This is a genomic window from Mycobacterium sp. E1214 (genome assembly GCF_001666755.1).
Taxonomy (GTDB): Bacteria; Actinomycetota; Actinomycetes; order Mycobacteriales; family Mycobacteriaceae; genus Mycobacterium.
This window is the reverse complement of the sequence record NZ_LZJC01000005.1, coordinates 1-54,222: the sequence shown is the minus strand read 5'-3', so window position 1 is coordinate 54,222 and position 54,222 is coordinate 1. Positions and strand designations below refer to the sequence as shown.

At 69.3% G+C, this 54,222-nt stretch carries 50 protein-coding genes, 6 pseudogenes and 1 riboswitch; of the genes and pseudogenes, 25 read left to right on the top strand and 31 right to left on the bottom strand.

Annotated features, from left to right (window positions below; translation table 11 throughout):
- Positions 1 to 468, top strand: a pseudogene (locus A5700_RS00575) (hypothetical protein); the annotation flags it as partial.
- A gap of 55 nt (positions 469 to 523) precedes the next feature.
- On the opposite strand, the gene A5700_RS00570 reads toward A5700_RS00575, so the two are convergent.
- Complete coding sequence (locus A5700_RS00570; protein WP_068074351.1) at positions 524 to 670, bottom strand: DUF1059 domain-containing protein; 147 nt, start codon at positions 668 to 670, stop codon at positions 524 to 526.
- Positions 671 to 734: 64 nt separating this feature from the next.
- The gene (locus tag A5700_RS00565) at positions 735 to 1,307 is read right to left on the bottom strand and encodes an HhH-GPD-type base excision DNA repair protein (RefSeq protein ID WP_068074325.1); all 573 of its coding nucleotides are present in this window, start codon (positions 1,305 to 1,307) and stop codon (positions 735 to 737) included.
- A 125-nt stretch (positions 1,308 to 1,432) separates the two neighbouring features.
- Here A5700_RS00565 and A5700_RS00560 point away from each other — a divergent pair, with 125 nt between their 5' ends.
- Positions 1,433 to 1,936, top strand: coding sequence for a nuclear transport factor 2 family protein (locus tag A5700_RS00560; RefSeq protein ID WP_369828194.1), 504 nt, complete (start codon positions 1,433 to 1,435; stop codon positions 1,934 to 1,936).
- Between the two features lie 25 nt (positions 1,937 to 1,961).
- Here A5700_RS00560 and A5700_RS00555 read toward each other — a convergent pair whose 3' ends face one another.
- The gene (locus A5700_RS00555; protein WP_068074327.1) at positions 1,962 to 2,156 is read right to left on the bottom strand and encodes a DUF5302 domain-containing protein; all 195 of its coding nucleotides are present in this window, start codon (positions 2,154 to 2,156) and stop codon (positions 1,962 to 1,964) included.
- 38 nt (positions 2,157 to 2,194) lie between these two features.
- Positions 2,195 to 2,638 carry a PPOX class F420-dependent oxidoreductase gene (locus A5700_RS00550; protein ID WP_068074329.1) on the bottom strand — a complete coding sequence of 148 codons (444 nt, stop codon included), beginning with the start codon at positions 2,636 to 2,638 and terminating at the stop codon, positions 2,195 to 2,197.
- 47 nt (positions 2,639 to 2,685) lie between these two features.
- Between A5700_RS00550 and A5700_RS00545 the strand changes: the two genes are divergently transcribed.
- Positions 2,686 to 3,201: a DUF1697 domain-containing protein gene (locus A5700_RS00545; protein WP_068074331.1), complete on the top strand. Its 516-nt coding sequence runs from the start codon at positions 2,686 to 2,688 to the stop codon at positions 3,199 to 3,201.
- 16 nt (positions 3,202 to 3,217) lie between these two features.
- On the opposite strand, the gene A5700_RS00540 is transcribed toward A5700_RS00545, so the two are convergent.
- On the bottom strand, positions 3,218 to 3,583 hold the full coding sequence (locus tag A5700_RS00540; protein ID WP_068074332.1) for a GntR family transcriptional regulator: 366 nt from the start codon (positions 3,581 to 3,583) through the stop codon (positions 3,218 to 3,220).
- Positions 3,584 to 3,622: 39 nt separating this feature from the next.
- On the opposite strand from A5700_RS00540, the gene A5700_RS00535 reads away from it, so the two are divergent.
- Positions 3,623 to 4,348 carry an NAD-dependent deacylase gene (locus A5700_RS00535; RefSeq protein WP_068074334.1) on the top strand — a complete coding sequence of 242 codons (726 nt, stop codon included), beginning with the start codon at positions 3,623 to 3,625 and terminating at the stop codon, positions 4,346 to 4,348.
- Here the strand turns inward: A5700_RS00535 and A5700_RS00530 are convergent.
- Together A5700_RS00530 and A5700_RS00525 are read right to left on the bottom strand one after the other, a co-directional pair.
- The gene (locus A5700_RS00530) at positions 4,345 to 4,977 is read right to left on the bottom strand and encodes a class I SAM-dependent methyltransferase (RefSeq protein WP_068074337.1); all 633 of its coding nucleotides are present in this window, start codon (positions 4,975 to 4,977) and stop codon (positions 4,345 to 4,347) included. The genes A5700_RS00535 and A5700_RS00530 overlap by 4 nt on opposite strands.
- Positions 4,978 to 5,053: 76 nt before the next feature.
- Positions 5,054 to 7,375 (bottom strand): MMPL family transporter, encoded by a 2,322-nt coding sequence (locus A5700_RS00525; RefSeq protein WP_068074355.1) that lies wholly within the window; start codon positions 7,373 to 7,375, stop codon positions 5,054 to 5,056.
- A 306-nt stretch (positions 7,376 to 7,681) separates the two neighbouring features.
- Between A5700_RS00525 and A5700_RS27165 the strand changes: the two genes are divergently transcribed.
- A complete protein-coding gene (locus tag A5700_RS27165; RefSeq protein ID WP_156670991.1) occupies positions 7,682 to 7,810 on the top strand; it encodes a hypothetical protein in 129 nt (42 codons plus the stop codon).
- A gap of 141 nt (positions 7,811 to 7,951) precedes the next feature.
- Here A5700_RS27165 and A5700_RS00520 read toward each other — a convergent pair whose 3' ends face one another.
- Both A5700_RS00520 and A5700_RS00515 read right to left on the bottom strand, forming a co-directional pair.
- A complete protein-coding gene (locus tag A5700_RS00520; protein ID WP_068074339.1) occupies positions 7,952 to 8,704 on the bottom strand; it encodes a 3-hydroxyacyl-CoA dehydrogenase in 753 nt (250 codons plus the stop codon).
- Positions 8,705 to 8,773: 69 nt separating this feature from the next.
- Entirely contained in the window at positions 8,774 to 9,856 is a 1,083-nt protein-coding gene (locus tag A5700_RS00515; RefSeq protein ID WP_068074341.1) for a CaiB/BaiF CoA-transferase family protein, read from the bottom strand.
- Between the two features lie 122 nt (positions 9,857 to 9,978).
- On the opposite strand from A5700_RS00515, the gene A5700_RS00510 reads away from it, so the two are divergent.
- Both A5700_RS00510 and A5700_RS00505 read left to right on the top strand, forming a co-directional pair.
- A complete protein-coding gene (locus A5700_RS00510; RefSeq protein WP_068074342.1) occupies positions 9,979 to 10,791 on the top strand; it encodes an enoyl-CoA hydratase in 813 nt (270 codons plus the stop codon).
- Positions 10,792 to 10,891: 100 nt separating this feature from the next.
- Positions 10,892 to 12,265: an NAD(P)H-binding protein gene (locus A5700_RS00505; RefSeq protein WP_068074344.1), complete on the top strand. Its 1,374-nt coding sequence runs from the start codon at positions 10,892 to 10,894 to the stop codon at positions 12,263 to 12,265.
- A 4-nt stretch (positions 12,266 to 12,269) separates the two neighbouring features.
- Here A5700_RS00505 and A5700_RS00500 read toward each other — a convergent pair whose 3' ends face one another.
- Both A5700_RS00500 and A5700_RS00495 read right to left on the bottom strand, forming a co-directional pair.
- The gene (locus A5700_RS00500; protein WP_068074345.1) at positions 12,270 to 13,010 is read right to left on the bottom strand and encodes a CPBP family intramembrane glutamic endopeptidase; all 741 of its coding nucleotides are present in this window, start codon (positions 13,008 to 13,010) and stop codon (positions 12,270 to 12,272) included.
- Positions 13,011 to 13,075: 65 nt separating this feature from the next.
- Positions 13,076 to 13,276: pseudogene (locus tag A5700_RS00495) on the bottom strand (NAD-dependent epimerase/dehydratase family protein); the annotation flags it as partial.
- Positions 13,277 to 13,341: 65 nt separating this feature from the next.
- Here A5700_RS00495 and A5700_RS00490 point away from each other — a divergent pair.
- From A5700_RS00490 to A5700_RS00480, 3 genes and pseudogenes are all read left to right on the top strand, one after another.
- Complete coding sequence (locus A5700_RS00490) at positions 13,342 to 14,442, top strand: type III polyketide synthase (RefSeq protein ID WP_082960659.1); 1,101 nt, start codon at positions 13,342 to 13,344, stop codon at positions 14,440 to 14,442.
- Between the two features lie 33 nt (positions 14,443 to 14,475).
- Positions 14,476 to 14,976 carry an isoprenylcysteine carboxyl methyltransferase family protein gene (locus A5700_RS00485; RefSeq protein ID WP_068074349.1) on the top strand — a complete coding sequence of 167 codons (501 nt, stop codon included), beginning with the start codon at positions 14,476 to 14,478 and terminating at the stop codon, positions 14,974 to 14,976.
- A pseudogene (locus tag A5700_RS00480) lies at positions 14,973 to 15,967 on the top strand (NAD(P)/FAD-dependent oxidoreductase); the annotation flags it as partial. The gene A5700_RS00485 and the pseudogene A5700_RS00480, both read left to right, overlap by 4 nt.
- A gap of 24 nt (positions 15,968 to 15,991) precedes the next feature.
- Here the strand turns inward: A5700_RS00480 and A5700_RS00475 are convergent.
- Together A5700_RS00475 and A5700_RS00470 are read right to left on the bottom strand one after the other, a co-directional pair.
- Entirely contained in the window at positions 15,992 to 16,795 is an 804-nt protein-coding gene (locus A5700_RS00475; protein WP_068067567.1) for a crotonase/enoyl-CoA hydratase family protein, read from the bottom strand.
- Complete coding sequence (locus tag A5700_RS00470) at positions 16,792 to 17,940, bottom strand: thiolase family protein (protein ID WP_068067564.1); 1,149 nt, start codon at positions 17,938 to 17,940, stop codon at positions 16,792 to 16,794. The genes A5700_RS00475 and A5700_RS00470 overlap by 4 nt, the downstream gene beginning before the upstream one ends.
- 266 nt (positions 17,941 to 18,206) lie before the next feature.
- On the opposite strand from A5700_RS00470, the gene A5700_RS00465 reads away from it, so the two are divergent.
- Complete coding sequence (locus A5700_RS00465; RefSeq protein ID WP_068067559.1) at positions 18,207 to 19,631, top strand: wax ester/triacylglycerol synthase family O-acyltransferase; 1,425 nt, start codon at positions 18,207 to 18,209, stop codon at positions 19,629 to 19,631.
- A gap of 11 nt (positions 19,632 to 19,642) precedes the next feature.
- Here A5700_RS00465 and A5700_RS00460 read toward each other — a convergent pair whose 3' ends face one another.
- Together A5700_RS00460 and A5700_RS00455 are read right to left on the bottom strand one after the other, a co-directional pair.
- Entirely contained in the window at positions 19,643 to 20,431 is a 789-nt protein-coding gene (locus A5700_RS00460; protein WP_068067556.1) for a lysophospholipid acyltransferase family protein, read from the bottom strand.
- Positions 20,428 to 21,696 (bottom strand): cytochrome P450, encoded by a 1,269-nt coding sequence (locus tag A5700_RS00455; protein WP_068067553.1) that lies wholly within the window; start codon positions 21,694 to 21,696, stop codon positions 20,428 to 20,430. The genes A5700_RS00460 and A5700_RS00455 overlap by 4 nt, the downstream gene beginning before the upstream one ends.
- Positions 21,697 to 21,947: 251 nt before the next feature.
- On the opposite strand from A5700_RS00455, the gene A5700_RS00450 reads away from it, so the two are divergent.
- On the top strand, positions 21,948 to 22,238 hold the full coding sequence (locus A5700_RS00450) for a hypothetical protein (RefSeq protein ID WP_068067550.1): 291 nt from the start codon (positions 21,948 to 21,950) through the stop codon (positions 22,236 to 22,238).
- A 7-nt stretch (positions 22,239 to 22,245) separates the two neighbouring features.
- Here A5700_RS00450 and A5700_RS00445 read toward each other — a convergent pair whose 3' ends face one another.
- The 7 genes and pseudogenes from A5700_RS00445 to A5700_RS00420 all read right to left on the bottom strand — a co-directional run bounded on the left by A5700_RS00445 (position 22,246) and on the right by A5700_RS00420 (position 31,017).
- Entirely contained in the window at positions 22,246 to 23,730 is a 1,485-nt protein-coding gene (locus A5700_RS00445; RefSeq protein WP_068067546.1) for an aldehyde dehydrogenase family protein, read from the bottom strand.
- 114 nt (positions 23,731 to 23,844) lie between these two features.
- Positions 23,845 to 25,062: a cytochrome P450 gene (locus A5700_RS00440; protein WP_068067543.1), complete on the bottom strand. Its 1,218-nt coding sequence runs from the start codon at positions 25,060 to 25,062 to the stop codon at positions 23,845 to 23,847.
- A gap of 25 nt (positions 25,063 to 25,087) precedes the next feature.
- Positions 25,088 to 26,053 (bottom strand): annotated as a pseudogene (locus A5700_RS24805) (SDR family NAD(P)-dependent oxidoreductase); the annotation flags it as partial.
- Positions 26,046 to 27,188, bottom strand: a complete 1,143-nt coding sequence (locus A5700_RS00435; RefSeq protein WP_068067540.1) for a spirocyclase AveC family protein — start codon at positions 27,186 to 27,188, stop codon at positions 26,046 to 26,048. The pseudogene A5700_RS24805 and the gene A5700_RS00435, both read right to left, overlap by 8 nt.
- A 9-nt stretch (positions 27,189 to 27,197) precedes the next feature.
- Positions 27,198 to 28,310 carry an ABC transporter substrate-binding protein gene (locus A5700_RS00430; RefSeq protein WP_068067537.1) on the bottom strand — a complete coding sequence of 371 codons (1,113 nt, stop codon included), beginning with the start codon at positions 28,308 to 28,310 and terminating at the stop codon, positions 27,198 to 27,200.
- Between the two features lie 79 nt (positions 28,311 to 28,389).
- A complete protein-coding gene (locus A5700_RS00425; RefSeq protein WP_068067534.1) occupies positions 28,390 to 29,238 on the bottom strand; it encodes a CbbQ/NirQ/NorQ/GpvN family protein in 849 nt (282 codons plus the stop codon).
- An 87-nt stretch (positions 29,239 to 29,325) separates the two neighbouring features.
- A complete protein-coding gene (locus tag A5700_RS00420; RefSeq protein WP_068067531.1) occupies positions 29,326 to 31,017 on the bottom strand; it encodes a nitric oxide reductase activation protein NorD in 1,692 nt (563 codons plus the stop codon).
- 112 nt (positions 31,018 to 31,129) lie between these two features.
- On the opposite strand from A5700_RS00420, the pseudogene A5700_RS25790 reads away from it, so the two are divergent.
- From A5700_RS25790 to metE, 7 genes and pseudogenes are all read left to right on the top strand, one after another.
- A pseudogene (locus A5700_RS25790) lies at positions 31,130 to 31,258 on the top strand (SDR family NAD(P)-dependent oxidoreductase); the annotation flags it as partial.
- A gap of 103 nt (positions 31,259 to 31,361) precedes the next feature.
- Positions 31,362 to 32,519, top strand: a pseudogene (locus A5700_RS00415) (acyl-CoA dehydrogenase family protein).
- On the top strand, positions 32,516 to 33,607 hold the full coding sequence (locus A5700_RS00410) for an acyl-CoA dehydrogenase family protein (RefSeq protein ID WP_068067528.1): 1,092 nt from the start codon (positions 32,516 to 32,518) through the stop codon (positions 33,605 to 33,607). Before A5700_RS00415 ends, A5700_RS00410 begins: the two are co-directional and overlap by 4 nt.
- A 121-nt stretch (positions 33,608 to 33,728) precedes the next feature.
- Positions 33,729 to 34,988, top strand: coding sequence for a TetR/AcrR family transcriptional regulator (locus tag A5700_RS00405; RefSeq protein ID WP_068067525.1), 1,260 nt, complete (start codon positions 33,729 to 33,731; stop codon positions 34,986 to 34,988).
- Between the two features lie 90 nt (positions 34,989 to 35,078).
- Complete coding sequence (locus A5700_RS00400) at positions 35,079 to 35,921, top strand: SDR family oxidoreductase (protein WP_068067522.1); 843 nt, start codon at positions 35,079 to 35,081, stop codon at positions 35,919 to 35,921.
- A gap of 28 nt (positions 35,922 to 35,949) precedes the next feature.
- The gene (locus A5700_RS00395) at positions 35,950 to 36,594 is read left to right on the top strand and encodes an SDR family oxidoreductase (RefSeq protein WP_068067519.1); all 645 of its coding nucleotides are present in this window, start codon (positions 35,950 to 35,952) and stop codon (positions 36,592 to 36,594) included.
- Between the two features lie 63 nt (positions 36,595 to 36,657).
- Positions 36,658 to 36,855, top strand: a riboswitch (cobalamin riboswitch).
- A gap of 151 nt (positions 36,856 to 37,006) precedes the next feature.
- Positions 37,007 to 39,277, top strand: a complete 2,271-nt coding sequence (metE, locus tag A5700_RS00390; protein WP_068067516.1) for a 5-methyltetrahydropteroyltriglutamate--homocysteine S-methyltransferase — start codon at positions 37,007 to 37,009, stop codon at positions 39,275 to 39,277.
- Positions 39,278 to 39,344: 67 nt separating this feature from the next.
- Here the strand turns inward: metE and A5700_RS00385 are convergent, their stop codons facing one another.
- Positions 39,345 to 41,066 (bottom strand): DUF3556 domain-containing protein, encoded by a 1,722-nt coding sequence (locus A5700_RS00385; RefSeq protein ID WP_068067513.1) that lies wholly within the window; start codon positions 41,064 to 41,066, stop codon positions 39,345 to 39,347.
- A 218-nt stretch (positions 41,067 to 41,284) separates the two neighbouring features.
- On the opposite strand from A5700_RS00385, the gene A5700_RS00380 reads away from it, so the two are divergent.
- Positions 41,285 to 42,649, top strand: a complete 1,365-nt coding sequence (locus A5700_RS00380) for an FAD-dependent oxidoreductase (RefSeq protein ID WP_068067510.1) — start codon at positions 41,285 to 41,287, stop codon at positions 42,647 to 42,649.
- A gap of 13 nt (positions 42,650 to 42,662) precedes the next feature.
- On the opposite strand, the gene A5700_RS00375 is transcribed toward A5700_RS00380, so the two are convergent.
- Positions 42,663 to 43,187, bottom strand: coding sequence for a DoxX family protein (locus tag A5700_RS00375; RefSeq protein WP_068067507.1), 525 nt, complete (start codon positions 43,185 to 43,187; stop codon positions 42,663 to 42,665).
- 223 nt (positions 43,188 to 43,410) lie between these two features.
- On the opposite strand from A5700_RS00375, the gene A5700_RS00370 reads away from it, so the two are divergent.
- Both A5700_RS00370 and A5700_RS00365 read left to right on the top strand, forming a co-directional pair.
- Positions 43,411 to 44,988 carry a pyruvate, phosphate dikinase gene (locus A5700_RS00370; protein ID WP_068067505.1) on the top strand — a complete coding sequence of 526 codons (1,578 nt, stop codon included), beginning with the start codon at positions 43,411 to 43,413 and terminating at the stop codon, positions 44,986 to 44,988.
- Complete coding sequence (locus tag A5700_RS00365; protein WP_068067573.1) at positions 44,985 to 45,599, top strand: hypothetical protein; 615 nt, start codon at positions 44,985 to 44,987, stop codon at positions 45,597 to 45,599. The genes A5700_RS00370 and A5700_RS00365 overlap by 4 nt, the downstream gene beginning before the upstream one ends.
- 11 nt (positions 45,600 to 45,610) lie before the next feature.
- Here A5700_RS00365 and A5700_RS00360 read toward each other — a convergent pair whose 3' ends face one another.
- The 3 genes from A5700_RS00360 to A5700_RS00350 are packed head-to-tail and all read right to left on the bottom strand — an operon-like array spanning position 45,611 to position 48,054.
- The gene (locus tag A5700_RS00360; protein WP_068067502.1) at positions 45,611 to 46,831 is read right to left on the bottom strand and encodes a DUF1298 domain-containing protein; all 1,221 of its coding nucleotides are present in this window, start codon (positions 46,829 to 46,831) and stop codon (positions 45,611 to 45,613) included.
- 13 nt (positions 46,832 to 46,844) lie between these two features.
- On the bottom strand, positions 46,845 to 47,747 hold the full coding sequence (locus A5700_RS00355; RefSeq protein WP_068067570.1) for an alpha/beta fold hydrolase: 903 nt from the start codon (positions 47,745 to 47,747) through the stop codon (positions 46,845 to 46,847).
- Between the two features lie 34 nt (positions 47,748 to 47,781).
- Complete coding sequence (locus A5700_RS00350; protein WP_156670989.1) at positions 47,782 to 48,054, bottom strand: hypothetical protein; 273 nt, start codon at positions 48,052 to 48,054, stop codon at positions 47,782 to 47,784.
- Positions 48,055 to 48,191: 137 nt separating this feature from the next.
- Here A5700_RS00350 and A5700_RS00345 point away from each other — a divergent pair, with 137 nt between their 5' ends.
- Complete coding sequence (locus A5700_RS00345; protein ID WP_068067496.1) at positions 48,192 to 49,055, top strand: alpha/beta fold hydrolase; 864 nt, start codon at positions 48,192 to 48,194, stop codon at positions 49,053 to 49,055.
- Positions 49,056 to 49,066: 11 nt separating this feature from the next.
- Here A5700_RS00345 and gnd read toward each other — a convergent pair whose 3' ends face one another.
- Positions 49,067 to 50,089: a phosphogluconate dehydrogenase (NAD(+)-dependent, decarboxylating) gene (gnd, locus tag A5700_RS00340; protein ID WP_068067493.1), complete on the bottom strand. Its 1,023-nt coding sequence runs from the start codon at positions 50,087 to 50,089 to the stop codon at positions 49,067 to 49,069.
- A 13-nt stretch (positions 50,090 to 50,102) separates the two neighbouring features.
- Positions 50,103 to 51,551 carry a glucose-6-phosphate dehydrogenase gene (locus tag A5700_RS00335; RefSeq protein WP_068067490.1) on the bottom strand — a complete coding sequence of 483 codons (1,449 nt, stop codon included), beginning with the start codon at positions 51,549 to 51,551 and terminating at the stop codon, positions 50,103 to 50,105.
- 119 nt (positions 51,552 to 51,670) lie between these two features.
- Here A5700_RS00335 and A5700_RS00330 point away from each other — a divergent pair, with 119 nt between their 5' ends.
- Positions 51,671 to 52,504: an adenylate/guanylate cyclase domain-containing protein gene (locus A5700_RS00330; RefSeq protein WP_068067487.1), complete on the top strand. Its 834-nt coding sequence runs from the start codon at positions 51,671 to 51,673 to the stop codon at positions 52,502 to 52,504.
- Here the strand turns inward: A5700_RS00330 and A5700_RS25785 are convergent.
- A complete protein-coding gene (locus A5700_RS25785; RefSeq protein WP_156670988.1) occupies positions 52,501 to 52,671 on the bottom strand; it encodes a hypothetical protein in 171 nt (56 codons plus the stop codon). The two genes, A5700_RS00330 and A5700_RS25785, sit on opposite strands and share 4 nt — an antisense overlap.
- A 92-nt stretch (positions 52,672 to 52,763) precedes the next feature.
- Here A5700_RS25785 and A5700_RS00325 point away from each other — a divergent pair, with 92 nt between their 5' ends.
- Complete coding sequence (locus A5700_RS00325; protein WP_068204327.1) at positions 52,764 to 53,444, top strand: guanylate cyclase; 681 nt, start codon at positions 52,764 to 52,766, stop codon at positions 53,442 to 53,444.
- 6 nt (positions 53,445 to 53,450) lie between these two features.
- Here A5700_RS00325 and A5700_RS00320 read toward each other — a convergent pair whose 3' ends face one another.
- Positions 53,451 to 53,774: a putative quinol monooxygenase gene (locus A5700_RS00320; RefSeq protein WP_068065967.1), complete on the bottom strand. Its 324-nt coding sequence runs from the start codon at positions 53,772 to 53,774 to the stop codon at positions 53,451 to 53,453.
- Positions 53,775 to 54,222: the final 448 nt, after the last annotated feature.

Below are 54,222 nucleotides of genomic sequence, written 5' to 3'. Positions count from 1 at the left end.
GCCAGGTCCCCGCCGGCACCGGGCGCCGCCCCGGCGGCCGCGCCGGGCTTCGGTCCCGACGCGCCGCCCACGCAGGACTTCATGTATCCCTCGATCGGCACCAACTGCCTGGCCGACGGCACCAGCGCCATCGCGACCGCGCTGTCGGTCGCCGGGCCGGCGAAGATCCCGACGCCGGGTCCGGGCCCGGGCCAGACCGCCTACGTGTTCACCGCGGTGGGTACCCCGGGCCCCGCCGAGGTACAGAAGCTGCCGCTGAACGTCACCTGGGTCAACCTCACCACGGGCAAGTCGGGAACGGTGGCGTTGACACCGCGCACCGACATCAACGGTGACGGCCCGACCACGTTGACCGCGATCGCCGACACCGGCTCGGGCAGCATCATGTCGACGATCTTCGGTCAGGTCACCACCAAGGAAAAGCAGTGCCAATTCATGCCCACGATCGGCTCCACGGTGGTGCCCTGACCGCCACCGCGGTGCGCCGAGCGCGCGTGTCCCCGAGGGGGCACGCGCGTCGTCGTCAGTAGGCCATGAACAGGATCGCGTCGCGGTCGTAGTCGAGGCCCGGATGCGCGTCGGCCAGGTGCGCCTGGGTCAGCTCGACCAGTTCGTCCTCGTCCTTGCCGACGATGGCCTCACCGCACGGACACGTGATGTGTGTCTTCACGTCGTCGCCCTTCCTCATCTGTGGAGCTATCTGTGGAGCTACCTGTGGCGCATTGGTGGAGCCATTACTTCGCGGCTTTGGCCGCCGCCTTCATCTGCTTCTTGTAGGAACGCACCGCGCCCATCGACTGGGCGTCGACGATGTCGGCGACCGAGATGTGCGTGCCGGGTTCGCCGAATTGCCCGGCCGCCGCGCGCCAGCCTTCGACGTCGACGCCGTACTGCTTACCCAGCAGCGCCAGAAAGATCTGCGCCTTGACTTCGCCGAAACCGGGCAGGCCCTTGATTCGCCGCAGCAGCTCCTTGCCGTCGGGCTGGCCCGCCGTCCACAGGCCGGCGGCATCGCCGTCATAACGATCGACGACGATCTGGGCCAGGGTCTGGATGCGTTTGGCCATCGATCCCGGGAAGCGGTGTATCGCAGGCTTTTCCGAGCACAACGCGGCGAATTTGTCCGGGTCGTACTCGGCGATCTCGTGAGCACCGAAGCGGCCCATCCGGTCGGCGATCTTCTTCGGTCCGGCGAAGGCGGTCTCGAAAGGCACCTGCTGGTCCAGAACCATCCCGATGAGCAGTGCCAACGGATTCTCGTCCAGCAGCGCGTCGGCCTCGGGGTCTTGAGCCAGCCAAAGTTTCACCGTTGACGACCAACCTTTCCGCGAACAACCCTAAAGCCGATGAGCCGTTGTTTGGGAGACTACTCACCCAACCCGGGCGCTATCGTGACGTGGTGGTGGATGTGGATCAGACCCGCTTGGCGCTGATGCTGGATCGCGACGAACTGCACGCCCTCGTCACCTCCTATTGCCGCGCCGTCGACCGCGCGGACTACGACGGCCTGCGGGCCCTGTACCACCCCGACGCCACCGACGCGCACGGCTCGTTCTCGACGGGCGGCGTCGAGCAGTTCATCGCAGGGTTGCGGGCGGCGGAGCCGTATGTTCGTGTCTCCCAACACAACATCACCACCACAAACTTCGTGGTCGACGGCGACACGGCGCGCGGCGAGATCTACTGCCTGGTGTTCCACACGTTCGCCGGCCCCGAGCGCGACGCTGACGTCGTCATCGGCGGGCGCTACCTCGACACGTACGCCCGTCACGGCGGCCGCTGGAAGTTCCGTCAACGCACCATCGTGGCGGACTGGGCATACCAGAACGACCCGTCCCGAGTGGACTTCGGGCACCCGAGCACTCGGGGAAGCCTGCGGGGCCAACCGAATCAAGCCGATCCGTCGATCGCCCTGTTCGCACCGCCGCGGGACTGATGCTCGCGCGTCGCTGCCGAATCGATCAGCCGCTCTTGCGGCGGAATTCGCGGCGGTTCTCCACCGGGCCGTGGGCGCGCGGCTGTTTACCGGCACCATCCTTGTGGTCGGACCCGCCCGAGGACTTCGCCAACTTGCGGTCGAGGGCCTCCCGGAACTTGCGCTTGTTGTCGTCCTCGTCCCGCCCGGAGGAACCCTGCGGCGACTTCGATTCGGCCATGGCAGCAGCCTAACCCGGCGCCGCCCGCCGGACCGGCGTCAACGCAGCCCCGGCGGCATCCCGTACAGGTGCGAGATCGGCAGCGTCAGCACCACCCGGCGGTCGGTGACCATCGCCTGGCGGTATTCGTCCCAGTCCGGGTGTTCCCCGGCGATGTTGCGGTACAAGGCGATCAGGGCCTCGACGGTGTCGTCGTCCGGCGCGGCGGCCGGGGGCGTCAGCTCGGCGGTGCCCTCGGCCACGGCGTACGACCAGCCGTCGTCGGCGTCGACCAGCAGCGAGGCCCGCGGGTCGCGGCGCAGGTTTCGGGTCTTGGCGCGCGGCTCGGTGACCGACACCTGGATTGCCAGGCTGCGCGGGTCGAAGTGGTAGCTGACGTTGGACAGCTGCGGGCGCCCGTCGCGCTTGATCGTGGCCAGCACCCCCAGGGAGTGGCCGCTGATCAAGGCCAACAGCTTGTCGTCGAAGACTTGGCGTCCCATGGGCGAAAGCGTAGTCGCACGCGGGCGCGGGCTGATGGAATCGGCGGATGACCGAGTACGCAGCCTTTCTCCGCGGCGTCAACGTCGGCGGCGTGAACCTGAAAATGGCCGCCGTGGCGGCCGCGCTGACCGACGCCGGCTTCACCGACGTGCGGACCGTCCTGGCGACCGGCAACGTGGTGCTCAACTCCCCGGCGACGGCCGCGGCGGTCCGCAGGCGGGCCGAGACCGCGCTGCGCGACCGGTTCGGCTACGAGGCGTGGGTGCTGGTCTACGACCTCGACACGGTGCGCGCCGTGGCGGACGCCTACCCGTTCGAGCCGGAGGTCGACGGCTACCACTCCTACGTGACGTTCGTCGCCGACGCCGCGGTCCTCGACGAGCTGGCCGCGCTGGACCCGGGCGCCGACGAGCGCGTCGCCCGGGGCGACGGGGTGCTGTACTGGCAGGTCCGCAAGGGCAACACCCTCGACAGCACCCTCGGCAAGACCATGGGCAAGGCCCGCTACAGGTCCTCGACCACGACCCGCAACCTGCGCACGCTGAACAAGGTGCTGCGCTGACGCCCGGGGCGCCGGCTCACTCGTCGGGAACGGATTCGATGTAGCGCAGCGCGTCGGCTTTGTCCAAACCGAGGCTGCGCGCCACCCGGACGTACTCGCGGGCGGCCGCCGCCATCGCGGCGTCGGTGGGGTCGTAGCGGGCGACGAAAGTGCCGAAACGGCCCCGGGTTTCGATGATGGCGGCGGTCTCGAGCTCGCGGTAAGCCCGGGCCACGGTGTTGACGGCGACGCCGAGCTGGCCGGCCAGTTCGCGCACGGTCGGCAGCCGGGTGCCGGGCGGCAGCGCGCCCTCGCGCACCCCGTCGATCACTTGCGTGCGCAGCTGGTCGAACAGCGGTTTGCCCGCCTTCATGTCGACCCGCAGCCAGTCGCCCAATTCCACGACTCCAGTATTCCCCTAACCCGCGACTATGTTGGGAGGATGCGAGTAGCGGTGCTCAGCGGCGCGGGCATCTCCGCGGAGAGCGGCGTGCCGACGTTCCGCGACGACAAGAACGGCTTGTGGGCCCGCTTCGACCCCTACGAGCTGTCCAGCACCCGGGGCTGGCGCGACAATCCGCAGCGGGTGTGGGGCTGGTATCTGTGGCGGCACTACCTGGTGGCCGACGTGGCACCCAACGACGGCCACCGCGCCATCGCCGCCTGGGAGGACCTCGCCGACGTCAGCGTGATCACGCAGAACGTGGACGACCTGCACGAGCGGGCCGGCAGCACCTCGGTGCACCACCTGCACGGCAGCCTCTTCGAATTCCGTTGCGCGCGTTGCGGTCTGCCCTACACCGCCGAGCTGCCCGCGATGGCCGAACCGGCGTTGGAGGTCGAGCCGCCGGTGTGTGGGTGCGGCGGCCTGATCCGGCCCGACATCGTGTGGTTCGGGGAGCCGTTGCCCGAGGGGCCGTGGCGGAGCGCCGTCGCGGCGACCGAGGCCGCCGACGTGATGGTGGTGGTGGGGACGTCGGCCATCGTCTACCCGGCGGCCGGGCTGGCCGAGCGGGCGCTGATGCGCGGCACCGCCGTCATCGAGGTCAACCCCGAGGAGACGCCGCTGTCGGCGAGCGCCACCCTGAGCATCCGCGAAACGGCGAGCCAGGCGTTGCCCGGCCTGCTGCACCGCCTGCCGGACCTGCTGGCCGCCGGCCGCGCCTAGTCGGGCCGCCGCGCGCGCCCAATCAGCAGCTCCGAGACCGGCATCGGCAGCCACGCCGGCAGGGTCCACTCCCGCCGAGAGGTGGCCACGTCGAATCCCGCCGCCACGATCGCGCGCTGGGTGTCGCGGTGGGTGTGGCAGTTGCCGAACAGCCGGGGCCACAGCGTGGCGTCGGCGAAGCGCTGCAGGCGGCCCCGCATGCCGGGGCTGGCCACGTGCTCGAGGTACCGCAGCTCCCCGCCCGGTCGCAGCACCGAATACAGGTGCCGCAGGACCCCGCCCGGGTCGCGCACCGAGCACAGCACCAGCGAGCACACCACGGCGTCGAACGGCTCGTCGCCGCGGAATTCCTCCGCTGTCGCGCCCGCCACCGAGACCGGGACGGGCGCGGCCGCGGCGGCGGCGCGTGCCTGCGCCGCCAGCCGCCGCTCAGGCTCGACCGCGATCACCTGATCGACCGCCGGCGGATAGAGGGCGAAGTTGGTGCCGACGCCGGCCCCGACCTCGAGCACCCGGCCCGAGAGCCCGGCGAGGTTCTCCCGCCGCATGGCGCGCACCGCGTGCGCCTCGTGGGTGGCGACGACGGGCCAGATCCGCGCGAAGAACGGGTTGTCGATCGCCGTGGTCATGCGTGAGCGCCTTCCGGTCGGGTGGGCGCCCCCGCTAGGACTCCCCCGCTGGAGTCCATAGTGCCGCGCGGTGCAATCAGCCGACGTTGGTCACCGGCTCTGTGACGGGCCGGCCGTTGTACGTGTCGTCGGGCGGCGCGACGGGGCGCGGCTCGGCGGTCGGCCCCTCGCTGATGCCGAGGCGCTCGTGCAGCCACCGCAGCGGGCCCGGCGCCCACCAGTTCCACCGGCCCATCACGTGCATGAACGCCGGCACCAGAACCATCCGCACCAGCGTCGCGTCGGCGGCGACCGCGAGCGTCAGGCCGAGACCGAACATCCGCATGAACGACACGTGCGCGGCGATCAGCGCGGCGAACGACATCGACATGACCAGCGCGGCCGCGGTGATCACCCGGCCGGTGCGGGCCACGCCGTGCGCGACGGCCTCGTCGTTGGCGGCGTGCGCTTGCCGGGCGGTGGCACTCGCCGGCCGGTACTGCAGCCAGTACTCGCGGATCCGGGACATGAGGAAGACCTCGTAGTCCATCGACAGCCCGAACGCGATGCAGAACAGCAGGACCGGCATGTTCGCCACCAGGGTGCCGCTGGGCGTCGTCCCGAGCGCGCCCAGGTGGCCGTCCTGGAAGATCCACACCAGCGCGCCGAAGGCCGCGGTCAGCGACAAGACGTTGCAGATCAGCGCCTTGACCGGCAGGACCACGCTGCCGGTCAGCAAGAAGAGCAGGACGAAGGTGATGGCCGCCATCAACCCCAGCACCAACGGAAGCCGATCGGTCACGGCGTCGACGCTGTCGCGGTTGACCTGCGCGACCCCGGCCATCGCGACGGTCCGCCCGTCGGGGCCCGGCACCTGATGCAGCCGGGCGAGCTGCGTGTCGGAGGGCCGGCTGAACAGCGGCGCCGTGCTGTTCACCGTGAGGAACGCGCTGCCGTCGGCCAGCCCGGCGGCCCCCGCCGGCGGGCCCACCCGCTGGCCGTTGACGAACGTGCCGGCGGGTGCCGTCACCGCCGACACGTCGGGCACACGCGACAGGGCGGCGGCGTAGCCATCCAGCGCCGCGGGGTCCAGGTTGCGGGCGTCGGGGACGACGATCGGCACGGCGGTCGCCGAGTCGTTGGCGAAGCCGTCGCGCAACGCGTCCCCGACCTGATGCGACGACGAGGACTGCGGCAGCACCCGGTCGTCGGGGAAACCCCACTTGACCCTCGTGAACGGCAGCCCGAGCAGGACCAGCAGGGCGACGACGGCGACACCGATCGGCAGCCAGTGCCGCATCACGTACTTACTGGACCGGTACCAGAACTGCCGCTCGACGGGCCGGCGCGCCGGCGCGGGGCGGCCCAGCAGGCGCCGCAGCAGCCGGCGCACGTCGAAGGCGTCGAGACGCGGACCGAGCAGCACGATCGCGGCCGGGGTGAGCACGATCGACGCGGTGGCGACGAAGGCCACCGTCGCCACCCCGGCGTAGGCGAACGACTTGAGGAAGTACATGGGGAACAGCGCGGTGGCCGACATCGACAGCGCGACCGTCACCGCGGAGAACAGCACGGTGCGCCCGGCGGTGGACATCGTGCGGATCAGCGCCTCGTGGGGCGCGCTGCCCCCGGCCAGCTCGTCGCGGTAGCGGCTGACGATCAACAGCGTGTAGTCGACGGCCAGGGCCAGGCCCAGCGCGGTGCTCAGGTTCAGGGCGAAGATCGACACCTCGGTGCTGAAGGTGACCAGCCGCAACACCGACATGGAGCCCACCACGGCCAATCCGCCGAGGGCCATCGGCAACGCGGCGGCCAACAGGCCGCCGAACACCCACACCAGCACCAAAAAGCTCAGCGGGATGGCGATCACTTCCATGACGAGCAGGTCGTCTTGGTTCTGCGTGTTGATCTGGGCGTACTGCATCGCCGCGCCGCCGGCGCGGACGCTGACGCCGTCGCGGTCGTGTACGAACTCGTCCGCCACCGTCTGGGCGTTGCGCTGCGCGTTGTTCTCGCCGCCCTTGAGGTTGACCACGATCAGGCCGGACTTGCCGTCCCGGCTGACCAGGTCTCCCGACGGCGTCACGCCGGGCGGACCCCACGGCGAGGTGGCGTTGTAGACCAGCGGCGACCCCCGCAGCGCGCCGACGAGGTCCGTCGCGACCGCGCGCGCCTGATCGCTGCCGACGCCACCGGGGGCCGTCACCAGGATCAGCATCTGCTGGCCGCTTTGCCCGAACTTGCTGGTGAGCACGTCGATGGCCTGCGCGGACTCGGAGTGGGGATCCTGGAAACCCCCGGCGGACAGGCTCTTGGCGACGGGGATACCGAAGACGGCGGCGGCGATGAAGACGCCGACGCCGACGGCCACGATGCGGCGCGGCGCGGCGATGGCCGCTCGTGCGATGCCCTGCAGCATGTGAACCCCTTCGCGCCGGTGCGCGTGCCGCGGCCCGCGCGCGTCCGGCGACAACGTGACGACGCTAACGCACAGGTGTCAAACAGCGTCTTCCGGGGACGACGAAATCGGGCGGCGTTTGGTTCACCGGCGTTTTCTAAACCACCCCGACGATAAGAATCCGGGAAGAAAAATGTGGGGCGATTGAGCAGGTCAAGGCCCTGTAAGGCCGCAGAAGCCCGTGTCAACCTACCCGCCGGTAAATTGCCACGATTTTCCGAATCGTGACTCAAAGAATCCTTAGAGGTGGCCCATACGCTCAGTGTCATGTGGATCGACGACGCAAGTGCCGATGTAATCAAAGTTGATTTCGAGGCCCTCTACCACGGCGACGTCTTGGTGGAAGGTGAGACCTCCGAGCAATTCGACGAGTGGCCTCTGCCCACCGCGAGCTAAGGAGACACCATGAGCATGCTTGCCCGCCTCTTGATGGCCGAGCCCAACGTCAGCCGGTGGTTCCGGCGCTAGCCCGCCCGGCCTGACTACGACGAAAGCCCCCCGCTTCGCGCGGGGGGCTTTCGTATGCCTGGGGTGCGCCTACCGCGGCGCCATCCGGATGGCGCCGTCGAGGCGGATCACCTCGCCGTTGAGCATCGGGTTCTCGACGATGTGGACGGCCAGCGCCCCGTACTCGTCCGGGTCGCCGAGGCGCGCCGGGTGCGGCACCTGCTTGCCCAGCGACGCCTGCGCCTCCTCGGGCAGCGAACCGAGCAGCGGCGTCTTGAACAGCCCGGGCGCGATCGTGACCACGCGGATCAGCTCGCGGGACAGGTCGCGGGCGATCGGCAGCGTCATCCCGACCACGCCGCCCTTGGACGCCGAGTAAGCGGCCTGGCCGATCTGCCCCTCGAATGCGGCGACCGACGCGGTGTTGATGATGACGCCCCGCTCTTCCCCGATGGGCTCGGAGCGGGCGATGCGCTCGGCGGCCAGGCGCAGCACGTTGAAGGTGCCGATCAGGTTGACCCCGACGACTTTCTTGAAGGCGTCCAGGGGAAACGGCCCGTCCTTGGACAGCGTCTTGATGGCGTTACCGATGCCCGCGCAGTTGACGTTGATCCGTAGCGTGCCCATCGACTCCGCGGTGTCCAGCGCCTTGCCGACGGCCGCCTCATCGGTGACGTCGGCCTCGACGAAGCGGGCGCGGTCACCGAGCTCGCGGACCGCTTCCTCGCCGCGCAGGTCGATCACCACCACCTGGGCACCGCGGTCGAGCAGCCGCTTCGTGGTGGCAAGGCCCAGACCCGAGGCACCCCCGGTGACGACGGCGACGGCGTCCTTGATCTCCATGCAAATCCTTCCGGTTCCTAGATCGGTGGGGCGTTGGCCGGACGGTCCAGCCAACTGGTTGGTTGGGGACTATACCCAGTCCGCGAGGACGGCCGCGCCGTCGGGCACCGTGACCGCCGGGCGGGGCGTATCGGGCGCGGTGCGCGAGAACCGCGGCGCCGGCCGCGGCTGCAGGTTGCCGTCGACGTCGTAGAAGGTGCCGCGCTCGGTGTTGTGCGGCTCGGTGTGCACCTCGCCGAAGGCCAGCACCGGTGTGACGCAGGCGTCGGAGTCGGCGAAGACCTTGGCCCAGTGATCGCGGTCGTGGGCGGCGAACGCCTCGGTGAACGCCGCGCGCAGCTCGGGCCAGCGACCCGCGTCGTTCTGGGCGGGCAGGTCGGCGCCGTCCAGCCCCAGCCCCGCCAGCAGGGCCGCGTAAAACTGCGGCTCGATGGCGCCGACCGCGACGTAACGGCCGTCGGCGCACTCGTAGGTGTCGTAATAGGGCGCGCCGCCGTCGAGCATGTTGGTGCCCCGGGCGTCGGTCCACAGGCCCGTCCCGCGGAAGTGCCAGATCATCTGGGCCAGCACGCTGGACCCGTCAACCATGGCGGCGTCGACCACCTGCCCCTTGCCCGAGCTCTGCCGCTCCCACAGCGCCGCCAGGATGCCGACCAACAGGAACATCGAGCCGCCGCCGAAGTCGCCGGTCAGGTTCAGCGGCGGCACCGGCCGCTCGCCCGCCCGGCCGATCGAGTGCAGCACGCCGTTGAGCGAGATGTAGTTGATGTCGTGGCCGGCCTGCTGGCTGCGCGGGCCGGTCTGTCCCCAGCCCGTCATCCGGGCGTAGATCAGCCGGTCGTTGACTTTCGCGGTGTCCTCGGGACCCAGTCCCAGCCGCTCGGTCACCCCGGGCCGGTACCCCTCGATCAGGACGTCGGCCTTCGCGATCAGGTCGAGCACCAGCTTGCGGCCCTCGTCGGACTTCAGGTCGGCGGCCACGATGCGCCGGTTGCGGTTGGTCGTATCCCGCACCGCCCCAGCGGGATTCACCGACGGCCGGTCGATGCGCACCACGTCCGCGCCCAGATCCCCGAGGATCATCGCGGCGTGCGGGCCCGGCCCGATGCCGGCCAACTCGACTACTCGCAGTCCCTTCAACGGTCCAGCCACGACCCACCGACCTTTCGTCCGCTTTGACGCCCGGCGATTCACACAACCGGTTGATCGCATCTTCGCAGCCGCCGCGCACGGCCGCGCAGCCCGGTCGCTCACCGGAGTCATAAAGTGAGCCCATGCCCACCTCCGCGATCGCCACCCTCGCCCCCGTCGCTGGCCTCGACGTCACGCTGACCGACGGCGTGCTGTCGGTGACCATCAACCGTCCCGACAGCCTCAACTCGCTGACCGTCCCGGTGATCACCGGCATCGCCGACGCGCTGGAACGCGCGGCCGACGATCCCGAGGTGCGGGTGGTACGCGTCGGCGGGGCCGGGCGCGGCTTCAGCAGCGGCGCCGGTATCAGCGCCGCGGACGTCTCCGACGGTGGCGGCGTCCCGCCCGACGAGATCATCTCCGAGATCAACCGGCTGGTGCGGGCCATCGTCGCGCTGCCGCGGCCGGTCGTCGCCGTGGTGCAGGGCCCGGCCGCCGGCGTCGGGGTTTCGGTCGCGTTGGCGTGCGACATCGTGTTGGCCTCGGAGAACGCGTTTTTCATGCTCGCCTTCACCAAGATCGGGCTGATGCCCGACGGCGGCGCGTCGGCGTTGGTCGCGGCCGCGATCGGCCGGATTCGGGCCATGCAGATGGCGTTGCTGCCCGAGCGGTTGCCCGCGGCGGACGCGTTGGCCTGGGGGCTCGTCACCGCCGTCTACCCGGCCGGTCACTTCGACGCCGAGGTCGACGCGGTGATCGCGCGGCTGCTGGCGGGCCCGGCCGCGGCGTTCGCCAAGACCAAACTCGCGATCAACGCGGCCACGCTCAGCGAGCTGGACGCGGCGCTGCAGCGCGAATTCGACGGGCAGTCGGTGCTTTTGAAGTCACACGACTTCGTCGAGGGCGCCGTCGCCTTCCAGGAGCGCCGGCCCGCGCGCTTCACCGACCGCTGAGCGCCGGCAAGCTATTTCGGCATCTGGGGCTTAACACCCCCCGGTTCCGGCAATCCCTGTCCGGGTCAGCTCCGAATCGCTGACGAGGACGGGGGAAGCGATGACGGAGCAAGTGCGCTGTCTGGTGACGGGAGCGACCGGCTACATCGGTGGCCGCCTGGTGCCGCGGCTGTTGGACGCGGGGCACCGGGTGCGCGCGCTGGCGCGCAATCCCGACAAGCTCGCCGACGTTCCCTGGCGCGATCAGGTCGAGGTGGCGCGCGGCGACCTCGGCGACGTCGACTCGCTGACCGCCGCGTTCGACGGCGTCGACGTCGTCTACTACCTGGTGCATTCCATGGGCACGTCCAAGGACTTCGCCGTCGAGGAGAGCCGCTCGGCATGCAACGTCGTGACGGCGGCCCGCAGCGCCGGGGTGCGGCGGGTGGTCTACCTCAGCGGCCTGCACCCGGAGGGCACCGAACTCTCGCCGCATCTCTCCTCGCGCGCGGCCGTCGGCGAGACGCTCATCGAGTCCGGTATCGAGACCGTGGTGTTGCAGGCCGGCGTCGTCATCGGCTCCGGCTCGGCGTCGTTCGAGATGATCCGCCACCTCACCGACCGGCTGCCGGTGATGACCACGCCGAAGTGGGTGCACAACCGCATCCAGCCGATCGCGGTCCGCGACGTGCTGCACTACCTGGCCGCCGCGGCGACCGCGCCCCTGCCCGGCAAGCACGCCTCGCGCACCTGGGACATCGGCGGGCCCGACGTGCTGGAGTACGGCGACATGATGCAGGTCTACGCCGATGTCGCCGGCCTGGGCAGACGGCGCCTGATCGTGCTGCCGTTCCTCACACCGACCATCGCCAGCCTCTGGATCGGGGCGGTCACCCCGATCCCGCCGGGGCTGGCGCGGCCGCTGATCGAATCGCTGGAATGCGATGCGGTGATGCGCAACTGGGACATCGACGGCTTCATCGAACGGCCGCGGGGCGGCCTCATCGGCTACCGGCGCTCGGTCGAGTTGGCGTTGGACCGGGCGGCGCGCGGACTCCCCGACGCCACCTGGTCGTCGCTGCGCTCCGAGCCGGCCGAACCGCTGCCCACCGACCCGGACTGGGCCGGTGAGGTGGTGTTCGACGACGTCCGCACCGCGACCAGCGCCGACGACCCGGACGCCGTCTGGAAGGCCGCCGAGCGGGCCGCGACCGCGGACCGGTGGCGGCGGCGGCTGCCGCTGGGCGGGTGGAGCGTCGTGGAGCGGGAACCGGGCGCCGCGTTGCGTCTACGCTCGGCGTCGAAACTGCCCTGCCGCGCCTGGGTGGACATCACCGTCGAACCCCGCGACGGTGGCGGCAGCACCTACACGCAGCGCGGCATCTTCTTCCCCACCGGCATCGTGGGCCGCGCCTACCGACTGGCCGTCTGGCCGCTGTGGACCGCCGCGCTCGGCGCGCTGGCCCGCGAGGTCGTGGGGCTGCCCGACCGGTAAGGGTCTAGACGCCGAACATCGGCGGCAGCACGAGCACCATGATCAGGCCCCACACGAAGTGCGTCAGCATCGGGGCGAGCACGCCGCCGCTGGCCCGGCGCTCCAGCGCGCACACCGTCCCCAGGATCACCGCGGCGAACCCGAGCATCGGGTTGCCGCTGGCCATGGTCGCGGCGGTGTAGAGCACGGTCGAGATGACCACCGGGTGATAGCGGGCCAGCGCCGTGTACAGCGCGCCGCGAAAGAAGATTTCCTCGGCCAGGGCGTTGATGACGGTGATCGCCACGATCAGCGGGTAGGACCCGTGGTGGGCGTAGAGCAGTACGCGGGTAATCAGCGCCGCGACGGGCGGAATCTCGCGGGCGACCAGGCCGCCCACCACGAAGGCGCCGCCGACCAGCAGGCCGACGGCGATCCCGGTGAACACCGGCCGCTGGTTGCGGCCCCGCCAGCAGATCCCGCCGAGGTGTAGCGGGCCCGAGCTCAGGCCGCCGACGACCCATACCCCGGCCAGCGCCAGGGTCAGCCAGTAGAAGCTCGACTCCCCCGGGTGCCGGCGCAGCGAGAACCCCAGCACCGCGGCGCCGACCACCAGCGTCAGCGCCACGATGACGCGGCGGCGCCGCACCAGCCCGGGCGCCTCGTTGTGCAACGCGGCGACGTTGGTGAGGGCCTTGCGCCATTCGGCGACGACGCTGGTGCGCGGCGGGCTGGGGGCGGTGGACGGGACGGTGGACTGGCTCATGCGGGACGCACCTTCGGGGTCGGGGCAATCGGGATGTCGAGGCCGGTTCGAAGCGCTCCGGCCCGGCCGGCGACGGCGAACGCGGCGCGCAGCGACGCCGGGTCGGACGCGTCCAGGGCCACCGGTGCGATGTCGGCGGACCAGCCGAAGCGGCGGGGCCGGGCGGGGTCTCGGCTGGCCGCCACCACGCGGCGCCCGCCCGCCGGCAGGGTCGTGACCAGGCGCGATCCCACGTGGGCGGTGGCGCCGGTGACCAGAACCTGCATAACCCGACTCTAGCCAAGACCCCACCCGGTTTGAACCGATAACGGGGCGGCGCCGTGACCAACGAATGGACAACACTGCGAGGGCCGACGCGTCGCGCCCGGCGAACCTGGCCGCCACCACCACCGACCCGTGCATTTCCGGTGTCGCGGTGACGTTTCCGCCGAACCGGTACACGCAGTCCGAGGCCATCGGCGCGCTGACCGACATCGCCGGCCCGGAGTTTCGCCGCTTCGCCCTCAGCAGCGGGGTCGAATTCCGTAACACGGCGCTGCAGCTGTCCCGCTACAGCGAACTCGACGGCTTCACCGAGGCCAACGAGGCCTACCTCGAGGTGGCCCTGGACCTCGGCGAGCGGGCGCTGCTGGCGGTGCTGGACGAGGCGAAGGTCAAGCCGTCGGAGATCGACATCGTGTTCTCGACGACGGTCACCGGGGTGACGGTGCCGACGCTCGAGGCGCGGCTGGCGACCCGGGTCGGCCTGCGGCCCGACGTCAAGCGCGTTCCCCTGTTCGGGCTGGGCTGCGTGGCGGGTGCGGCCGGGGTGGCCCGCATGCACGACTACCTGCGGGCGTTCCCCGATCAGGCGGCCGCGCTGCTCGCGGTCGAGCTGTGCTCGCTGACCATCCAGCGGCAGGACAGCTCGGTGGCCAACCTCGTCGCCACCAGCCTCTTCGGGGACGGCGCGGCGGCCGTCGTCGCCGAGGGCGCGCACCGCGCCGGGGCCGAGCGCAGCGGTCCGCAGGTGCTGGCCACCCGCAGCCGCATCTACCCCGACACCGAAGACGTGATGGGGTGGAAGATCGGCGGCGACGGCTTCCGGGTCGTGCTGTCCGCCGACGTCGCGACCATCGCCGAGAAATACCTCGGCGACGACGTGCGGGTGTTCCTCGCCGATCACGGCCTGACGCCGCGCGACGTGACGACGTGGGTCTGCCACCCCGGCGGCCCGCGAGTGATCGAGGCGGTCGAGACGGTGCTGGACCTGCCCGTCCACGCCCTCGACCACACCCGGAACTCGTTGCGCAACAACGGGAACCTGTCGTCGGTGTCGGTGCTCGACGTGCTTCGTGCCAACATGGCCGACCCGCCGCCGCCCGGTTCGTTGGGCCTGATGATCGCGATGGGGCCCGCCTTCTGCTCCGAACTCGTCCTGCTGGCCTGGTAGGCCGCCAACCCTCGGTTAAGGGAGAATCACGCCATGTACTACCTGCTGGTCCTGGCGGTCGCGCTGGAACGCGTGCTGGAGCTGGTGGTGTCCACCCGCAACGCCCGCTGGTCGTTCGCTCAGGGCGCCAAGGAATTCGGTCGATCGCACTACCCGGTGATGGTGATCATCCACAGCGCGTTGCTGGTCGGCTGCCTGGTCGAGCCGTGGGCGCTGCACCGGCCATTCCTGGCGTGGCTGGGCTGGCCGATGCTGGCGGTGGTGGCGCTGTGCCAGGGGCTGCGCTGGTGGTGCATCGCGACGCTGGGCCGGCGGTGGAACACCCGGGTGATCGTCTTGCCGCAGACGCCGCTGGTGCGGCTCGGCCCGTACCGGTGGCTGCACCACCCGAACTACGTCGCGGTGGTCGTCGAGGGCATCGCGCTGCCGTTGGTGCACACGGCGTGGCTCACCGCGGTGCTGTTCACGCTCGCCAACGCCTTACTGCTGCGGGAGCGGTTGCGCGTGGAGAATTCGGCCCTGGGTTACGCGTGAGCGATTTCGACGCGGACCTGCTGGTCGTGGGCGGCGGTCCGGGAGGCCTGGCGACCGCGTTACACGCTCGCCGCCAAGGGCTTTCGGTCATCGTGGCCGAGCCACGCGAGGGGCCCATCGACAAGGCGTGCGGCGAGGGGCTGATGCCCGGCGGCCTGGCCGAGCTGACGTCGCTCGGCGTGGACCCGGCCGGCATGCCCTTCCGCGGGATCGCCTACGTCGACGAGCGGCGCCGGGCCGAGGCCCGCTTCGGCGCCGGGCCGGGACGCGGCGTGCGCCGCACCACCTTGCACGCGGCGCTGGCGGCGCGGGCCAAGGAGCAGGACACCGACTGGCTGCGGGCCAAGGTGACCCACGTCGAGCAGGACGCGCACGGGGTCGCGGCCGCCGGGGTGCGCGTGAAATGGTTGGTGGCCGCGGACGGGCTGCACTCCCCGGTCCGCCGCGCGGTCGGCATCGCGGCGCGCGCGGGCGCGCCGCGCCGTTACGGCGTCCGTTGGCATTACCGCGTCCCGGCGTGGTCGGAGTTCGTCGAGGTGCACTGGTCCCGCTGGGGCGAGGCGTACGTGACGCCGGTGGAACCGGAGCTGGTGGGTGTCGCGATCCTGTCCCGTGGGCGGCCGGAGCTGGCGTGGTTTCCCGACCTTGCGGGTCGGTTGCGCCACGCCAATTCGTCGCAGCCCCGCGGGTGCGGCCCGCTGCGGCAGACCGTCTCGCGCCGGGTCGCCGGGCGGGTGCTCCTGGTGGGCGACGCGGCCGGCTACGAGGACGCGCTGACCGGCGAGGGGATCAGCCTGGCGCTCAAGCAGGCGGCCGCCGCCGTCGACGCCATCGTCGACGACACGCCGTCGGCCTACGAGGACGCCTGGCACCGGGTGACCCGCGACTACCGGCTGCTCACCCGCGCGCTGGAACGCCCGGGGCAACGCCGCGGACGCCGGCACGACGGCGCGGCGCACCAACCGCGGCGTGCTCGCCACCACCAGCGCGCGGTCAACGTGCTGGCGCGCTAGCGCTAGCGCGCCTTCCAGACGGGTTCGCGCTTCTCGGCGAAGGCACGCGGCCCCTCCTTGGCGTCCTCGGTCCGCAGCAGGGTGGCGAACTCCCGCGTGGTGCGCGCCCAGCCGGGCTCCTCGTCGGCGATCAACCGGTCGTCGGCGCCCCAGGCGATCCGCTTGCTCGCCTGCACCGACAGCGGCGCGTTGACCGTGATCCGCTCGGCCAGGGCCAGGGCGGCCTCCAACACGGTGCCGTCGGGGACGACCTGGTTGATCAGCCCCCACCGGGCGGCGTCCGCCGCGCTGATCGGATCCCCGGTCAGCAGCAGCTCCAGGCCCACCTTGCGCGGCAGCTGCTGCACGATCCGGAAGACCCCGCCGGCACCCGCGATCAGCCCGCGCTTGACCTCGGGCAACCCGAACTGGGCGCTCTCGGCGGCCACCACCAGATCGCTGGCCAGCGCGATCTCCGTGCCGCCCCCCAGGGCGGTGCCGTTGACCGCGGCGATGGTGGGCTTGTCGATGAAGTGGTGCACGTAGCCGGCAAAGCCCCAGTCCCCGTGATCCGGGTGATAGATGTTCTCGCGCCGCGCGATCGCCTTGAGGTCGGCCCCGGCGCAGAACGACTTGTCGCCCGCCCCGGTGACCACCACGACACGCACCTGCGGGTCGTGCTGGGCTTCCTCCAGCGCGTCGCCGAGGGCGATGCTGACCGCGCCGTTGATCGCGTTGCGCGCCTCCGGGCGGTTGATCGTGATCACCAGGACGTTGCCCCGACGCTCCGCCAGGGCCCCCGGCGCCGCCGTGTCGGTGTCGGTCACAGAAGCTCCACGATGGTGGCGTTGGCCTGGCCGCCGCCCTCGCACATGGTCTGCAGGCCGTAGCGAATTCCCTTGTCCCGCATGTGATAAAGCAGCGTCGTCATGATCCGCGCCCCAGAACCGCCCAGCGGGTGACCCAGGGCGATGGCCCCGCCGTTGGGGTTGAGTTTGTTCTCGTCGGCGCCGATGTCCTTGAGCCACGCCAGCGGAACGGGCGCGAACGCCTCGTTGACCTCGTAGGCCCCGATGTCGTCGATGGACAGGCCGGAGCGCTTGAGCACCTTCTGCGTGGCCGGGATCGGCGCGGTCAGCATGATCACCGGGTCGGCGCCGGCCAGGGTCGCGGTGTGCACCTTGGCGATCGGCGTCACCCCGAGTTCCTTGGCCTTCTCGGCCGACATGAACAGCAGCGCGGCGGCGCCGTCGGAGATCTGCGAGGAGTTGCCGGCGTGGATGACGCCGTCCTCCTTGAACGCGGGCTTCAGCGACGCCATCTTCTCCATCGGCGTGCCGCGGCGAATGCCCTCGTCCTTGCTCACCACGTTGCCCTCGTCGTCCTTGATGGCCACGATCTGGTCATCGAAGGCTCCGGAATCTTGTGCTGCCGCGGCCTTTTCGTGTGAGTCCAGCGAGAACTGGTCCAGCGTGGTGCGGTCGAATCCCCATTGTTCGGCGATCATCTCGGCGCCGATGCCCTGATTGGGGATCCGGCCGTCGTAGCGGTCCAGGAACGTCTTGGGGTAGGGCCGCCCACCGTTGGCCAGCGACGCGCCCATCGGGGTGCGCGACATGGATTCGACGCCCCCGGCGACGACCACGTCGTAGTGTCCGGCGATCACACCGGCCGCGGCGAAGTGGATGGACTGCTGGCTGGAGCCGCACTGCCGGTCGACGGTGACACCAGGAACGGTCTCCGGCCACCCGGCGGCCAGCAGGGCGGTGCGGCCGATGTCGAGCGCCTGCTCGCCGGCCTGCATGACGCATCCCCAGATGACGTCCTCGACGATCCCCGGGTCGATGCCGGCCTTGTCGGCCAGCCCGTTGAGCACCTGCGCGGACAGGTCGGCCGGGTGCACCCCGGACAATCCCCCGTTGCGCTTCCCGATCGGGGAACGCACTGCCTCGACGATGACGGCTTCAGCCATGCTTTTGTCTCCTTTGACGCGTGGACTCACACGAGGTTGCTCGTGCCTCGATTGTCAACCAAGGGGTTGGGCGGGCGGCGCCCGGGGTGGTTTAGCGGCGCGCCGGCCGATCGCGCCGTCCCCCACCCCGTGACGCGCCGGCCGCCCCGGCGCGATTTGTGAACCAGAAATTTGTTCTCACTAGTGTGAATGTCGCCATAATGGTTACAGACCGCGTCCGGTGCCGGCAGGCAACGACGCGGAACAACCGACAGGTGAGGCGGACGGTGAAGCGGCTCAACGGCATGGACGCGATGCTGCTGTACAGCGAGACACCGAACCTGCGCACGCACACCCTGAAGGTGGCGATCGTCGACGATCCCGCCCTCACCTTCGACGTGTTCCGGACCACCCTGCAGCGCCGGCTGCACCGGCTGGATCCGTTGCGCTACAGGCTGATTGACATCCCTTGGCGGCTGCACCATCCGATGTGGATGCAGAACTGCGCGGTCGACCTCGACTACCACCTGCGCCGGGTGACCGTGCCCGCCCCCGGCGGGCGCCGCGAGCTGGACGCGGTGATCGGCGATCTCGCCGGGACGCCGCTGGACCGCGGCCGCCCGTTGTGGGAGTTTCACTTCGCCGAGGGCCTGGCCGGTCACCGGTCGGCGATCATCGGCAAAATCCACCACGCGTTGGCTGACGGGATCGCCTCGGCGAATCTGCTGATCAGGATCATGGACGTCGCCGACGCCGCACCCGACGAGCGTGACAACGACACCAGTTGCGTGCCGCCGTCCAAGGCCGAGCTGTTGCGGGCCGCTGGGCGCGACCACGTTGCGCAGCTCGTCGCGCTGCCCGGGGTGCTCAACGACGCGCTGGCCGGCGCACGGCGGTTACGCCGGCGCGCCCGCCAGCGCGGCGAGCAGCCCGAACTCGCCCGCCTGCTGCACGCGCCGCCGACCTTCCTCAATCACGTCGTGGCACCCGCACGGGCGTTCGCGACGGCGACGCTGTCGCTGGCTCAGGTCAAACAGCTCAGCAAGCACCTGCGCATCACCATCAACGACGTGGTGATGGCCATGGCCGCGGGAGCGTTGCGAGAATTGTTGCTGCGCTACGACGGTCGCGCCGACCGCCCGCTGGTCGCCTCGGTGCCGGCCAGCACGGATCGCTCACCGCACCGGATCAGCGGCAACGAACTCGGCGGCATGGCCGTGTCGTTGCCGACGCATGTCGGCGATCCACTGCAGCGGGTGCGGCTGACGTCGGTGGCCACATCGATCGCCAAGGAGAACAACGAGCTGTTCGGCCCCGAGTTGTACGGCAAGCTGATCGGTTACCTGCCCTCGATCGCCGCTCCCGCCGGGTTCAGGTGGCTGGCCCGGCGCGACGCGCGTAACAGGCTTTTCAACATCCCGATCTCCAATGTCGCCGGTCCCCGCGAGCGTGGCCCATTCGCCGGTGCCGTGGTCAGCGAGATCTACTCCGCCGGACCGCTGATCGCGGCGTGCGGCGTCAACGTCACCGTGTGGAGTTACGTCGACCAACTCAACATCTCGGTCATTACCGACGACCACACCGTCGGTGACCCACACGAGGTCACCGACGCAATGGTTCACGCGTTCGCCGAATTGCTCATTACTGCCGGCCTTTCCGACGTACCGGAGCCGGTCCAAACCGCGATGCCCCCGGCAACACTCGAAGCGTGACCGCCCGCGCCCTAGCCCAGCACCGGAAAGCGCCGCTGCCGCGCGAGGCGGTCCAGCGCCGCCTGCATCACGGAACGCACGTGCGCGTCGACGTCACCGACGGCGTCACCCTCGAGGCGCGCGACCACGTCGATCGGTTCCAGTACCTCGGTGACGATCTTGGTCGGCAGCGGCAGGTTGGGCGGCACGATCACGCTGAACCCGAACGGAAACCCGACGGTGATCGGCAGGATGTCCGACCGCCACCGCGACAGCCCGAGACGTCGGGCCAGCCAGGTGCCGCGCGTCAGGAACAGCTGGCTCTCCTGCCCGCCGATCGACACCGCCGGCACCAGCGGCACGCCCGCCTCCACCGCCGCACGCAGGTATCCGGTGCGGCCGTTGAAGTCGATGACGTTCTCGGCCAGCGTTGGTCGGTACGCGTCGTAGATTCCGCCCGGGAACACCAGCACCACAGCGCCGGCCCGCAGCGCCCGCGCCGTGTTCACGGCGGTGGCGGGAATGACGCCCAGCCGCCTCAACCACCCCGCCATCGGCCCGACAAACATCTTGTCGTGCCCGAGCGTGTACAGCGGGCGCTCATAGCCGAATCTCCGGTAGAAGGCGGCGGTGAAGATCAACACGTCCGGAGTGAGCATCCCGCCGGAATGGTTGGCGACAAGCAGCGCGCCGCCGCGCGGCGGGATGAAGTCCAGCCCGCGCACCTCGAAACGAAACCAGCGCCGCGCCAGCGGTTCCGCCGCACTGACGAACCGCCGCGCGAAAGCGGGTTCCCACGTTGCGAATTCGTCGGCACTCACGCGGTCGGGGTGAACTTCAGGTGCAGCTCGGTCAGGCCGCGCATCTGCCAGGTCGGCTCGTAGGTGTAGCGGCGGGCGTGCGCCGGGCCGTGCCGATCGCCCGCGATGGTGATGCCGGACATCCGATCGAGGATCCGGTTCAACGAGATTCGCGCCTCCGCGCGAGCCAGCGGCGCGCCCGGGCACGAGTGATTGCCGCGCCCGAACGCCACGTGCTCGCGAACGTTGGGGCGGTCGACGCGGAACTCGTCGGGCCGGTCGAACTTGCGCGCATCCCGATTGCTCGCCCCGGGCAACAACATCACCGTGCTTCCCGCCGGAATGTCGACGGCACCGATCGCGGTCGATGTGCGCGCCATCCGGAAGTGGCACTTCACCGGGCTTTCCAGCCGCAGCGTCTCCTCCACGAAATTCGGTATGAGACTCCGGTTTTGGCGGAGCACCTGTTGCAGCTCCGGGTTCTCCGCGATCGTCTGGACACCGAAGCTGAGCAGTTTGGTGGTGGTCTCCTGACCAGCGGCGAACAGGAAGGTGGCCAGGCGCACGACGTCGATGACTTCCGGGGTGGCGCCGTCGGGATACTTCGCCCGAGCCAGTTCGGTCAACACGTCTTCACGGGGCTGTCGCCGGCGTTCGGTGATGTGTGTGGTGAACGTCTCTTCCAGATACTCCAGGGGATTGTGCGCGCGCGTCATCGAGTCGTCGTCGATCCCGCCCGCGAATTTGCCTGAGAAGACCCGTCGGAATTCCTCGTGATCCTCGACCGGTACCCCCAGGAGGTCGGCGATCACCAAACCGGAGAACGGCCGAGCGTATTCGTCGAGGAACTCACAGGCGCCGCGGCTGAGGAACTCATCGAGCTGCCGGTCGGCCAGCCGCCACATGAAATCTTCGTTTTCCTTGAGCCGCTTGGGCGTCAACAACCGGCTCAGCAGGCCGCGAGTCCGGGTGTGCTCCGGCGCGTCCTGGGTCACGATGTGCTCGCTCATCGGGATCTGCGCGCGGTGCTGCTCGATCAGGGCGCCGATGTCGTCGCCGTCGGGTTCGAACGGCAGGCCGGAGAACGGGCCGGCCACCGAGACGCACGAGGAGAACGCCGGATTCTTGTATACGCCAAGCGCTTCCTGGTGTCCGGTGATCGCCACGACGCCCTGTTCGGGGCGCGGCAGCACCGGGCAACGCGAGCGCAGGTGGTCGAAGTAGGGGTACGGATCGGGAATGAGGGCCGGGTCGGTGAAGAAATCGACCGCTTCGAAATCGCTCAAAGGGACTCCTCGACATTCAAGGTGATCGCCGCATGCCCGTTGTCGGGGGCGGCGCGCGAACCCACACTGGTAATCTAAATCTGAACAAATATTAGGTCAAGGCGGCAGACAGGCCGGCCGTCGCCTCCGCCGTTACGTGGGCTCGCCTGCGGGCGTCGGGACGTTCGCCGCCAGCTCTTCGTCACCGCGTAGCGCTTCGGTAACCGTCAGTTCACATCCATTGCGGCATGGGCGAAGTAGGGTGCGCAGGTGTGAGCACTCCTGCACCCGGACCCGGCTGGTGGCTGGCGTCGGACGGCAAATGGTATCCCCAGCAATGGGAGAGCACCTTCATCTCCTACACCAACGAATCCCTGGAGGCCGTCCTGGAAGAGGCCAGCCGGCTCACCAGGACGTACGGGGAGCAGGGTTGGGAAATCGTGGGCTCCTCGGTGCAGCGCACCCAGGTCGCCCGCCGCTTCAAGGACTACGACGCGGGCGGTGACCACTACTTCGAGTGGAGCATCGTGTGCACGTTGAAGCGGCCCCGGCTGCCGGGCTAGACCGACCTCAGACCGCGGGGTACGCGACCGACTTGATCTCCGTGTACTGGTCGAATCCGGCGACGCCGTTCTGGCGCCCGACGCCGCTTTCCTTGTAGCCGCCGAACGGTGTGTCGGCACCGTACGGCGCGCCGCCGTTGACGCCCATGAAGCCGGCCTTGATCCGCCGCGTCACCGACAGCGCCCGGTCGAGCGAACCCGCAAAGACGTTGCCGGCCAACCCGTAGACGCTGTCGTTGGCGATCCGGATGGCGTCCTCCTCGTCGTCGAAGGCGATGACCGACAGCACCGGCCCGAAGATCTCCTCCTGCGCGATGGTCATCTTGTTGTCGACGTTGGTGAAAAGCGTTGGGCGCACAAAGTATCCCTTGTCGAAGCCGGTGGCCGCGTCCGGACCCCCGACCAACGCGGTGGCGCCCTCCTCGACGCCCTTGCGGATGTAGCCCGTTACCCGGTCGTACTGCCGTTGTGAAATCACCGGCCCGCACAGCGTTCCCGGGTCTTGTGGATCACCGCATGTGACGTTTTCGTAGATGTTCTTGAGGATCTCGACACCCTCGTCGTAGCGCGAGCGCGGCAACAGCAACCGGGTGGGGTTGGCGCACCCTTGACCGGCGTGCATACATGGCGCGATGCCGACCAGGCACGCCGTCGCGAAGTCGGCGTCCTCCAGCACGATGGTCGCGGACTTACCGCCAAGTTCCAGGAACAGCCGCTTCATGGTGGCCGCACCCTTTTCCATGATCCGTTTCCCGACCACCGTCGAGCCGGTGAACGAGATCAGGTCGACCTTGGGCGACAGCGTGAGTTCCTCGCCCACGAAGTGATCGGAGGCGGTGACGACGTTGACGACACCGGCTGGGATGTCGGTCTTTTCGGCGATCAGTCGACCGAGCCGGTTGGCGTTGAACGGGGTGTTGGGTGCCGGCTTGAGCACCACGGTGTTGCCGGTACCCAGCGCCTGCCCGAGCTTGTTGAGGGTGACCTCGAACGGGAAGTTCCACGGCACGATCGCGCCGACGACCCCGACCGGCTCCCGCCACACCTTGCGGGTGGTGAGCGTCCCGGTGAGGCTGATGACCTTGTCACCCAGGTCGGTCTCCCAGGCGTACTCGTCGATCAGGCGCGCGGGGTACTTCAGCCCGTCTTCCAGGGGGGCGTTGAGCTGCGGGCCGAACGTGATGGCACGGGGCGAGCCGACCTCGAGGATGAGCTCCTCACGCAGCTCGTCGATCTCGGACTCGATCGCCTCGTGCAGCTGCAACAGGCAACGCTTGCGGAGTTCCTTGTTGGTCGACCAGTCGGTGTCGTCGAAGGCGCGGCGGGCGGCGTCGATCGCCCGGTGCATGTCCTCTTTCGAGGCATCGGACACCTCGCCGAGAGACTCTTCGGTCGCCGGGTTGATGTTCTCGAACGCGCCTGCCTGGCCGTCGACAAGCTTTCCGTCGATCATCATCTTCGACTCGAAGCGAACCTTTACAGCCTCAGTCATATCTGTCACTCTCTTCTGACTCGGTAGAGGGGGCTCCGGGAGCGCTGGTTCTCCCCACGGAGAGCCTTACTGGAAACTAGCCGATTGGCAAGGTGTGGCCGTCGTGGGGGCGGTCTATCGAGGATCGAAGAGCACCGGCACCGAGGTCGGCGACCGGAACACCTGTCCGCGAATGTGCGGGTCGTTCCCGTCGGGATCCAGGCGCAGGTTTGGCAGCCGGTCGAGCAAAAGGTTGATAGCGGTGCGCATTTCGAGCCGCGCCAGGTGCATGCCGAGGCAGACGTGCACGCCGTGGCCCCAGCCCAGGTGCGCGCGGGCGTCGCGGTGGATGTTGAACGTGTCGGGATCGTGATAGCGATCTTCCTGCCGGTTCGCCGAGCCCAGCATCGGCATCACCGTCGCGCCGGCCGGGATGGCGACGCCGCCCAGCTCGGTGTCCCGGGTGGCCACCCGCGTGATGGTCAGCAAGGGCGACTCCCACCGCACGCCCTCCTCGATCGCCTGCGGCAGCAGCGACCGGTCCGCGCGAATGGCATCGAGCTGCGCGGGGTCCGACAGCAACGCCAACAGCAGGCTGCCCAGCGACCGGTAGGTCGTCTCGACGCCCGCCGGGAGCAGCAACCGGAGGAACGAGAAGATCTCCTCGTCCGCGAGCTTCTCCCCGTCGATCTCGGCCGCACCGAGCGCGCTGATCAGATCGTCCTTGGGCTCGACCCGGCGCGCCTTCAGTATCGGGGCGAAGTAATCGCACAGGGCGGCCGAGGCCGCCAGCCCGCGTTCGGGGTTCATCAGCCAGCTCAGCAGCGAGATCGACCACCGCTGGAAGTGGGGGTAGTCCTTCTCCGGAAGGCCGAGCAGTCCCGCGATGATCTGGCTCGGGTAGTCGAAGGTGAACTCCTTGACCAGATCCGCCCTGCCGTTGGCGGCGAAGTTGTCGATCAGGCCGTTGGCCACGCGACCGACCAGTTCGTCCTGCCAGCGCGCCAAAGACTTCTGGGAAAACGCTTTTGAGATGAGCGAACGCAGCCGGCCGTGGACCGGCTCGTCCATGCCGAGCATCACACCCTCGCCCAGCACCGGACCGAAGGCCGCGATGACGGCGGCCGAGGAGAACGTCTCGTTGTCGCGCAGCATCTGCTGAATGTCCTCGTGGCGGTACACGATGAACATCGGCAGGGACTCCTCGTGCGGGAGCGCCCCCGACGTTTCGAGTCGCTGCACCGGTTCCTCGCGGCGCAGCCGCGCCAACTCGGTGTACGGATCTCGCACGTCGCCGGAGATCGCGTCGTCGAAGGCGCCGAAGTCCGCCAGGTCGTCGAACAGTTGTTCCATGTCTATCCCTCATTCCCTGTTGACGCTTGGCCGCCAGCGCAGTCAGTCGTTGCAGCACCGGCTGCGGAAGTACGCGTGCGGCGAGCACCATGCCCCGTTGCGCAGTCGTCAACGGCCACGCCCCGCCCCGCATCGACCCGTGCCTCGGTATGCCCAGCACGATCCGCGACAGGTGGTGCATCCCCGAGGCGGGCAGAATCCTGTTGGCGGCCAACAACATCGCGGCGTCCGGGCCGACGCCGCGGCGGTGAAATGCGCCCCGGTCCTGCAGCGCCCTGACGAGGCCGTCGGTGAACCGCTCCGGCGGTCTGGCGAGCCGCATCGCGAACCGCCCTCGCGAGTTCATCGTGTTGTGCAGCCGCGCATAAGGGCCGGCGAAGTTGCGGTCGTCGGTGGTGCCCGCATCGGTGATGATGTCGGTGTCGTAGGTGCCGGCCACCAACACGGTGACGCCGAGCCCAAAGGGCGCGATCTCACCCGCCATCGACTCGCCCCAGCGTTCCAGCGCCCCCTTGGCCGCCGAATAGGGCGCGGTGGCCGGCTGGCCACGAACCCCCGCCGCGCTCGAGACCAGGACGATGCGGCCCTCCCCCGCTTCCCGCATGCCCGGCAGCAAGGCCTTGGTCAGCTCGACGGGTCCGGTGACGCTGGTGGCGAACATGTTCTGCCACAACGAGATATCGGCCTCCTCGACCATCCCCGCACCGGAGATGCCCGCGTTGTGGACCAGGGCGTAGGGCGTGCCGACAACGTCCTGGATCGCCTTGGCCGCGGCAGCGACCGAGGCGAGATCCATCAAGTCGAGCTGGACCCCGATCAACCTGTCGTCGTCTGCGGACGCTCCGGTCGCCGTGCGCAGCAACGGCATTGCGGTGTCGGGGTCGCGCATGGCCGCGACCACCCGCCATCCGTCACGGTAGAGGCGAACGCTCGACGCGAACCCCAGTCCGCGGGAGGCGCCGGTGATGACGACGGCGCGCGGCTCAGCCATTCGTGCTCGCGGTTGCACAGGCGCCGTGACCGGGCGGCGGCGCGTCGACGTGCGGTCGGCCGTTGGGCTCCCCGCTGGCCGATGTCGACCAGATGCCTACCGAGAATGGTCCCTGCGCGCCGGCCTTCTCGTAATACCCTTGCGGGTCATAGACTTTGGCCTCAGGGTAGGGCCACGGGCAGGCCACCGAGGTCGCGGCGTGGCTGACCTTGATGGCCCAGAACCAGGCACCGTAGGCGAAGTAGGACACGTTGATGATGGCGAACATCACCAGGAAGGTGCCCAGCACCGGGCGTGTCGGAAACAGTTTTGCCTTCGCCGCAAGCTTTTCCGCCACCGATTTCCCGGTGTCGTCGCGGTAGCACAGGATCGCCGCGGGCACCATCACGAAGGTCACCGAGAACGACTCCCAGATCAGCGGGAACTGGAATGTGGTGCCGGTGAACACCGAACCCCACGGGATCACCTGGTCGTAGATGTACATGCCCATGTGGACGAGCTGGATCTCCAGCCACGCATCGAAGACGAAACCGATGGCGCAGGCCAGCGCGCCCAAGCTGACCAGCGGGTGCCGGGAGACGAACGACCGGGGTCCGTACTTGGCCTGCAGCGTGCGCAGGATCCAGATGGACGGGAAATAGGGCCCGAAATAGAAAGTGACGTAACCGACTACGACGAACGGCTCTACCGTCGGCGAGATGGACACCAGCGGCCACGACTCCGGCCAGTGGATGAGGTCGGGGTTGTAGACCGCAAACGGCGACCAGTTCATGATCGGGTCCTGCCACACGATCAGCGTGGTGCACAGGAACATCAACATCACCGGGCTACCCGGATTGCGCCGCCAGCCTCGGATGAACACCACCAGCAGCACCAGCAGCATGATGCACGTGGAGATGTGCAGGAAGGTGATGTAGTCCAGCCCGAACAGGAACCTGACCGGACGCGGCCGGCCCTGGACGTTCGGGTTGGCGACGCGGGGGTCGAGCGCCGTGCGGCAGTTCGCGACGAAGACGATCGCAAACGCGGCGAGCGCGGCGCCGGCGATCCAGCCGCCCCAGCCGCGGTTCTGGGCGCGCTGCCGGGACGACGGCTTCTCCTGCGCGGCAGGCGGTATCGATTGGTCAGTACTCATCGTTGAGCCTCACTCTCCGAAGCGATCGACCAGGCGGGAGTTGACGCCGTCGGCGTCCAGGGTCCGCGCCACCAGATAGCCGGCGCCCATCCAGGCCCGGCGGGTCCACTTGCCCAACGACACCCGGGTGCCCGGCGCGCCGGACGCGGCGGGCACCATCTTCACGCGCTCCAGCGCCTCTTTGACGCCGCGCGGACTGAGGGGGTGGGCGTCGGCGAAGGCGCGCACGAGAGTGGTGGCGACGTCGTGGTTGACCACCGAGACGCAGTACTCGGGACGGCTGCCGTCGTATTTCTTCGCGTAGCGGTCGAGGAAGGCTTGGCCGATCGGGTTGGTTTCGTCGTACTGGTCGACCCCGACCCAACCCATGAACGCGTTCCACATCATCGGGTTCACCCACGCGTTCTGGAATGCGGTGGTGGCGAACCTCGGGGGGTCCCAGTCCAGAGCCTCCAGCGCCGGATTGATGAACACGATCCCGAACCCGAAGCCCAGGTGCACGATCGCCTCGGCTTTCGCGTCGTGCAGGGTGCGGACGGCTTCGTTGATGTCCTGAGCCGTCTGAGCGATCGTCGCTTCCGCGACGATCCGAACACCCTTGCGCCGGCACGCGCTGCGCAGGTTCTTCAGGTAACTCTCGCCGATCAGGCTCTGCTCGACCAAAACTCCGATTTCGGTGATCCCGCGTTTGGCCACCTGATCGACGATGAAGATCGGCTCGTCGGTCATCGAGCCCTGCGGAAAGGCGAAAGTCCATTCGCCCAACCAGTCGTCGGTGCCGGTGACGCTGATGGCCGGCACCTTGAACCGCTCCTCGATCGCCTCACGAGTCGGCACGCAGTTGTCGGTGATGTTCGGCCCGAACACCACCAGGCATCCTTCGTCGACGAGCTCGCCGTAGGCGTCGATCACCGCCTTGACCGAACCCTTCGGCAGTCCCTCGACCTCGCGGTAGATCATCTGCACCGGGCGATCAAGCAGGCCCTGTTCGACGGCTTCTTCGAAGACGAGGTCGAAGGTCCGAGTGAAGCTCCCCATCAGCTCCTCGGGGAAGCCCGGGGGCAACGTGAAGTCCATCAGGTAGCCGACCTTGATCGGCTCCGCGCTACTTTCGTAAGACATCCGACCTCCAGAGCGTCGAAGCCGTAACTGAAAACCTAATATTTGTTCAGACCATAACGACGGTGTCCGGCAGCGTCAATCACCGGGCGCCGCCCGTTTCGCCGAGGTAGATCTCGATCATCTCGCCCAGCGCCTGGCCGACCGCCGCATCGTCGGTGAGCGGTCCGGTAATCGCGGCCCGGGCGGCCTGGGGCGCGTCGAGACCCTCCTGGATCAGCCTGCCCGCCGCGATCAGGACGCGGGTCGACGCCACCTCGCGGAGCCCGCCGGCCTCCAGGCGGCGGATGGCCTGACCGAAACGCACCAGCTCGGACGCGGTGACACCGTCGACGCCGGCCTCCCGGGCCACGATCCCCTCCTCGACATCGGCTGTGGGAAAACCGAATTCGATGGCCACCATTCGCTGGCGCGTCGAGTCCTTGAGATCCTTCAGCACGCTCTGGTAGCCGGGGTTGTAGGACACCACGAGCCCGAAACCTGGTGCCGCGTCCAACGTGACGCCGAGACGCTCGATGGGTAGCTGCCGGCGGTGATCGGCGAGCGGATGCAACACCACGGTGGTGTCCTGACGGGCCTCCACCACCTCGTCGAGGTAGCAGATCGCGCCCTCACGCACGGCCCGGGTGAGGGGGCCGTCCACCCACACCGTCTCATCGCCGCGGAGCAGGTATCGCCCGACGAGGTCTGCGGTGGTCAGGTCGTCATGGCAAGAAACGGTGATCAGCGGCCTGCCGAGGTCGTGGGCCATCGCCTCGACGAAGCGGGTCTTGCCGCAGCCCGTCGGCCCCTTGAGCACGAGCGCCAGTCCCTGCCGGTACGCCGCCTTGAAGACGGCTTCTTCACCGCCGATCGCTTGGTAGTACGGCCGCGACGGCGCCGCATCGAGGGCCGCGCCGTTCCGGTGAACGAGTCCGGACTCGTTGGCCATGACATCCCTTTCGCCGTTGCCCGGAGCCTAATCGGAACAGATGTTTGTTTCAAGGAGTTTGACGTAGGCGAATGGGTTCGACGCTCGTCACGACACTTTTCTGCGCATCTCCGCTGAGCGCAGCGCCGATCGGAACAGCGGACCGATTACGCCGGCGAGTCGGTCCGGCCGTGTGATCGTCGCGTGAGCCGTGCTGCCGAAGACCCGCCGCAACGCGGCGACGTCGGTTCCGGCGCCGATCGTCAGGCACACGCACCCGGTGCCGCGGCGGCGGGACTCGGTCAACGCGCGGCGCGCGTCGGCCGCGCCGTAGGCCCGCTCGTAGCCGTGGTCGTAGGCGAGTCCGTCCGAGACCACCACCAGCAGTCGCCGCGCCGTCCCGCCGCGCGTCTCCAGGACCGCCGCGCCGTGGCGGATGGCGGCGCCGAGGCGCGAATAGGCGCCCGGCTCAATGCTGTTCAGCCTTCGCAGGATTCGGGAATCGAGATGGTCATCGAAGCGCTTGACGGGCACCACGCTGACCGCCCGGCGGCCCTGCGAGTAGTACGCGTACAGCGCGACCCGGTCCCCCAGGTCGTGCAGCGCGATGGCGAGGTGCGCGACGGCGGCGCGCTGCTGTTGGTGCACCGTCCGCCCGGCCGTTCCTGGCTCGGCCGCCGAGCCCGACGCGTCGAGCAGTAACAACACCGACAGGTCGCGGCGGCGCCGCAGGCTGTCGAGGTAGACCAATTCGTCGGGCACCGACCCGGCCAGCAATTCGACGCGGGCCTCCACCGCGGCGTCGATGTCGATGTCGTCGCCCTGCGCTTGGCGGCGCCGGCGGTGCAGTCCCATGCCGAGCCGCGCCAGCGGCCGCCGTAGTCCGAGCGCGTCATCGACGGCGGCGGTTGCGGAGGCGTCGATGGTGGCATCGACCTCGCGCACGGTGCACCACCCCGGGCGGTAGCGCCCGCGTGTGACGTCCCATTCGGGGTACACGGCGCCGTGCGCGGCGCAGCGCGCGGCGCCGTCGTCCTCGCCGCGTGCCGAGGCCAGCGAAAAGACGGCGTTCGCGCCGCGCGCGCCGGAGTACGTGCGATGCGTGGGGGCATCCGCGCCTGGTGGCCCCCCGCCACTTCCAGTCTTGCGCGCCGAGGACAGCAGCCTCTTCAGCCACTTGCCGAGGAAGCCGCCCCCGCCCACCGGGCTGGTGAACAGGTCAGGGTCGTCGGAATCGTCGACCAGCCCGTCGTCCAGCTCTTCGCGTTCGGTGGCGCCGTGGGCACGCGGCACGTGTTGCGCCGCCGCGTCGTCATGCCGTTGCGTCGCAACGGAACTCGCCCTCAGGACTTGCGCCGCCCGCAGCACGCCGAATTGCGCCTCCGGGTCGTCGATGGGCCCCCGCCCGCGCGCGATCCGCAGAGAATCGGCGGGCGAGCCGCTGCGGCAGGCGGTGTCACTGTCGCCTAAAGAGGCCAACGTGGCCGGCAACAGGCCGGCGTTGGCGACGAGCGCCCGATGTCCCTCGAGCGCCAGATACCGCCGGGCCCAGTTCGGGTGCCGAACCAACGGGCGCACGACGCCCGGATCGAGGCTGCCGGCCGCGATGAGCGAGGCCTGGACCGCGACGGCCGCAAGTTGCGCGCGTGCAGGCGCACCGGCATCGAGGTGGATCGTCTGTCCGTCGCTCCACGCCGGTTCACCCGGCCCGAGGGCGGCCACGGTCACGGGCCGGCCCGCGAGCGCAGACGCGAACATGCCCAAGGCCTCCAACCGGCCGCCGCGTGCGTCGCCTGACATCGACCTCCATACCACCGAATGTGTTGACCAAAAATCTGTTCCAGCGTAGGGTCCGGTTCCACCCGCGGTCAATCGGATCCGATCACCGGTTGCACTTATCGAGGAGCACAACGTGATTGACTTCACCGACCGGGTCGCGGTGGTCACCGGCGCCGGGCGGGGGCTCGGACGCCTCTACGCGCTGGATCTGGCGCGCCGGGGCGCCGCGGTGGTGGTCAACGACATCGGCGCTGACGAAGGCGTCGCGTTCCCCGAGACGCGCCGCGACGGTGGCCGTTGACCGGATATCCGCTCGACCGTAGAGTCCGGCGTGATCGCAAGCGCGCGGTCAGAGGTTGGGAATAGTGGACTTCTCCTATCCGGCGAAAGTGGAACGGTTCCGCGTCGAGCTGCGCGACTGGTTGTCCGCGAACCTCACCGACGAATTGGTGGCCGCCCGCCGGCCCACCGGCCGCGACGACGCCGCCTTCGAGCTGCTGCGCGGCTGGAACCGCACCATGGCGGAAGCTGGCTGGGCAGCGGTGTCCTGGCCCCGCGAGTACGGCGGCCGCGGGGCGACGGTTCTCGAACAGCTAGTCTACACCGAGGAGACCACGCGCGCTCGAGTCCCGGTTGCGCTCAACATCATTGGGCTGAACAATATCGCTCCCGCGATCATGCAGTACGGCACGCACGATCAGAAATACACGCTGTTGCCCCGCATGATGCGCGCCGACGACATCTGGTGTCAGGGCATGTCAGAACCGGAGGTCGGATCCGACCTCGCCGCGCTGCGCACCCGGGCGGTACGCCGTGGCGCGGAGTTCGTCGTCAACGGCCAAAAGATCTGGACGTCATTGGGACACCGGGCCGACTGGTGCCAGCTCTACGTGCGTACCGATCCTGAGGCGCCGAGGCACAAGGGGATTTCCTGCCTGATCGTCGACATGACGCTGCCCGGCATCGAGGCCCGTCCGTTGATCACCCTCAACGGTGACACCGATTTCGCCGAGGTGTTCTTCCACGACGTGCGGGTGCCGGCCGACGCACTGCTGGGCCCTCTGAACGCGGGTTGGCAGGTGGCCACCACCACGCTCAGTCACGAACGCGCGGGAGCCGCCAGGCTGTACGCGGAGATGCAGGCGCGGCTCGAGGAACTGGTGCACGACCTGGGCGCGGCCCGGCCCGACGCGCTCGAGGATCCCGTGACATTGCGGCGCCTCGGCGAAATGGCGTTGCGCATCAAATATCTCGAGGTGCTGTGCCTGCGGTCCATCTCGGCCACCCTGCACGGCGGCTCGGAGAAAACCGCCCTGGGATCGGCCAGCCTGGCCAAGACTTTGTGGGGCTAGATCGGCCAGGGATTGGCCGACCTGGCCTTCGACGTGCTGGGCGACGACGGAGCAGGCGGCCCGTGGGCCGACTACCGTCTGACGTCACGCTCGCTGACCATCGCGGGCGGCACGACCCAGATCAACAAGAACATCACCGCCCAGCGCGTGCTGGGGCTGCCACGCGCATGAACCTCGAATTGACTGACGAGCAGGTGGCGTTGCGCGACACCACCCGCCGCTTCCTCGCCGAGAAGGCACCGATCTCGCCCCACGTACGAGGGCTGCTCGACGATTCGACCGGCACCACCGACACGGTGTGGCGCGGCCTGGCAAACCTGGGCGTCATCGGCCTGCTGGTGCCCGAAGAGCACGGCGGCGCCGGCATGACGATGGTCGAGGCCGGCGTTGTGGCCGAGGAATTGGGTGCGGCGCTGAATCCGGGGCCGTGGCCGTCCAGCGCGGTCGCCGCCGCGCGCCTCCTCCTCCGGCTGAACGTGCCGGCGGCGGAGCTCATGACCGGGATCGCGGACGGCACCACGGTCGTCACCGTGTGCCTGCCCGAAGCCGGGCACCCGGGCCTCACGGCCGGCCGCCACGGTGCCGATGCGGTCGTGAGGGGCGCTCTCGGCGGAGTGCCGGACGCGGCCGCCGCCGACGTGCTGCTGGTGGTCGCCGAGGAGCGGGAGGGCGCCGGGCTTTTCGCGGTCCGCGCGGGGTCCCCCGGGTTGTCCGTGCAGCCGAACCGCGGCATCGACCCGTCCCGCAAGCGGTGCCGCGTCGCTTTCGACTCCGCGCCCGCGCTACGCCTGGCGAGCGCCGCCCCGGACCTCGTGGCGGCGGTCGCCGACGACGTGTTGATCGCGGCCGCGGCCGACGCGCTCGGCGCCGCCCGCGCCGTCATGGAGCTGGCCGTCGAATATGCCAAGACGCGAAAGCAATTCGGCCAGCCGATCGGATCGTTCCAGGCGATCCAGCATCTCTGCGTCGACATGTACGAGACCGTCGAGTTGGCGCGCGGCGGCGTGATCCACGCGCTGTGGGCGGCCGACCACGCCGAACCGGGTGAACGGCAGGTGGCGGCGCTGCGGCTCAAGGGGTTCGCGGGACGACTGGCCAGCGTGGGTGACACGGCCATCCAGGTGCTCGGTGGCATCGGCTACACGTGGGAACACGACGCTCATCTGTACCTCAAACGCCTGCTCGGTTGGAGCGCATTCCGCGGTGCGTCCGACCGGTACCTCACCGATCTCGGTGTGCGCCTTGCCAAGGGGACGTGATGAGCGGCCGCGCTTCGCAATGGGGACTGCACCGGCCGTATGCAGGGGGTTCGCCCCGCGCCGTCTGCTAATCTTCGACAAAGATTTGGTTCGGCGGAGAGGTGCGGGTCGCGTGGGACGAATGCCCGGGGGCACAGGAGATTCCGGGGCGCGCCGCACCGAGATTCTGCAGACCGCCGCATCGTTGATCGCGTCGTCGGGGCTGCGAACGTCGTTGCAGGAGATCGCCGATGCCGCAGGCATCTTGCCCGGCAGCCTGTATCACCATTTCGAGTCCAAAGAGGCGATCCTCGTCGAGTTGATCCGCCGCTACCAGGACGACCTGGACCGCATCGGGCGAACAGCGCTGGCGCGGCTGGACGAAGCCGACTCTCGCTCGCCGGCGGAGCGGATCGTCGCGCTCGGATCGGCCATCGCCGCGTGCGCCGTCGAACATCGCGCCGCGATGCAGATGTCGTTCTACGAGGGGCCCAGCACCGACCCGGAGCTGATCAAGCTGACCCAGCAGCGGCCCGTCGCCATCGAAGAGGCGATGCTGCAGACGCTGCGCGCCGGCCGGTGGAGCGGTTACATCACGGCCGACGTCGACCTGCCCACGCTGGCCGACCGCATCTGTCAGACCGTGCTGCAGGTCGGTCTGGACGTCATGCGCCACAAATCCCCCGCCGAGCAGGTGGCCGCGCTGCTGTGTCGAATCATGCTGCACGGCTTGGCAACCCATCCCCCAACCGACTCGGCGCTGGACGGTTCGAAGGCCCTCGCCGCGGCCGACGGCGTCATCGCGACCTGGTCCGACGACAGCGACGCCGATCCCAGCGACAAGGCGGCGCGCGTGCGCGCGGTGGCGCGGGCGGAGTTCGGCCGCCGCGGATACGAGGTGACCACCATCCGGGACATCGCGTCGGCGGCGGGCCTGGGCACCGGAACCGTCTACCGGGTGATCGGCTCCAAAGACGAGTTGCTCGCCTCGATCATGGAATCGTTCGGCCGCAAGGTCGAAGCGGGCTGGGTCAGCGTCCTGCGCTCCGACGCCACGGCCGTCGAGAAATTGGATGCGCTGAGCTGGGTGAACGTCAACGCGCTCGATCGGTTCTCCGACGAGTTCAGGATTCAGCTCGCCTGGATGCGCCAGTCGCCCCCGGACACCCCCAACCCCGGCTGGTTGTACGCCACCCGGCTTCGGCAAATGAAAACGCTTCTCGCCGAAGGCATTCAGGCAGGCGAGATCGGTATCGAGGCACCTTCCACCGCGATGCTGGCGCGTTGCGTCATCGGGCTGCAATGGATACCGGAGAACATCCTGGCCGATGTGGGCAAACGCGCGGCGTTGATCCATGCCCGCGACACCGTCTTGCGCGGCGTCGCGGCGCGCCCCGAATAGCCGCTGCAGCCAGGTATTGAACCAAATAACTGTTACCCATACAGTTAGGCGATTAGAACCTGACTAGCGGTAGATGAGAAGGGGATTTCCATGACTGTTGTCGATCGGTTGCGCTACGACGGCAAGCGAGCCCTCGTGGTGGGCGGCGCGACCGGCATGGGCGCGGCGGCCGCCAAGTCAGCGGGTGAGCTCGGCGCCGAAGTCATCGTGCTCGACTACGCGCCGGTGAACTACGACGTCGCCCAATCGGTGCAGGTCGACCTGCGCGACCCCGCCTCGATCGACGCGGCGCTGGAGCGGATCGACGGCCCCGTCCACGCCGTGTTCTCGGCCGCCGGCATCGCCGAGGGCACCACCGACCTGATGGCGATCAACTTCCTCGGCCACCGCCACCTCATCGACCGCCTGCTGGAGAAGAACCAGTTGCCCTCCGGCTCGGCCATCTGCTTCATCTCCTCGGTGGCGGGCATGGGCTGGGAAAACGACTTGGACCTGCTGACCGAATTCCTCGCCATCCCAGGCTTCGCCGCGGCGCAGGACTGGGTCAAGGCGCACGAGGCGGAAGGGATCATCCACTACGGGTTCTCCAAGAAGGTCGTCAACGCCTACGTCGCCACCCAGGGCTACCCGTTGCTGAAGAGGGGCGTCCGCATCAATGCGATCTGCCCGGGGCCCACGGACACCCCGCTGGCCCAGGCCAACGCCGACCTCTGGCTCACCTTCGCCCAGGACTACCGCGACGAGACCGGCTCCAAGGTGCACACGCCCGAGCAGATGGGCGACGTGATGGCGTTCCTGAACAGCGCCGCTGCCTTTGGCATCAGCGGCATCACGCTGCTGGTCGACTACGGCCACACGATGGCGTCGCTGACGAACGCCTACCCGCCGGGAAAGCCGATCATCGACATCATCATGGGCCGCGTCAAGCTCTGACGCCAAAGGCGCCGGTACCGTCGGGAGCATGCCCCGCATCCTGATCATCGGCGGCCACGGCAAGGTCGCCTTGCAGTTGGCCCGCATCCTGACCGATCGCGGCGACGAGGTGACATCGGTCTTCCGCAACCCCGAGCATTCCGACGACGTCGCCGCCACCGGCGCGCGCCCGACGGTGGCGGACATCGAGCGCCTCGACACGGCCGCGCTGGCCGAGCTGCTGGGCGGCCACGACGCGGTGGTCTTCTCGGCCGGGGCCGGCGGCGGGGATCCGGCGCGGACGTACGCCGTGGACCGCGACGCGGCGATCCGGGTCGTCGATGCCGCCGAGCGGGCGGGGGTGCGCCGCTTCGTCATGGTGTCCTACTTCGGGGCCGGCCCGAATCATGGCGTGTCGCCGGATAATTCGTTCTACGCCTACGCTGAGGCCAAGGCGGCGGCCGACGAACACCTGCGTGCCAGCGGGTTGGACTGGACCGTGCTGGGCCCGGGCAAGCTCACGCTGGACGAACCGACGGGGCGCATCACCGTCGGCGCGCAGGGCAAGGGCGAGGTCTCGCGCGCCGACGTCGCGCAAGTCGCCGCCGCGGTGCTGGCCGACGACTCGACCATCGGCCGCACCATCGAGTTCAACAACGGCGAGACGCCCATCGCAGAAGCCCTGGGACGCTGAGTCGGCAACGGAGTAAGCTGCGCTACGCAGCTGGTCTGCCGTCGCCGCAACCGCGGCGTCGGCATCGAGCGAGGCAATGTTAGACGCGCTTTGCAAGAGGGAACCCGGTGGGAGTCCGGGACTGTCCCGCAGCGGTATGCAGGAACGACCGCCGTCACCAGCACTGGTCTTTGACGAAAGACTGGGAAGCGACGGCCATTAGGAGCACCACCCGGTGCGCGCCTGCGAGTCCGAAGACCTGCCAGCTGTGCCGGACGCGCCGCGTTCGGCCGGTTCATCGCCTCGTGGAATGGGCGTATGGCCTTCGCCGTTCGTGGTATGTGCCCGCACGAGTCATGGGGCGCGCACCCGGTACGGCTATGGCTGCGCGTCCGCAGGCGGTTGACCGCACCGTTGAACATAAGGACGAAAAGTGACCTCTCAGCCATTCACCGCCACGGTTATCGGATCCCCACGCATCGGCCCTCGACGCGAGCTCAAGCGCGCGACCGAGGGTTATTGGGCCGGACGAACCAGCCGCTCGGACCTGGAGTCCGTCGCCGCGACGTTGCGCCGCGACACCTGGGCCGGCCTCGTCGACGCCGGCCTGGACTCCGTCCCGGTCAACACCTTCTCCTACTACGACCAGATGCTGGACACGGCGGTGCTGCTGGGCGCGCTCCCGGCCCGGGCCGCGCAGGTCCCCGACGACCTGGACCGCTACTTCGCCGCGGCCCGCGGCAACGCCGACGTCGCGCCGCTGGAAATGACCAAGTGGTTCGACACCAATTACCACTACATCGTGCCGGAGATCGAGCCGTCGACCGCCTTCTCGCTCAATCCCGACAAGGTGCTCTCCGAGCTCAAAGAGGCGCTGGCACAGGGGGTTCCCGCGCGACCCGTCATCATCGGCCCGCTGACATTCTTGTTGCTCAGCAAAGGCGTCAAGGGCGGCGGCGCGCCCATCGACCGCCTCGAGGAGCTGGTGCCGATCTACACCGAGCTGCTCTCGCTGCTCGCCGACAACGGCGCGCAGTGGGTGCAACTCGACGAGCCCGCGTTGGTGACCGACATCTCCCCGGACGCACCGGCGCTCGCCGAGGCGGTCTACAACAAGCTTGGCGCGGCGACCAATCGGCCGGCCATCTTCGTCGCCACCTACTTCGGTGATCCCGGTGCGTCGCTGGCCGGCCTGGCGCGCACGCCGATCGAGGCTATCGGCGTCGACCTGGTCTACGGCGCCGACACCGCCGTCGCCGCGGTGCCGGAGTTGTCGGGCAAGACACTCGTCGCCGGTGTCGTCGACGGGCGCAACATCTGGCGCACCGACCTCGAGGCCGCGTTGGACAAGCTGGGCAGCCTCAGCGCGGCGGCGGCCGACATCGCGGTCTCGACGTCGTGCTCGACGCTGCATGTGCCGTATTCGCTTGCCCCCGAAACCGATCTGGACGACGCGCTGCGCAGTTGGCTCGCCTTCGGCCAGGAGAAGGTCGCCGAGGTGGTCACGCTGGCGCGCGCGTTGCGCGAGGGCCGGGACGCGGTGGCCGACGAGATCGCGGCCTCCAATGCCGCGGTGGCGTCCCGCGCGAGCGACCCGCGGTTGCACAACGACCGGCTGCGGTCGCGGCTCGACTCGATCGTCGCCACCGGGACACACCGCGGGGACGCCGCGCAGCGCCGGGTCAGCCAGACCGAGCGGCTGCAGCTGCCCCCGCTGCCCACCACCACGATCGGCTCGTACCCGCAGACGTCGGCGATCCGCAAGGCGCGGGCGGCGCTGCGCGCCGGCGAGATCGACGAGGCGGAATACCACGAGCGGATGCGCAAGGAGATCGCCGACGTCATCAAGCTGCAGGAGGACCTCGGCCTCGACGTGCTGGTGCACGGCGAACCGGAACGCAACGACATGGTGCAGTACTTCGCCGAGCAGTTGGACGGTTTCTTCGCGACGCAGAACGGCTGGGTGCAGTCCTACGGCAGCCGCTGCGTGCGCCCGCCGGTCCTCTACGGCGACGTCGTGCGCACGCACCCGATGACGGTCGAGTGGATCACCTACGCGCAGTCGCTCACCGACAAGCCGGTCAAGGGCATGCTGACCGGCCCGGTGACCATCCTGGCGTGGTCGTTCGTCCGCGACGACCAGCCGCTGGCCGACACCGCCTACCAGGTGGCGCTCGCGATCCGTGACGAGACCGTGGACCTGCAGTCCGCGGGCATCGCGGTGATCCAGGTCGACGAGCCGGCGCTGCGCGAGTTGCTGCCGCTGCGCCGCGCCGATCAGGACGAGTACCTGCAGTGGGCCGTCGGGTCCTTCCGGCTGGCCACCTCCGGGGTCGAGGATTCGACGCAGATCCACACGCACCTGTGCTACTCGGAGTTCGGCGAGGTGATCGGGGCCATCGCGGACCTCGACGCCGACGTGACGTCCCTCGAGGCGGCGCGCTCGCACATGGAGGTCCTCGACGACCTGAACTCGGTCGGCTTCTCCAACAGCGTCGGCCCGGGCGTCTACGACATCCACTCGCCGCGCGTGCCGAGCACCGCGGAGATGGCCGAGTCGCTGCGCGCGGCGCTCAAAGCAGTTCCAGCGCAACGGCTCTGGGTCAACCCCGACTGCGGGCTGAAGACCCGCAACGCCGACGAGGTGGCCGCGTCGCTGAAGAACATGGTGGCGGCCGCGCAGGAAGTCCGCGCCGAGAGTTAGGGTTTCGCGAGCGTAATCGCACCGCGGTTTTCCCGCGAGATTTTCGCGGTGGGATTACGCTCGCGGCCTACTCCGAGAGCACCTCGACGGGTACGTCGTCCGCCCACGGTTGCCGGGTCACCATGTCGGCGACTTTGACTGTGCCGCGCTCGAATTCGCCGGTCGCCGCGTCCACCAGGCGGTAGGACTGGGTCTGCTTGTGGATCGGCTGCGCGTCAAGCAGCACCACGCGCACCTCGCCCGGTTCGAAGCGGCACCGCTCCTGCAACGCGGCGATGAGCTGCTCGTTGTGCATGTGGCCGTCGCCGAAGTTCCAGCCGATGGCGGTGCTGCAGATGCGCTCGCCGTCGGTGAGGATGTAGTCCTCCTCGTTCTGGCCCGCCATGGCCCGGTGCGCGAGCGTGAACAGCGCACGACCGTGGGTGTTGAAGCCGCGAAACGCATATCCCATGTAGATCGGGATCTGCGCGGCCTCCGGGCTGCCGTAGAAGCGTTCCAGCTGGGCCTGCGGCATGCTCGCGATCGCGACGATGCCCCGGGTGATCTTGTCGTTTGCGGACGGCTTGATGCACCACAGCGTGGTGTCCCAGTTGCCGGCGTAGTAACGCATCCCCGGCAGGAACGAGACCTTGCGGGGAAACAGGTTGCCCAGCACCACGATTCCGGCGACGACGACGAACAGAACACCCACGAGCACCGGGTGCCGCAGATCCGCCAGGCCCAGCCGGGCGTGCGCGACGAACAACGCCAGCACGCCGTAGATCATGAACACGTTCCACTCCAGCGGCACCCCCATCGGTATCGAGACGAGGATGCCCAGGTGGAAGCAGACCATCACGATGGCGGCCACCGTGATGGGCCAGCCACTGTGGCAGAAGAACAACGGCAGCGGCACCAGCATCTCGATGGCCGTGCTGACGTGCGCCAACCACCGCGACAGCCGGCCGGGCCGCAGGTCGTCCGGAAACTTCTCGAAGAAGCGCCGTTTGAGCCAGCGCGGCCGCACCAGCGGGTTGTTGGACATCATCGTGGAGATGACGAACGGAAAGTGCTTGTTGAGCTTCGACGTCGCCGCGCCCATCCAGATGACGAGGAACACGACCTTCGATCCGACGATCATGTCGACCCCACCGAACAGGAAGGTCACCGCCATGCTCGCGTACACCTCGCCGCGGGCGGCCAGGAAGATCACCTTGTCGCGCAGCCCCAGCACCGCCAACAACAGCAGGATCAGCACGACCTCCCACTCGGGCAGCAAGCCGACCCTGGTGCCCAGCTCCGGCACCGGCCCGGTGCCATCGGAGATCAACGCGCCCAGAAGAACGAGCAGAAACAGGCCGTAGAGACCGACGTCGAGCGGGGTGCGCTTGGTGCCCCTGGTCATCGGCACCCGATCCGGCCACGGTGGCAGCCTGATGGTGCCGAACCGCAACCAGTACAGGATCGAACCCATGGGCGGGAAAAAGCGGTTGTTGAGCGGCCCGAACCCGCATCCCAGGCCGACCACCTCGAACAGCATCGTGTAGAGCACGACCTTCTCGAACACGATCGGCTCCGACCACCAGGATCGCCCGGTGAACCCGTCAATGCCGTTGGTGGTCAACGCGAACAGGTAGGCGCCGAGGATGTAGAGCAGGATCTTGACGACGTAGAACAGGTGCAGCACCACCGGCGTGCCGAAGCCGACCTCGGCCCAGTGCTTGGCCATCGGGCGGATCTTCTCGCTGCGGGTGCCCTTGGACCATTCGGCCATGTCGAGCTGCGGCAGCTCGGGCTTCAGAAATCCCATGGTTGTTCACACTAGAACGCGTTCTAGCCGCACGCGTCGAACTTCGGACGCCCGGCCGAAGATTCCCGTCGAATTTCCATGGCCCGTTGCGCGGCGTTTCCCGACCGGCGACCCAGTCGCGCCGTATCGGGGCGGGCGAATTCTGCGTGAACCCACTCCGGCTGCGGGGGCCACCGGTGTAGTTTGCTGCTAGGGCGGGGCCAGGTGAGGAGCCAGTCGTGTCAGAGGTAGATTTTTGCGTGGTCGGCGCCGGTTTCGCGGGCCTGACGGCCGCCCTCCGCCTGCACCGGGCCGGCCACTCGGTGGCCTTGCTGGAAGCGCGCGACAGGGTCGGCGGCCGCACGTTCACCGAGTACCGCCCGGACGGGACATGGATCGACCGCGGCGGTGCCTGGGTGGGGCCGGGCCAAGACCGCATCCACGCCTTGATGCGCGAGTTCGGCGTGGCGGAGTACAAGCAGCACAACGACGGCGACGCGATGATGATCATCGACGGCTCGGCGCACCGGTACGGCGGCACCATTCCGTGGACCATGAGCCCGTGGGCGGTCGCCAACCTGGGCGTGGGATTGCTGTCGATCGAACGGATGTGCAAGCAGGTCCCGCGCGAAGCCCCTTGGGAGGCAACGCATGCCGCCGAATGGGACCGCATCAGCCTGGGGGAATGGATCGAGCGGAACACCGCATCCCGCCAGGCGCGCCAGATGCTGGACATGGCGCTGGCCGGCGCCTACACCTCGGCGGCGTCGGAGACGTCGCTGTTGTGGTGCCTGCTGCAGATGGGCTCGGCCGGCGGCCCCACCTTCGTGATTTCCGGCGCGGGCGGCTCCCAGGATGCCCGGCCGGTCGGCGGGATGGGCGCCGTCTACGGGCCCATCGCCGCGGAACTGGGCGACACGGTGCACCTTTCGCGGCCGGTCCGGCGCATCGCCCAGGACGCCGACGGCGTGACGGTCAGCGCGGACGGGATGACGGTGCGGGCCCGGCGGGTCGTCGTGGCGATCCCGCTGGCGGTCGCGAGCTCGATCGTCTACGAGCCGGCGCTGCCGGTGGACCGCGCGATGCTGCATCAGCGGATGCCGGGCGGCGCGGTCGTCAAGGCGTCGGTCGTCTACGACGAGCCGTTCTGGCGGTACGACGGGCTGTCCGGCCAGTCGGCCGCACCTGGCACGTTGGCGACGCTGACCATCGACGCGTGCACCGACACCGGCGAACCCGGGATCATGTGCGTGATCACCGAGGGGCCGGCGGCGCGTCGGCTGACCTCGCTCGGCGAGGCCGAGCGCAGGGCCGCGATCGTCGGCGAGCTGACCGCCCGGTTCGGCGAGAAAGCCCGGTCGCCGCGGGAGTACCACGAACAGAACTGGACCACCGACCGCTATGCGGGCGGTGGCATGATCAGCCACGCCCCGACCGGGGTGTTGACCGAGTTCGGCCACACCCTTCGTCCGCCGTGCGGCCGGATCCACTGGGCCGGGACGGAGAGCTCGGCGGTCATGTGCGGGTGGATCGACGGCGCGGTCCGCTCCGGCGAGCGCGCCGCCGCCGAGGCACACGACGCCGAGACCGCGGCGGTCGGATGACGCCGCGGAGCGGCTAGCCCGCGGCCTGCTTGGCCGGCGGTCGATAGAAGATCGCCAGTTGGCCGATCGCGCCGGCGAGGCCTAGACCCGCCGAGATCGCCAGGCCCTGCCAGCCGTCCAACCAGTTCTTGCCGAAGATCAGCCAGTCCAGGCTGTAGCGGCCCGCGCCCACCGTGGCGACCGCGACGGCGCTGACGGCCAGGACCAGGTTGTACTCCCAACCCTCTTTGACGATGAAGAAGCCGTTGGCGCGGTGCACCGTCCACGCCGCCACCAGCATCAACGACACGAACCCCGCAGCCGGAATGGGGGTGAGCAACCCCGCGGCCAAGCCCAGCCCCGCCGCCATCTCGGTGCTGGCCGCCACGGTCGCGTGGAATTTGCCCGGCTTCATGCCGATGCTCTCGAACCACCGCGCGGTGCCGGGGATGCGGCCGCCGCCGAAGAACTTGTTGTAGCCGTGCGCGGCCAGCGTCACGCCCAGCACCAGCCGCAGGATCAGCAGCCCGACGTCGTGGAAAGTGTCATACGGAGCCATATCTGTAAACCTAGATCATGGGCCCGGCGCCAGACCAGGAGCGGCCAAACCGGCCGCCAACCAGCTACGTCGCTTAAACCGCTGGTCCGTGTGGGACCATAACGGCGTTCGCCCGTCCAAACCCGAGACCCCGAGGGGGTGCACCACGGCTCGCACCGCGCCAGGCAGCGGCGCCCACCACCAGGCGGCAAGCGGCCGGGGGGCCGCCGCCCTCGAGCACTCGGTGGTGTTGCTGGACGGCACGGCGGGCCACCCCCGCGAGCTGTTGGGCAACAAGGGCCACGGCATCGAGGCCATGCGCCGCGAACGGCTGCCGGTGCCGCCGGCGTTTTGCATCACCACCGCGGTGGGGCTGCGCTACCTCGCCGATCCGCAAAACACCATGGACGCGATCTGGGACGACGTGCTCGCCCGGATGGCCTGGCTGGAGTCCGAGACCGGGCGCACCTTCGGGCGGGGCCCGCGCCCGCTGCTGGTCAGCGTGCGCTCGGGTGCCACCCAGTCGATGCCCGGCATGATGGACACCATCCTCAACGTCGGCATGAACGACGGCGTCGAGCGCGCGCTGGCCGCCGCCGGCGGCCAGGATTTCGCGCGCGACACCCGCCGCCGGTTCACCGAGATGTACCGGCGCATCGTCGGCGGTGAACGGCGCCCGATACCCACCGACCCGTACGCGCAGCTGCGCTCGGCGATCGAGGCCGTGTTCGCGTCGTGGAACTCCCCGCGCGCGGTGGCCTACCGCGCCCACTACGGCCTCGACGACGGGCACGGGACCGCGATCGTGGTGCAGGCCATGGTGTTCGGCAACGACGGACCGAATTCGGGTGCGGGAACGTTCTTTTCGCGCAACCCGATCACCGGTGACAGTGAACCGTTCGGCGAGTGGCTGCCGGGCGGTCAGGGCGACGACGTGGTATCCGGTTCGGTCGCCGTCGAGCCGATCGCGGCGCTGCGCGACGAACAACCGGGCGTCTACCACGAACTGGTGAGTGCGGGGCACGCGTTGGAGCGGCTGCACTCCGACGTCCAGGAGATCGAGTTCACCGTCGAGGGCGGCACCCTGTGGTTGCTGCAGACGCGGGCGGCGGAACGGTCGGCGCAGGCGGCGGTGCGGCTGGCGCTGCAACTGCGCCGCGAGGGGCTCATCGACGACGTCGAGACGCTGCGGCGGGTCACCCCGGCCCACGTGCAGACCCTGCTGGCGCCCGCCTTGCAGCCCGAAACCCGATTGGCGGCAAAGCTATTGGCCCAGGGGCTGCCGGCCTGCCCGGGTGTGGCGACCGGAACGGCGTACACCGACGTCGACGAGGCGCTGCGCGCCGCCGAACGCGGTGAGCGGGTGATCCTGGTCCGCGACCACACTCGCCCCGACGACGTGTCGGGCATGCTGGCCGCCGACGGCATCGTCACCGAGGTCGGTGGCGCCACCAGCCACGCGGCGGTGGTCAGTCGCGAGCTGGGCCGCGTGGCCGTGGTGGGCTGCGGCCCCGGCGTGGCGGCCGCCTTGGCCGGCAGGCAGATCACCGTCGACGGCGCCAAAGGTGAGGTGCGCGAAGGGCAGTTGCCGTTGTCGGCGTGGTCGGAGAGCAACACCGCCGAGCTGCGCGCGCTGGCCGACATCGCGCGGCGGATCAGCCCGTTGCGCGCCCACGCCGCCGGGGAGCACGCGCGGCTGGACGACGTGTCCGAGGCGGCGGTGCGTGACGCGCTCAACGACGGCCGCCTCGACGTGGTCTCGGCCGCCCCGCTGACCGTCATGCTGACGGCCCTGCGCCTTCAATGGCGGTCGGCGTCGTGACGGAACTGGGCGTGCTGCAAGCGGTCCGGCTTAAGGGACGGGTCAAGCCCGACGAGCTGGCCGCGACGCTGGGAGCCGACCCCGATGACGTCGCGGCGGCGACCCGGCGGCTCACCGAGTCCGGATTCCTCATCGCGGACGCGACGCTGCGGATCAGCAGCGAGGGGCGCGCCCGGCTCGAGGCCCTGCTCACCGAGGAACGGCGGGCCGTCGACTCCACCGCGATGACCGCCGCGTACGAGCACTTCGGTTCGGTGAACGGCGATTTCAAGCGCGTGGTCACGGACTGGCAGCTCAAGGGCGGCCCCGGCGGCGTTCCCAACGGCCATGACGACGCCGAGTACGACGCCGCCGTCTTGGCCCGCCTCGACGGCGTGCACGCGCGCGTGCTGCCCATCATCGAGGCCGCCGCGGCGCAGGTGCCGCGGTTGGCGGCCTACGCGGACAAGCTCGGGGCGGCGCTCGACAGGGTCAAGTCCGGCGAGACCGCCTGGCTGACCAGGCCGCTGGTGGACTCCTATCACACCGTGTGGTTCGAGCTGCACGAAGAGCTGATCGGCGCGGCCGGCCTGACGCGCGAGCAGGCGGCGCGCTCCGGCGACGCGCACTGACCCCGCGACAGCTACAGCGCGGCGTCGAGCAGCCGCAGGTATTCGTCGATGTCGGCGACCGCCGACGCGGCGGCGTGCACGCTGATCGCGATCGTGTCACCGATGCCGTGGACGCCGTGCACCAATCCCATCGCCGGTGACAACGCAGGGTAGCCGGCGGTGAGCACCACCCGTCCCTCGCCGAACCGCAGGTCGGCCGGCCCACGGTTGACGCTGGACACCACGGTGTTGCCGGACACCCCGGCCGGCCGGGCGTCGGCATCGAATTGCCCTACGCCCCAACGCAATAGCGGCGCCGGGACGGCGGCGAAGGCGCGGTCGGCGGCTCGCGCCGCGGGGTGTTCCTGGCGACGGCGGCCGGCCGCCAGCTCCGCGGCGATCCGTTCCGCCCTCACGTCTGGGGCCAGCCCGGGATAGAGCCCCACCGCGACGCTGCCGAAATGATTATTCGCTTGCCGTGTACCGGGTTTGGACATCGGCACCTCGGCGCCCAGCGAGTCGGCGCCGGCACCGAGCAGTTCGGAGAGCGCCGTCGACACCGCAACCAGCGCGCTCACCGTGACGGTCGGGCCGCGCAACTGCGAGCGATGCCGCACCAGCGTGCGTACCGAGCGGGCGCCCGCCGGGCGCGTGTTGGTCGCAAGCAGCGGCCGCGGCCCCGGGCCGGCGGTCAGCGACCCGGCGCGGATGTCGCGCACGAGTTGGCGATGGGCGCGCGCCGCCCCGGCGGCGCGCCGCAGGAAACACCCGGGCCGGGCGGGCGCCACCGCGGGCACCGGGGTGGGCCGGCCGAACAGCCAACCGGCCAGCGCCGCGCCGCGGGCGCCGTCGGCCAGCGCGTGCGGCAGCTGCAGCACCGTCACGGTCCCCGCGCCGTCGACCCCGGGGATGCCGAACACCGGCGCGAAAACGTGTAACCGCCACGGCACCCGGCGCAGGTCCAGCTGGTCGTCGGCGAGGGCGGCGACAGCCGCCAGGCAGGCGCCCCAACTGGGCTCGGCGAGGTCGTGGCGGAGCACCGCCTCCGCGGCCGCATCCGCGGGCACCCACCGAGGGTAGACCAGCGGGCCGCGGTCTCGCAGGCGCACCGACAGGGCGGGGCAAGCGCGGGCCCGCTGCCGCAACCGCTTGATGGCGTCGGCGCAGTCGGCGGCGTCGAAGGCGTACAACAGGAACTCGTCGTTGGGCACCTTCGCCGAGATCCAGTAGAACTGCGCGTCGACGGCGGCCATCCGGGCCACGGCGTCAGCCGGGGGAGCCGGTGAACGCCAGCACCAGGTCGGCCACCTTGTCCGGCTTTTCGAGCTGCAGGAAGTGCCCGGCGCGATCGACCACGGCGACCCGGCTGCCCGGGGGCAACGCCCGCTCCGTCCAGCGGGCGAACGCCGGCGTCATGCAGCCGTCGTCACGCCCGTGCAGGTACAGGCACGGTAACACGGGCTCCTTGGTCCACAGTCGATTCAGCTCGGCGTACCGCGCCGACGGCCGCCGGCCACGCAGGGCGCGGTAGGGCCCCAGCGCGGCGCGCCAGCTCTCCGGCGTCCCGATCGCCGCGTCCACGTGGCGCAGGTCCTCGTCGGCGCGGTACCCCGGCGACCAGCGTCGCCACAGCAGCGGCAGGACCCACGACGCGGACCGCTCGGGAAGCCAGGGGACTTGGAAATACATGATGTACCAGCTGCGAAACACTTGGCGCCCCAGGTGGCCGGCAAGCCGGCCGCGGTCGGCGACACCGCTCGCGCGCCGGAAGGCCACCGACGGCGGCACCGACATGATCGCGGCCTTAGTGAAGGGGCTGTCGGGCATCGCCGCCAGGCCGGTCGCGGCCATCGCACCCCAGTCGTGGCCGATCACCACGTCCCGGTCGGTGCCGCCCGCCGCCTCGCGCACTCGCAGGGCGTCGTCCATCAACGCGCCGACGTGATAGCTGCCGTCGGTCGGGATCGCGGACGGCGCGTAGCCGCGCATGAAGGGTGCCACCACGCGCCAGCCCGCGTCGGCGAGCCGGGGCGCGAGCTTGCGCCAGCCGTAGGCGGTGTCGGGGAAGCCGTGCAGGCACAGCGCCAGGGGCGCGCCGGGCGGCCCCCAGGTGAGTGCCTTCAGGTTCCCGGCGGGCCCGTCCACGTCGATCCAGCCCGGTTCAGCCATGTCCACTCCCTGCTCGACGTCCGCAGGGACCAACCTAACCTGTGCGGTCCCGGGGTGCACCGACCCCGGCGCCCAACGCGCGAGATCGCTTGTCTGGCAGGGTGTTTCGCGGTCGTTCGGGTAACGCGGGCACCAGGTCGGCGACGACGATCGTGCGCATTCCCCCACGTTCCCGCCGCCGCGCCGTCAGCTCTCCGATCGGCTCCTTGAGCCGGTCCGGGCTGACCTTAAGAAACACCGAGACGTAGGACTCGGCCGCTTCCTCCGGGTTGCGGTCGAACGACGACGTCGGGCTGACCGATGGCACGGTCGCGGCGACCGCCTTCCTCCTCAGGGGATCCGACGGCGAATCGTGCACCCGATGGACACGAGCGGGAAGGGAAAATTCACCGCGCCGTCGCCCCTGCGGGGCAGCCTCGATCGAAGTGGGTAACGTCACGTCGCATGAATACCGTCAGCACCAGCCCCGAGACGGTGCAGTTCGCCGGGGCCGGCGGGATCACCCTGGTCGCCGACGAGTGGAATCGCGGCACGGCCGGCGGCGGGCGGCCGAGCATCCTGATGCTGCACGGCGGCGGCCAGAACCGGTTCTCGTGGAAGCACACCGGCCAAACCCTGGCCGACGAGGGGTTGCACGTGGTGGCGCTGGACTCCCGCGGGCACGGGGACAGCGACCGCGCACCCAACGCCGACTACGACGTTGAGACGCTGACGGCCGACGTCCTGCACGTGTTGGAGGCGATGGGGAGGCCGGCGACCATCATCGGCGCCAGCATGGGCGGGTTGACCGGGATCCTCGCCGCGCACCGGGCGGGCCCGGCGAACGTCACCCGGCTGGTGCTCGTCGACGTGGTTCCCCGCTTCGAGAAGGGCGGCAGCGCGCGCATCCGCGACTTCATGTTGAGCGGCATCGACGGGTTCGACTCGCTCGAGCAGGCCGCCGACGCCGTCGCCGCGTACCTGCCCCACCGCACCAAGCCGCGCAGCCCCGAGGGCCTGAAGAAAAACCTGCGCCTGCGCGACGGCCGCTGGTACTGGCACTGGGACCCCGCGTTCATGACCAAGCCCGGCGACGATCCCGAGTTGCGCACCGAGAAGTTTGAGCAGGCCGCCAAGAGCCTGACCATCCCCGTGCTGCTGATCCGCGGCAAGCTCTCCGACGTCGTGAGCCTGGAAGGCGTGCGGCACTTCCTGGCCACCGTGCCGCGCGCCGAATTCGTCGAGCTGTCCAACGCCGGGCACACGGCGGCCGGCGACGACAACGATGCCTTCAGCGCCGCGGTGGTGAAGTTCGTCAAGCGCTCCTGACGCGGCCGCGGCTAGTTCGCCGGTTTCTCGGCGTGCCCCCCGAACTGCTTGCGCATCGCCGACAACGCCTTGTTCGCGAAGTCGTCCAGCGACCGCGAGGCGAACCGGGACTGCAGGGCGGTGGTAAGCACCGGCGACGGGACGCCCTCGTCGATCGCCGCGATCGCGGTCCAGCGGCCCTCCCCGGAGTCGGAGACCCGCCCGGAGAATTCCTTGAGGTCCGGCGAGTCGTACAGGGCGATCGCGGTCAGGTCCAGCAACCAGGAACCGATGACGCTGCCCCGCCGCCACACCTCGGCGACCTCGGGGATGTTGAAATCGTATTGGTAGAACTCGGGATTCGACAGGGGCGCGGTTTCCGCGTCGCCCTGCTGGATGTGCTTGCCGATGTCGGCGTTACGCAGAATGTTTAGGCCCTCGGCCAGCGAGGCCATCATCCCGTACTCGATCCCGTTGTGCACCATCTTCACGAAGTGGCCCGCCCCGGCGGGGCCACAATGCAGGTAACCCTTTTCGGGTTGCGCGATCTCACCGTCGCGCCCCGGTGTGCGCGGCGCCGCGTCCACCCCGGGCGCCACGGTGGCGAAGATGGGCTCGGCCCGCTCGAACGCCTCGTCGTCGCCGCCGATCATCAGGCAGTAGCCACGCTCGCGGCCCCACACGCCACCGCTGGTGCCGCAGTCGAGGAGATGAATCCCCCTCTCCGACAGCGTCTTTGCGTGACGAATGTCGTCGCGATAGTAGGAGTTACCGCCGTCGATCACGATGTCGCCGGACTCCAGTGTCTTGGCGAGCTCGTCGATCACGCCCGTGGTGATCGTTCCGGCCGGCACCATCACCCACACCACGCGGGGCGCCGTCATCTTCTCGGCGAGCTCCTTCAGGGAGGACACGCCGGTGGTCCGCTCCTCCCCCGCCATCGCCTTGACGGCGTCCGGGTTGTGGTCGTACACCACGCATTCGTGTCCACCGTCAGCGACGCGGCGCACGATGTTGGCGCCCATCCGGCCGAGGCCGATCATCCCGAGCTGCATCTGTCGGTTCTCCTTACTGCTGCGATGACTGCGATGACTGTGCCGGCTGCGCGCGCTTCGGCAGCCATGGTTGTTGCCAATGGTGATCACCGTGCAGCAATGACCGCGCGGCGTCGGGCCCCCACGAGCCCTGGTCGTAGTGGTGGATGCGGCTCGGCTTGTCCAGCAGGGGCTGGACGATGCGCCAGGTTTCCTCGATGGCGTCTTCACGGGCGAACAGCTGACGGTCCCCGATGATCGCGGCGTGCAACAGCCGTTCGTACGGCCGCACCGCCTCGCCCAGGTCCTCGGCAAACGAGGAGTCCAGGTGCACGTCATGCCACGAGTCCCCGGCCTGGGCCGACAGCTGCAACCGCATGCCGGGGTCTGGGTCGATGCGCAACACGATCTGGTTCGGCTCCGGCGGGCGACGGTTCGGCAGGAACGAGAACCCGGGGACGTGGTGCAAGAACATGCGGACCTCGGTGACCCGTTCGGGCAGCGCCTTGCCGGCGCGCAGGAAGATGGGCACGCCGGCCCAGCGCCAATTGTCGATCTCGGTCCGCAGCGCGATGAACGTCTCGGTCTGCGAATCCTCGGCCACCCCGGGCACGTCGGTGTAGCCGCGGTACTGGCCGCGCACGCAGCGCTGGGGGTCGAGCGCCGGCATGGCCCGGAACACCTCGGCCTTTTTGTCGTTGAGGTCGTCGTCGCCGGGACCGACGGGCGGCTCCATGGCCACCAGAGCGAGGACCTGCAGCAGGTGGTTCTGCACGACGTCGCGCAACGTGCCGACGGCGTCGTAGAACTTGCCGCGGTCCTCGATGCCGAAGTCCTCGGCCATGGTGATGTGGATTTCGGAGATGCTGTCGCGATCCCACAACTTGGCGAGCGCGTTGTTGGCGAAGCGGAGATACTGCAGTTCCTCGACGGGCTGTTTGCCGAGAAAGTGGTCGACGCGCAGGATCTGGTCCTCGTCGAGCACCGCGCGCAGCCTGGCGTTCAGGTCGCGCGCGGACGCGAGGTCGTGACCAAACGGCTTCTCCACCGCGACGCGCGCACACTCCAAAAGGTCTGCCTTGGCGAGGTTTTCGACGATCGGCGCGAACAACGACGGCGGCATCTCCAAGTAGTACAGCGGCCGACAGTCGGATCCGATCAGCTTGGCCAGCTCGCCGTAGAGCTTGTCGTCGGTGACGTCGCCGTGCACGTAGGACAACCGGCTCGCAAGTCGCTGGAACACCTTATCGTCGAAGTCCTCACCGGACGCCGTGATCGCATCGCGGGCCCGCTTGACCACGTCGTCTTTGGAGATGTCGTCACTGGCCACGCCGATGATGGGGAAGTCGAGCAGGTCGCGAGCCTCCAGCCGGTATAGCGCGCGATAGGTCATCTTGCGGGCGAGGTCGCCGGTGATGCCGAAAATGACCAACTTGTTCGAAGCTTCGTCGGAACCGTTGTCCGCCGAACCGCTGTCAGCCAAGCCCGCACCTCCCGAAAGTGAACGAACACGTCTGACATGCACTACCCGCGGCGGACGGAGTCAACACTAGACACTGCGTATAGGCCCGACAACTTCAACGGTCCGCGCCCTTTGCAAGGATGACGGGCATGGCTGATGCGCTGCACGTCGCGGTCTACCTTCTGGGCGGCCTCGCGGCGTTGGAGACCGGCGCGATCGCGGTGCTGGCGGTACTGCTGGCGCGCAGCCGTCGCGAGGTCGAAGAGCTCCAGCAACGCACCGACACCCGCAACCGGTTGCTGTCGGGCGGTCGCGAGGCCCTCAAAACCGTGTGGAACACCGCCAACCTGATGCGCAAGGAGGGCTTCGGGGCCGCCGTGCGCAGTTCCATCGAGGACCTCGCCGATTGGGCGGAGGTGGAGCGTCCCGACCTGGCCCGCGTCACGCCGGACGGCCGGGTGGTGATCTTGTTCTCCGACATCGAAGAATCGACCGCCCTCAACGAACGGATCGGCGACCGCGCCTGGGTCAAGCTCATCAGCTCGCACGACAAGCTCGTCTCGGATCTGGTGCAGCGGCGATCCGGGCATGTGGTCAAAAGCCAGGGTGACGGGTTCATGATCGCGTTCGCCCGCCCCGAACAGGCGGTGCGGTGCGGCATCGACGTCCAGCGCGCCCTGCGCAAGGACGCGAAACGCAAGCGGCACGAAGAGATTCGAGTACGAATCGGCATTCACATGGGCCGGTCGGTGCGCCGCGGCGACGACCTGTTCGGCCGCAACGTGGCCATGGCGGCGCGCGTCGCCGCCCAGGCGGTGGGCGGCGAAGTGCTGGTGAGTGAGCCGGTGCGCGACGCCGTCGCCGATTGCGACGACATCCGGTTCGACAAGGGCCGCAAGGTCGAGCTGAAGGGGTTCACGGGGGACCATCGCCTGTTCGCCGTCGACATCGGGACCGACCCCGACCCGGACTAACGAGCCGGATTCGCCGCCTCGTATTCGGCGAGCCGTTGATGCAGCCGGGACCGGACCTCGTCGGGCGTGTAGGCGCGCCGCTTGCGCTGGTCGCGCGCCACCAGCACGCCGCCGGCGACGACGCCCGCGGCCCCCGCCAGGCCCACCCACTTCCAGATGCTGCGCATGCGAGCCAGGCTATTCGCAGCCGGATCCGGTGCCCGCACGGTGTGGTTAACTTGTCTGCCCAGACACGGACCCGCGCACCTTAGGCCCTATGATGCTGACCCTCGATCAGGCGCTCAATGAGACTCGCACGGGCGACCTTTGGCTGTTCCGCGGACGCTCCGGTCCCGACCGCGCAATCCAGACGCTGACGAACGCGCCGGTCAATCACGTCGGCATGACGGTAGCCATCGACGACCTGCCACCGTTGATCTGGCATGCCGAATTGGGCGACAAGCTCGTGGATTTGTGGACCGGTACCCCGCACCGGGGGGTACAGCTCAACGACCTGCGGCAGGCGGTCCTGCAGTGGGCCGACCGCTACCACCAGCGGTGCTGGCTGCGTCAACTGACGCCGTACGCGACCCGGGAGCAGGAGAACAAACTGCTGCGCGTCATCGCCCGCATGGACGGCACCGCGTTCCCCACCACCGCGCGGCTCACCGGTCGTTGGATTCGCGGCCGGATTCCGACGATCAACGACTGGGTGCGGGGAATCCCGTTGGTCGACAACAAGGTTCGCGGGCAGACCCGGCGCCGCCGTGCGGACCGCGCGATGAGCCTGTCCACCGCCTACTGCGCGGAGACGGTGGCCATCACCTACGAGGACATGGGCCTGCTCGACACCGACAAGGACGCGAATTGGTTTGACCCTGGCAAGTTTTGGAGCGGCGACACGCTGCCCCTCGCGCCGGGCTACCGACTCGGCGACGAGATCGAGGTTGCCGTCGGTTGAGGTCGGTCAGTCGACCGACATCTCCCCCATCGTCGACCACCCCGTCGCGTCGATCGTCTGACTGATGATCTTGGGCGTGGCCGTCAGCGCCTGCGGCAGCTCCCGCATCGCCCGCGCGAAGTGGTCACTGTTGACGTGGGCGCCGCCCGCGGCGTCGTCACGAAACGCCTCCACCAACACGTACTCGGCGGGGTTATCCAGGCCGCGTGACCATTCGAACCACAGGTTGCCCTCCTCGGCGCGCGTGGCGGCGGTGAACGATGCCACCAGGTCGGGCCAACGCTCCGTCCACTCGGGCTTGGTCTCGAACTTGACGACGATGAAGATCATCTGCCGATCACCCCGCTGGTTGCGTGACGCCCGCGCGGTCCCTGGCGGGCGAGCCCAGCATATCCGCCAGGGGACCGCCCCTGCCAAGCCAAATTTGGCAACGCCGGCAGCAAACCAGAACTAATTGCACATCCGCGGCGGTCGACAAGCGGCAATACCGTTGCCTATTTCACCCGCTCGGGTGGCGTGGCTCACAGCACGTCATCAAATCGCTAGACGTCACTTGCCGCGCCGGCGCTATCGCTTAGCCAAGCCGAATTGCGTTTGCCGGTACCCCGAAATACTTCGCGATTCGGCTACATCCCACTTCGCCATTCCCAAATGGACGGCTCATCGAATCAGGGCGCCGGCGGCGCGGGCGCCCCGGCGTCGACCGATTGGGGCACAGATTTTGGACACGGTACTTGGACTGTCAGTGACGCCGGCCGCCGTTGGGTGGGTGCTCGCT

Bases quoted from the DNA above. Each gene is read 5' to 3' on its own strand.
- A5700_RS00560 (WP_369828194.1), top strand. From the start codon at position 1,433: ATGCTGGATCGCGACGAACTGCACGCCCTCGTCACCTCCTATTGCCGC.
- A5700_RS00555 (WP_068074327.1), bottom strand. From the start codon at position 2,156: ATGGCCGAATCGAAGTCGCCGCAGGGTTCCTCCGGGCGGGACGAGGAC.
- A5700_RS00550 (WP_068074329.1), bottom strand. From the start codon at position 2,638: ATGGGACGCCAAGTCTTCGACGACAAGCTGTTGGCCTTGATCAGCGGC.
- A5700_RS00545 (WP_068074331.1), top strand. From the start codon at position 2,686: ATGACCGAGTACGCAGCCTTTCTCCGCGGCGTCAACGTCGGCGGCGTG.
- A5700_RS00535 (WP_068074334.1), top strand. From the start codon at position 3,623: ATGCGAGTAGCGGTGCTCAGCGGCGCGGGCATCTCCGCGGAGAGCGGC.
- A5700_RS00530 (WP_068074337.1), bottom strand. From the start codon at position 4,977: ATGACCACGGCGATCGACAACCCGTTCTTCGCGCGGATCTGGCCCGTC.
- A5700_RS00525 (WP_068074355.1), bottom strand. From the start codon at position 7,375: ATGCTGCAGGGCATCGCACGAGCGGCCATCGCCGCGCCGCGCCGCATC.
- A5700_RS27165 (WP_156670991.1), top strand. From the start codon at position 7,682: ATGTGGATCGACGACGCAAGTGCCGATGTAATCAAAGTTGATTTCGAG.
- A5700_RS00520 (WP_068074339.1), bottom strand. From the start codon at position 8,704: ATGGAGATCAAGGACGCCGTCGCCGTCGTCACCGGGGGTGCCTCGGGT.
- A5700_RS00510 (WP_068074342.1), top strand. From the start codon at position 9,979: ATGCCCACCTCCGCGATCGCCACCCTCGCCCCCGTCGCTGGCCTCGAC.
- A5700_RS00505 (WP_068074344.1), top strand. From the start codon at position 10,892: ATGACGGAGCAAGTGCGCTGTCTGGTGACGGGAGCGACCGGCTACATC.
- A5700_RS00500 (WP_068074345.1), bottom strand. From the start codon at position 13,010: ATGAGCCAGTCCACCGTCCCGTCCACCGCCCCCAGCCCGCCGCGCACC.
- A5700_RS00490 (WP_082960659.1), top strand. From the start codon at position 13,342: ATGGACAACACTGCGAGGGCCGACGCGTCGCGCCCGGCGAACCTGGCC.
- A5700_RS00485 (WP_068074349.1), top strand. From the start codon at position 14,476: ATGTACTACCTGCTGGTCCTGGCGGTCGCGCTGGAACGCGTGCTGGAG.
- A5700_RS00470 (WP_068067564.1), bottom strand. From the start codon at position 17,940: ATGGCTGAAGCCGTCATCGTCGAGGCAGTGCGTTCCCCGATCGGGAAG.
- A5700_RS00445 (WP_068067546.1), bottom strand. From the start codon at position 23,730: ATGACTGAGGCTGTAAAGGTTCGCTTCGAGTCGAAGATGATGATCGAC.
- A5700_RS00440 (WP_068067543.1), bottom strand. From the start codon at position 25,062: ATGGAACAACTGTTCGACGACCTGGCGGACTTCGGCGCCTTCGACGAC.
- A5700_RS00435 (WP_068067540.1), bottom strand. From the start codon at position 27,188: ATGAGTACTGACCAATCGATACCGCCTGCCGCGCAGGAGAAGCCGTCG.
- A5700_RS00430 (WP_068067537.1), bottom strand. From the start codon at position 28,310: ATGTCTTACGAAAGTAGCGCGGAGCCGATCAAGGTCGGCTACCTGATG.
- A5700_RS00425 (WP_068067534.1), bottom strand. From the start codon at position 29,238: ATGGCCAACGAGTCCGGACTCGTTCACCGGAACGGCGCGGCCCTCGAT.
- A5700_RS00420 (WP_068067531.1), bottom strand. From the start codon at position 31,017: ATGTCAGGCGACGCACGCGGCGGCCGGTTGGAGGCCTTGGGCATGTTC.
- A5700_RS00410 (WP_068067528.1), top strand. From the start codon at position 32,516: ATGAACCTCGAATTGACTGACGAGCAGGTGGCGTTGCGCGACACCACC.
- A5700_RS00405 (WP_068067525.1), top strand. From the start codon at position 33,729: ATGCCCGGGGGCACAGGAGATTCCGGGGCGCGCCGCACCGAGATTCTG.
- A5700_RS00400 (WP_068067522.1), top strand. From the start codon at position 35,079: ATGACTGTTGTCGATCGGTTGCGCTACGACGGCAAGCGAGCCCTCGTG.
- A5700_RS00395 (WP_068067519.1), top strand. From the start codon at position 35,950: ATGCCCCGCATCCTGATCATCGGCGGCCACGGCAAGGTCGCCTTGCAG.
- A5700_RS00385 (WP_068067513.1), bottom strand. From the start codon at position 41,066: ATGGGATTTCTGAAGCCCGAGCTGCCGCAGCTCGACATGGCCGAATGG.
- A5700_RS00375 (WP_068067507.1), bottom strand. From the start codon at position 43,187: ATGGCTCCGTATGACACTTTCCACGACGTCGGGCTGCTGATCCTGCGG.
- A5700_RS00360 (WP_068067502.1), bottom strand. From the start codon at position 46,831: ATGGCCGCCGTCGACGCGCAGTTCTACTGGATCTCGGCGAAGGTGCCC.
- A5700_RS00355 (WP_068067570.1), bottom strand. From the start codon at position 47,747: ATGGCTGAACCGGGCTGGATCGACGTGGACGGGCCCGCCGGGAACCTG.
- A5700_RS00345 (WP_068067496.1), top strand. From the start codon at position 48,192: ATGAATACCGTCAGCACCAGCCCCGAGACGGTGCAGTTCGCCGGGGCC.
- gnd (WP_068067493.1), bottom strand. From the start codon at position 50,089: ATGCAGCTCGGGATGATCGGCCTCGGCCGGATGGGCGCCAACATCGTG.
- A5700_RS00330 (WP_068067487.1), top strand. From the start codon at position 51,671: ATGACGGGCATGGCTGATGCGCTGCACGTCGCGGTCTACCTTCTGGGC.
- A5700_RS25785 (WP_156670988.1), bottom strand. From the start codon at position 52,671: ATGCGCAGCATCTGGAAGTGGGTGGGCCTGGCGGGGGCCGCGGGCGTC.
- A5700_RS00325 (WP_068204327.1), top strand. From the start codon at position 52,764: ATGCTGACCCTCGATCAGGCGCTCAATGAGACTCGCACGGGCGACCTT.
- A5700_RS00320 (WP_068065967.1), bottom strand. From the start codon at position 53,774: ATGATCTTCATCGTCGTCAAGTTCGAGACCAAGCCCGAGTGGACGGAG.